This is a genomic window from Psychrobacter sp. 4Dc (genome assembly GCF_002836715.1).
GTDB lineage: Bacteria > Pseudomonadota > Gammaproteobacteria > Pseudomonadales > Moraxellaceae > Psychrobacter.
Window position 1 is genome coordinate 1 of sequence record NZ_CM009116.1, and the last position, 57,671, is coordinate 57,671.

54 protein-coding genes and 1 pseudogene (1 of these 55 running past the window's edge) are annotated in these 57,671 nt (G+C 41.9%); 23 read left to right on the forward strand and 32 right to left on the reverse strand.

Annotation, left to right across the window (positions count from 1 at the left end; all coding sequences use genetic code 11):
* Positions 1 to 121: 121 nt before the first annotated feature.
* The 7 genes from CXF61_RS00005 to CXF61_RS00035 form a co-directional block, all read right to left on the reverse strand.
* Positions 122 to 1,372: a replication initiation protein gene (locus CXF61_RS00005; RefSeq protein ID WP_165596704.1), complete on the reverse strand. Its 1,251-nt coding sequence runs from the start codon at positions 1,370 to 1,372 to the stop codon at positions 122 to 124.
* A 536-nt stretch (positions 1,373 to 1,908) separates the two neighbouring features.
* Positions 1,909 to 2,163, reverse strand: a complete 255-nt coding sequence (locus tag CXF61_RS00010) for a Txe/YoeB family addiction module toxin (protein WP_025652646.1) — start codon at positions 2,161 to 2,163, stop codon at positions 1,909 to 1,911.
* Positions 2,160 to 2,456, reverse strand: coding sequence for a type II toxin-antitoxin system Phd/YefM family antitoxin (locus tag CXF61_RS00015; protein ID WP_165596705.1), 297 nt, complete (start codon positions 2,454 to 2,456; stop codon positions 2,160 to 2,162). Before CXF61_RS00015 ends, CXF61_RS00010 begins: the two co-directional genes overlap by 4 nt.
* 93 nt (positions 2,457 to 2,549) lie before the next feature.
* On the reverse strand, positions 2,550 to 2,783 hold the full coding sequence (locus tag CXF61_RS00020; RefSeq protein ID WP_165596706.1) for a type II toxin-antitoxin system RelB/DinJ family antitoxin: 234 nt from the start codon (positions 2,781 to 2,783) through the stop codon (positions 2,550 to 2,552).
* An 80-nt stretch (positions 2,784 to 2,863) separates the two neighbouring features.
* On the reverse strand, positions 2,864 to 3,817 hold the full coding sequence (locus CXF61_RS00025; RefSeq protein ID WP_045448300.1) for a replication initiation protein: 954 nt from the start codon (positions 3,815 to 3,817) through the stop codon (positions 2,864 to 2,866).
* A gap of 321 nt (positions 3,818 to 4,138) precedes the next feature.
* Positions 4,139 to 4,309: a hypothetical protein gene (locus CXF61_RS00030; RefSeq protein ID WP_165596707.1), complete on the reverse strand. Its 171-nt coding sequence runs from the start codon at positions 4,307 to 4,309 to the stop codon at positions 4,139 to 4,141.
* A 198-nt stretch (positions 4,310 to 4,507) separates the two neighbouring features.
* Positions 4,508 to 4,849 carry a hypothetical protein gene (locus CXF61_RS00035; RefSeq protein WP_165596708.1) on the reverse strand — a complete coding sequence of 114 codons (342 nt, stop codon included), beginning with the start codon at positions 4,847 to 4,849 and terminating at the stop codon, positions 4,508 to 4,510.
* 262 nt (positions 4,850 to 5,111) lie between these two features.
* Between CXF61_RS00035 and CXF61_RS00040 the strand changes: the two genes are divergently transcribed.
* The gene (locus CXF61_RS00040) at positions 5,112 to 7,760 is read left to right on the forward strand and encodes a MobA/MobL family protein (protein WP_165596709.1); all 2,649 of its coding nucleotides are present in this window, start codon (positions 5,112 to 5,114) and stop codon (positions 7,758 to 7,760) included.
* Between the two features lie 25 nt (positions 7,761 to 7,785).
* Positions 7,786 to 8,742 (forward strand): hypothetical protein, encoded by a 957-nt coding sequence (locus CXF61_RS00045; protein ID WP_058368518.1) that lies wholly within the window; start codon positions 7,786 to 7,788, stop codon positions 8,740 to 8,742.
* Between the two features lie 188 nt (positions 8,743 to 8,930).
* On the opposite strand, the gene CXF61_RS00050 is transcribed toward CXF61_RS00045, so the two are convergent.
* Complete coding sequence (locus CXF61_RS00050; RefSeq protein ID WP_058368517.1) at positions 8,931 to 9,206, reverse strand: hypothetical protein; 276 nt, start codon at positions 9,204 to 9,206, stop codon at positions 8,931 to 8,933.
* Between the two features lie 156 nt (positions 9,207 to 9,362).
* Positions 9,363 to 9,587: a helix-turn-helix domain-containing protein gene (locus CXF61_RS00055; RefSeq protein WP_058368516.1), complete on the reverse strand. Its 225-nt coding sequence runs from the start codon at positions 9,585 to 9,587 to the stop codon at positions 9,363 to 9,365.
* 405 nt (positions 9,588 to 9,992) lie between these two features.
* Between CXF61_RS00055 and parA the strand changes: the two genes are divergently transcribed.
* The 4 genes from parA (at position 9,993) to CXF61_RS00075 (ending at position 12,567) form a co-directional block, all read left to right on the forward strand.
* On the forward strand, positions 9,993 to 10,631 hold the full coding sequence (parA, locus tag CXF61_RS00060) for a ParA family partition ATPase (protein ID WP_101204381.1): 639 nt from the start codon (positions 9,993 to 9,995) through the stop codon (positions 10,629 to 10,631).
* A gap of 3 nt (positions 10,632 to 10,634) precedes the next feature.
* Positions 10,635 to 10,844, forward strand: a complete 210-nt coding sequence (locus CXF61_RS00065) for a plasmid partition protein ParG (protein ID WP_025652656.1) — start codon at positions 10,635 to 10,637, stop codon at positions 10,842 to 10,844.
* Between the two features lie 356 nt (positions 10,845 to 11,200).
* Positions 11,201 to 11,395 carry a hypothetical protein gene (locus CXF61_RS00070; protein WP_140412949.1) on the forward strand — a complete coding sequence of 65 codons (195 nt, stop codon included), beginning with the start codon at positions 11,201 to 11,203 and terminating at the stop codon, positions 11,393 to 11,395.
* 245 nt (positions 11,396 to 11,640) lie between these two features.
* Positions 11,641 to 12,567, forward strand: a complete 927-nt coding sequence (locus CXF61_RS00075) for a cation diffusion facilitator family transporter (RefSeq protein ID WP_165596710.1) — start codon at positions 11,641 to 11,643, stop codon at positions 12,565 to 12,567.
* Positions 12,568 to 12,753: 186 nt separating this feature from the next.
* Here the strand turns inward: CXF61_RS00075 and lnt are convergent, their stop codons facing one another.
* Positions 12,754 to 14,322 carry an apolipoprotein N-acyltransferase gene (gene lnt / locus CXF61_RS00080; protein ID WP_045448063.1) on the reverse strand — a complete coding sequence of 523 codons (1,569 nt, stop codon included), beginning with the start codon at positions 14,320 to 14,322 and terminating at the stop codon, positions 12,754 to 12,756.
* A gap of 239 nt (positions 14,323 to 14,561) precedes the next feature.
* On the opposite strand from lnt, the gene CXF61_RS14225 reads away from it, so the two are divergent.
* Together CXF61_RS14225 and CXF61_RS00090 are read left to right on the forward strand one after the other, a co-directional pair.
* Positions 14,562 to 15,212, forward strand: coding sequence for a DUF411 domain-containing protein (locus CXF61_RS14225; RefSeq protein WP_011513677.1), 651 nt, complete (start codon positions 14,562 to 14,564; stop codon positions 15,210 to 15,212).
* Positions 15,213 to 16,011: 799 nt separating this feature from the next.
* Positions 16,012 to 16,734 carry a CHAP domain-containing protein gene (locus tag CXF61_RS00090; protein WP_011513678.1) on the forward strand — a complete coding sequence of 241 codons (723 nt, stop codon included), beginning with the start codon at positions 16,012 to 16,014 and terminating at the stop codon, positions 16,732 to 16,734.
* Between the two features lie 148 nt (positions 16,735 to 16,882).
* On the opposite strand, the gene cadR is transcribed toward CXF61_RS00090, so the two are convergent.
* A complete protein-coding gene (gene cadR / locus CXF61_RS00095; RefSeq protein ID WP_011513679.1) occupies positions 16,883 to 17,293 on the reverse strand; it encodes a Cd(II)/Pb(II)-responsive transcriptional regulator in 411 nt (136 codons plus the stop codon).
* Positions 17,294 to 17,435: 142 nt separating this feature from the next.
* Between cadR and CXF61_RS00100 the strand changes: the two genes are divergently transcribed.
* The 11 genes and pseudogenes from CXF61_RS00100 to CXF61_RS00155 all read left to right on the forward strand — a co-directional run bounded on the left by CXF61_RS00100 (position 17,436) and on the right by CXF61_RS00155 (position 31,187).
* Positions 17,436 to 19,652 carry a heavy metal translocating P-type ATPase gene (locus tag CXF61_RS00100; protein WP_058368778.1) on the forward strand — a complete coding sequence of 739 codons (2,217 nt, stop codon included), beginning with the start codon at positions 17,436 to 17,438 and terminating at the stop codon, positions 19,650 to 19,652.
* A 121-nt stretch (positions 19,653 to 19,773) separates the two neighbouring features.
* Positions 19,774 to 21,822, forward strand: a complete 2,049-nt coding sequence (locus CXF61_RS00105; protein WP_058368779.1) for a heme lyase CcmF/NrfE family subunit — start codon at positions 19,774 to 19,776, stop codon at positions 21,820 to 21,822.
* Entirely contained in the window at positions 21,823 to 22,485 is a 663-nt protein-coding gene (locus tag CXF61_RS00110; protein ID WP_082638013.1) for a DsbE family thiol:disulfide interchange protein, read from the forward strand.
* Positions 22,486 to 22,568: 83 nt separating this feature from the next.
* Entirely contained in the window at positions 22,569 to 23,051 is a 483-nt protein-coding gene (locus tag CXF61_RS00115) for a cytochrome c-type biogenesis protein (RefSeq protein WP_020443538.1), read from the forward strand.
* Positions 23,048 to 24,328, forward strand: a complete 1,281-nt coding sequence (ccmI, locus tag CXF61_RS00120; protein WP_045448072.1) for a c-type cytochrome biogenesis protein CcmI — start codon at positions 23,048 to 23,050, stop codon at positions 24,326 to 24,328. The genes CXF61_RS00115 and ccmI (CXF61_RS00120) overlap by 4 nt, the downstream gene beginning before the upstream one ends.
* A gap of 141 nt (positions 24,329 to 24,469) precedes the next feature.
* A complete protein-coding gene (gene lspA / locus CXF61_RS00125) occupies positions 24,470 to 25,177 on the forward strand; it encodes a signal peptidase II (RefSeq protein WP_045448075.1) in 708 nt (235 codons plus the stop codon).
* A gap of 245 nt (positions 25,178 to 25,422) precedes the next feature.
* Positions 25,423 to 25,785, forward strand: a complete 363-nt coding sequence (locus CXF61_RS00130) for a DUF3817 domain-containing protein (RefSeq protein WP_087813587.1) — start codon at positions 25,423 to 25,425, stop codon at positions 25,783 to 25,785.
* A 558-nt stretch (positions 25,786 to 26,343) separates the two neighbouring features.
* Positions 26,344 to 26,937, forward strand: coding sequence for a recombinase family protein (locus CXF61_RS00135; protein ID WP_165596711.1), 594 nt, complete (start codon positions 26,344 to 26,346; stop codon positions 26,935 to 26,937).
* Between the two features lie 309 nt (positions 26,938 to 27,246).
* On the forward strand, positions 27,247 to 28,827 hold the full coding sequence (locus CXF61_RS00140) for a Fic family protein (RefSeq protein WP_165596712.1): 1,581 nt from the start codon (positions 27,247 to 27,249) through the stop codon (positions 28,825 to 28,827).
* 454 nt (positions 28,828 to 29,281) lie between these two features.
* Positions 29,282 to 30,163 (forward strand): annotated as a pseudogene (locus CXF61_RS00145) (IS982 family transposase).
* 259 nt (positions 30,164 to 30,422) lie between these two features.
* The gene (locus tag CXF61_RS00155; RefSeq protein WP_227522957.1) at positions 30,423 to 31,187 is read left to right on the forward strand and encodes a sulfite exporter TauE/SafE family protein; all 765 of its coding nucleotides are present in this window, start codon (positions 30,423 to 30,425) and stop codon (positions 31,185 to 31,187) included.
* A 465-nt stretch (positions 31,188 to 31,652) separates the two neighbouring features.
* On the opposite strand, the gene ccmI (CXF61_RS00160) is transcribed toward CXF61_RS00155, so the two are convergent.
* From ccmI (CXF61_RS00160) to CXF61_RS00250, 20 genes are all read right to left on the reverse strand, one after another.
* Positions 31,653 to 32,933, reverse strand: coding sequence for a c-type cytochrome biogenesis protein CcmI (gene ccmI, locus CXF61_RS00160; protein WP_165596713.1), 1,281 nt, complete (start codon positions 32,931 to 32,933; stop codon positions 31,653 to 31,655).
* On the reverse strand, positions 32,930 to 33,493 hold the full coding sequence (locus tag CXF61_RS00165; RefSeq protein ID WP_165596714.1) for a cytochrome c-type biogenesis protein: 564 nt from the start codon (positions 33,491 to 33,493) through the stop codon (positions 32,930 to 32,932). The genes ccmI (CXF61_RS00160) and CXF61_RS00165 overlap by 4 nt, the downstream gene beginning before the upstream one ends.
* On the reverse strand, positions 33,490 to 34,140 hold the full coding sequence (locus CXF61_RS00170) for a DsbE family thiol:disulfide interchange protein (protein WP_102091629.1): 651 nt from the start codon (positions 34,138 to 34,140) through the stop codon (positions 33,490 to 33,492). Before CXF61_RS00170 ends, CXF61_RS00165 begins: the two co-directional genes overlap by 4 nt.
* Positions 34,133 to 36,187 (reverse strand): heme lyase CcmF/NrfE family subunit, encoded by a 2,055-nt coding sequence (locus tag CXF61_RS00175; RefSeq protein WP_165596715.1) that lies wholly within the window; start codon positions 36,185 to 36,187, stop codon positions 34,133 to 34,135. Before CXF61_RS00175 ends, CXF61_RS00170 begins: the two co-directional genes overlap by 8 nt.
* Positions 36,188 to 36,431: 244 nt before the next feature.
* Positions 36,432 to 37,721: an ATP-grasp domain-containing protein gene (locus tag CXF61_RS00180; protein WP_165596716.1), complete on the reverse strand. Its 1,290-nt coding sequence runs from the start codon at positions 37,719 to 37,721 to the stop codon at positions 36,432 to 36,434.
* Between the two features lie 83 nt (positions 37,722 to 37,804).
* Complete coding sequence (tatC, locus tag CXF61_RS00185) at positions 37,805 to 38,674, reverse strand: twin-arginine translocase subunit TatC (protein WP_068037325.1); 870 nt, start codon at positions 38,672 to 38,674, stop codon at positions 37,805 to 37,807.
* Positions 38,671 to 39,057 (reverse strand): Sec-independent protein translocase protein TatB, encoded by a 387-nt coding sequence (gene tatB, locus CXF61_RS00190; protein WP_036599454.1) that lies wholly within the window; start codon positions 39,055 to 39,057, stop codon positions 38,671 to 38,673. The genes tatC and tatB overlap by 4 nt, the downstream gene beginning before the upstream one ends.
* Before the next feature lie 55 nt (positions 39,058 to 39,112).
* Positions 39,113 to 39,397: a Sec-independent protein translocase subunit TatA gene (gene tatA, locus CXF61_RS00195; protein WP_011959992.1), complete on the reverse strand. Its 285-nt coding sequence runs from the start codon at positions 39,395 to 39,397 to the stop codon at positions 39,113 to 39,115.
* An 80-nt stretch (positions 39,398 to 39,477) separates the two neighbouring features.
* Positions 39,478 to 42,087 (reverse strand): copper-transporting P-type ATPase, encoded by a 2,610-nt coding sequence (locus CXF61_RS00200; RefSeq protein WP_165596717.1) that lies wholly within the window; start codon positions 42,085 to 42,087, stop codon positions 39,478 to 39,480.
* 138 nt (positions 42,088 to 42,225) lie between these two features.
* The gene (locus CXF61_RS00205; protein ID WP_156770962.1) at positions 42,226 to 42,381 is read right to left on the reverse strand and encodes a hypothetical protein; all 156 of its coding nucleotides are present in this window, start codon (positions 42,379 to 42,381) and stop codon (positions 42,226 to 42,228) included.
* 98 nt (positions 42,382 to 42,479) lie between these two features.
* A complete protein-coding gene (locus CXF61_RS14075) occupies positions 42,480 to 42,758 on the reverse strand; it encodes a DUF5676 family membrane protein (RefSeq protein ID WP_227526553.1) in 279 nt (92 codons plus the stop codon).
* 112 nt (positions 42,759 to 42,870) lie between these two features.
* A complete protein-coding gene (locus CXF61_RS00210; protein WP_068037334.1) occupies positions 42,871 to 43,524 on the reverse strand; it encodes a methyltransferase family protein in 654 nt (217 codons plus the stop codon).
* A 129-nt stretch (positions 43,525 to 43,653) separates the two neighbouring features.
* Positions 43,654 to 45,003, reverse strand: coding sequence for an APC family permease (locus tag CXF61_RS00215; RefSeq protein ID WP_160023492.1), 1,350 nt, complete (start codon positions 45,001 to 45,003; stop codon positions 43,654 to 43,656).
* Positions 45,004 to 45,142: 139 nt separating this feature from the next.
* The gene (locus CXF61_RS00220; RefSeq protein ID WP_093068433.1) at positions 45,143 to 45,619 is read right to left on the reverse strand and encodes a DUF305 domain-containing protein; all 477 of its coding nucleotides are present in this window, start codon (positions 45,617 to 45,619) and stop codon (positions 45,143 to 45,145) included.
* 95 nt (positions 45,620 to 45,714) lie between these two features.
* A complete protein-coding gene (locus CXF61_RS00225; protein WP_165596718.1) occupies positions 45,715 to 46,827 on the reverse strand; it encodes a copper resistance protein B in 1,113 nt (370 codons plus the stop codon).
* A 31-nt stretch (positions 46,828 to 46,858) separates the two neighbouring features.
* On the reverse strand, positions 46,859 to 48,556 hold the full coding sequence (locus CXF61_RS00230; RefSeq protein WP_165596719.1) for a copper resistance system multicopper oxidase: 1,698 nt from the start codon (positions 48,554 to 48,556) through the stop codon (positions 46,859 to 46,861).
* Between the two features lie 67 nt (positions 48,557 to 48,623).
* A complete protein-coding gene (locus tag CXF61_RS00235) occupies positions 48,624 to 49,262 on the reverse strand; it encodes a DUF411 domain-containing protein (RefSeq protein ID WP_068037351.1) in 639 nt (212 codons plus the stop codon).
* Between the two features lie 169 nt (positions 49,263 to 49,431).
* A complete protein-coding gene (locus tag CXF61_RS00240) occupies positions 49,432 to 50,022 on the reverse strand; it encodes a c-type cytochrome (protein ID WP_165596720.1) in 591 nt (196 codons plus the stop codon).
* 61 nt (positions 50,023 to 50,083) lie between these two features.
* The gene (locus CXF61_RS00245; protein WP_068037357.1) at positions 50,084 to 50,356 is read right to left on the reverse strand and encodes a hypothetical protein; all 273 of its coding nucleotides are present in this window, start codon (positions 50,354 to 50,356) and stop codon (positions 50,084 to 50,086) included.
* A 133-nt stretch (positions 50,357 to 50,489) separates the two neighbouring features.
* Complete coding sequence (locus tag CXF61_RS00250) at positions 50,490 to 50,816, reverse strand: hypothetical protein (protein ID WP_165596721.1); 327 nt, start codon at positions 50,814 to 50,816, stop codon at positions 50,490 to 50,492.
* A gap of 325 nt (positions 50,817 to 51,141) precedes the next feature.
* Here CXF61_RS00250 and CXF61_RS00255 point away from each other — a divergent pair, with 325 nt between their 5' ends.
* The 4 genes from CXF61_RS00255 to CXF61_RS00270 all read left to right on the forward strand — a co-directional run bounded on the left by CXF61_RS00255 (position 51,142) and on the right by CXF61_RS00270 (position 55,953).
* Positions 51,142 to 51,888, forward strand: coding sequence for a heavy metal response regulator transcription factor (locus CXF61_RS00255; protein ID WP_165596722.1), 747 nt, complete (start codon positions 51,142 to 51,144; stop codon positions 51,886 to 51,888).
* Entirely contained in the window at positions 51,878 to 53,350 is a 1,473-nt protein-coding gene (locus tag CXF61_RS00260) for an ATP-binding protein (RefSeq protein WP_165596723.1), read from the forward strand. Before CXF61_RS00255 ends, CXF61_RS00260 begins: the two co-directional genes overlap by 11 nt.
* A gap of 183 nt (positions 53,351 to 53,533) precedes the next feature.
* Positions 53,534 to 54,418, forward strand: coding sequence for a prolipoprotein diacylglyceryl transferase (gene lgt / locus CXF61_RS00265; RefSeq protein WP_011959981.1), 885 nt, complete (start codon positions 53,534 to 53,536; stop codon positions 54,416 to 54,418).
* 812 nt (positions 54,419 to 55,230) lie between these two features.
* Positions 55,231 to 55,953, forward strand: a complete 723-nt coding sequence (locus CXF61_RS00270; protein WP_165596724.1) for a CHAP domain-containing protein — start codon at positions 55,231 to 55,233, stop codon at positions 55,951 to 55,953.
* A gap of 1,357 nt (positions 55,954 to 57,310) precedes the next feature.
* On the opposite strand, the gene CXF61_RS00280 is transcribed toward CXF61_RS00270, so the two are convergent.
* Positions 57,311 to 57,671 carry the 3' portion of a coiled-coil domain-containing protein gene (locus tag CXF61_RS00280; RefSeq protein ID WP_165596725.1) on the reverse strand. 263 nt of this gene lie beyond the right edge of the window, so only the last 361 of its 624 coding nucleotides appear in the window; its start codon lies off the right edge, out of view; its stop codon occupies positions 57,311 to 57,313.

Here is a 57,671-nt window from a genome sequence, read left to right on the forward strand (position 1 = left end):
TGCTCTCTATATTATAGATATAATCTATCTATTATAGTAATAAATAGGTAGGTTTGTATATGTTTTATTTAACTGTTTGCAACCCTTTGATGTGTGCGTCACAAGTGAGGTTAAAGCGCTGTTAATTGGCTCTTTTGAGCATATTTTTTATATGTAGCTTTTCATCAAAGTCGGTTAATTTTTTTAAGTAGCGCACATACTCTGCGTAGTATTCAGGTTTTGCCATACGCGCCTCGATCTCTTTTTGTGTCTCAACCGGCGTTTTAATCGATTGAGGAAAATTGCTGACTACCTCATGCTTGTCTTTAAGTTTCCAACCATATTTTTTAATCTCAGCTGGACTAAACACTTTGACGATATCTTCAAGGCTTGTACTGCTAGTGTCCCGAATACAAAACACGATTTCACTGATTTCTCGGCCGATTTTGTTTTCTGTATAACTAACCTTCAGCGGTGTGTGCTTCTCAACCTCTGCTATGGCTTTATCTAAGACCTTAGTTTTAAAGTCTGTGATTTTTTCATACTTGTCTGTGCAGTTGAATTTTTGGCGCAGATACGCAACTGAGTACGCTTTTTTACCACTCTGCAAGTGTAAACAGCTACTGACAAGCTCGAACATTAAAATACCGTAAGAGCCCAGCTCCACGATATAGCGCCTCTCGTACTTCGTGAACGTATTTGACTTATCAAATACAGTTAACATCTCAGTCACTGTATCTGTCAACGTCACCGCTATTCGCCCTTGACCCTTTAGATACTCACACTCAGCAACCCAACTGCTACCTTTTCTATTGACGACCTCATCTGCTTTGAAATCATAAAACCAAAACGCTTTTTGTAGCAAACTATCCGATAACTCACTTAGCAGCTGGTATGTACCATCTTTTTCGAGCCCATATTCTTTGGCAAACTCTGAAGCTGTCAACATAAACGTCCGCTGATTAGCATTTTTATCAACGGCAGCTCGAACCTTTGGCGATAAAAGCATGATCAGTCGTCTCTCGTTATGCGTCAAATCTGTAATCGCGTTTAATAATCTGTTTTGTAGCACAATCCAATTCGGTCCATAAACCCAGTTGCTATCGTCTTTTTTATCGGATGTTGTACTACTGGCATCTGAGCTTGCATTTTGAGGGGATTGTATAGGCTTTTGAATCTCTTCTTCAAAAGGTAATACCTCAAAATCAAAGTCAATAGGAATGGGCTCAATAATCTCAATAGAGGCGTTGAAATCATTTCTTGTGTATCTAATATGATTGATTAAAGCCTCACGCTCCTCTGGTGTCAGCGGTTTTTCAACGCGTACCCTGATTGTATGGCCAAAGTCTTGCCTAAGCTTGTCTTGAAAACCCTGCATTTCTTCAGGTGTCATACCCTAACCTATTTGTTTGGTTTTAACTAATATAACATATATGACGAAAAATTTTATAATTTTTCGTCATATACAAGGTATTTGTCTACCTAAAACAAGCTAAATGTCTACCTATACACTAAAACAACAAGGTATTTGTCTACCTATAACAAGGTTAACGTCGTCATTTAAATAAAAAAAATCCCCTGTAATACTTATAAATGAAGCGCTACAGAGGATTGGCGAAAAACGTATAAATCTGTTAAATCTGTATATATAAATTCAAAATAATATACGTGTATTTTTAGGTAAGAATAAAACAGCAACTATTTTATTCTGTGGTAACGTGATCAGAGGTATAGTCACCATTAGCAATTATATGGCGTCGTATGACCACATAAGGTTTGTTGTCGAATGTTTAGGTCGAAGTACTAACCAATACATTTAGACGTCTCTACAGAGCTTTCTCGTTCGTTTTAGGACACATAGCCAGAATGGAAAATAAAAAAGTGCCTGATTCTTAGGATCAAGCACTTTTGTGAACTAACACTGTTTACTTAATAATGATATCGGCACTGAACGATGATAATGGCATCATCTTGAACCTCATAAACCAGTCTATGCTCTTGATCAATGCGACGCGACCAATAGCCTGCCAGATCGTGTTTGAGTGGTTCAGGTTTACCAATACCCTCAAATGGATCACGTTTGATGGCTTTAATCAGCTTACTTATTTGCTTGACCTTCTCTTTGCTGGTTTTTTGCCAGTATTCGTAGTCCTCCCACGCATCCTGTGTCCAAGATAAGATCAAGCGTCCACCTCATCATCACAAGTCAATAATGCGTCATCCGTATTGATGTCACTGTCACGCTCGATTAAACGACCCGCCTTAGCATCGGCTATAGAGCGTCTGAGGCGCTTGGCATTAGTGGGGCTTTTTAGCAGATGAAGCGTTTCCTCATATGAATTAAACTCTTCTAAGCTCATGAGTACCGCAGGTTTGGCATTTTGTCTAGTAATCACGATCGGCGATTTGTCGGTATCTACCTTATCGATATATTTGGCTAGGCCCTTTCTAAAATCAGTGTAGTTCACAACATCCATAACGATTACTCCGTGTTTGGTCATATTTATTTGTATGACTGATATTATATACCATAGCTGTACTTATATCTGTACAGTTATTTTTATACTGATTTATTTGTGGCGCTGGCCGCTCAATTCATAATCACCAGCAGAAGTTTTTGGCGGCGTATTAAGATTAGAGGGTTTTTGATAATCAAAGGATAACGGCACGGTATTGGTTTGCGCCACTTGAGTTAAGAACAATTTGATTGCTTGAGACGGTGTTAATCCATAGCTTTCAAACACGGCAAAGGCGCTATCCTTGAGCTCTTGATCGAGCCTGATATTATAATTGGTTGTCGTCATGGCATTACAAATGGCTTATATATGTACGTACAATATAAACCATTTGTAATGCCAAAACTACTAAGCATGCTTTTTTCATATTATGATTTCTGCTTAGGGAACGTATAGCCTATCGCCAGTAAGTGCTTTTTGTGGGTCTTTAAAAAAGCCTCATCTCTTAATTGAGTGTGTAACCAACTAATAACTTCTTGAGTGCTTTTACCTGATGGTGCGTAACTACCAAACGGTGAGTAGTTAGCCAACAAAGGGGCAAAACGATCAATTTGCTTAACGGTTAGAGGTGGGATATCTCTATCCTCATTATTCTGATTTAGGCCCTCCTGTCCTTTTTTCTTAGTTGGCTTGGCCTTGACGGTGAATGTCAAACCTGTAACTGTGCGTCCACGTTTGATGTTTTCATAGGTGATTTTGATGTCGGTTTTCTGATTAATTTCTTTTATGGGCCCATCAACTGCATTCTCTTTCAAATTGTTGATGCGCTCATACGACTTAGGCGTGCCAAGTTCTTGCCTATATTGATCTAAAGTCATAGAAAAACCACCCTTCCCCTCAGACTTTTTTGCTAGATGGTAAAGGTCTAACGAGTAAGTCAATTTGAGGTTTAAGATATCTTCTTTTAAATATTTAGTGTAAGGGTTGAGCTTATCAAAAACCTGAAGTAAGTATATTACCTCATCTGTAAAATGCATCGATATATAGCCATCTGCATATTTCGACCTGATTAGCCATTGAACCTCTGTATCATCACCATCCTTATCCTCATAAATGAATGTACGCTTCATTAATTTTTTGCTAGCTGATTTCATTTGCTTATAAGCCGAGTTTCTATCTATTCCGCTAAGCTTAGCAAATTCAGAAGACGCAACCTCTATCGGTGTTTTTTCAGTAGCATTATTAACCCTAACCAATGGGCTCGCTAGAATAATGATGCGCTTCTCATCAATAGACATCTCTCTAAAAGCTTGAGTAATTTTATTCTGCATAACAATCCATTTTTCAGGATATTTTTTTTCGTATAGCTCGACATCATTCATTATGACAACCTCATTATGCTAGTTACTTTAAGATACTAGCATAATGCGGGATAAAAGTAGCATTTAAACGGGATAAAAGTAGCATAATGCGGGATAAAAGTAGCATAATGCGGGATAAAAGTAGCATAATAGAGTGCGTAACCCTTTAATAGCAAAGCTTACAGACTGTCTAAAAGTCTTTAAAAGTTTTTAAAAGTAAAAAATATATTTTTATTTTAAATAATAAGGAAAAAACCAACGGATTTAAGATGATAATATGAGCGACCAATCACTTATAAAACTGATCAGTAGCTCAGAATGCAATTGTCCATTTACTTAATGTTATTCCACGTTCGCATGGTTCGGATCAAGCTTAGATCTTTGAAGATCTTCAAAAGCATGGTCAAAGATATTTTGAATATCTTCATCTGTCATTCTGGACAACCCTGTTTTTACATTCTCAATATCAGTCTCGTTTTTTGTAGATAGTTTGTCTTGATTTTCAGTAGCCATTATCGATACCCCTGTAAGCACTTATCAAATCGTTGTCAAAAAGCCTAAAAACCACTCTTGTATGCGCTTTATAATCCTTCCGATACGATGGTAGCTAAAGTTATTTTAAAACGCTTAAAACAGCTGATAATCGCCTCCTAACCTTTCGCTAATTAGCAAACGATCCAGCTGTAACGGTAATTTGGCGATTTCGAGTAGCTACTGTGATGATGAATAAATATCAAGCAATGAACCGTGGTCACTGTCCTGACTGTTTTTAGGTGGTGTAAAGCTGCTTGGTGTTTCCTTAGCTTCACTTTGCATCTTATGAGCAATTGACTTTAAAAACTCACGGTGCTTTTTCAAACGGACATATTTTTCATTATCGTGTGCGTCTAAAAAAATAGCTTGCAGTTCATGATTATCATCATCGTCTAATGCGTTGGCCAACCACTCCCCCAATATTTTATGTGCTTCAAGCCTGTCCTGATCAATCTCTTTTTTAAGAGCCTGTAATTGCTTAATCTTATTTGCGAATAAATCATCTGATATTACTGACATTACCTCATCCTTTTTTTAGCCAACTATGATAGAGTTGATCCTAGCAGTGTACACATAGGGATGCAAGGTAGTAAAATACACAAGACCACATCGTTTCGTGGGCGCAGTAGTATTTTAACCCTCTGTTAAGAGCGAACTTAGGAGTTTATGTAAAAAAGACCCACAAGGGGTACTGTTTTTTTACATAAACTCCGTCGTTCGGCAGGGGGCGAACCCCCTACAACCCCCAAAAAATCATCTCTCAATATTGGGTTTTTTTGCTATGAATAATAAAGGGTTCCATCTGTCGGTTAGCGCCGTTAGTAAGGCGAAAAATCATAGCGTGGTGGCAAAGTCGGCTTATAATTCTGGCTCAAAACTGGTTGATGAGCAGTCAGGAGTCGTCCACGATTACACCAGTAAAGCTAAAGACAAAATCTTAAATTTAGTGGACAGTGATGGTACTAAATACACGCAAGTTATTGAGAAAAATGTAATGCATACGGCGTTGATAACGCCAACTCTTGCTGGGGATCTAGCCGTGACACGTGAGGGTTTTTGGAATGATATCGAACGCATTGAGACTCGTAAAAACGCCCAATTGGGTACTGAGATTGATGTGATGTTTCCTGAGGGGATCACCGCGGATCAGCGTATAGTGCTTGTTGAGCGCTACGCTCAAAACCTATCTGATCGCTATAACGTACTTGTCGATGTGGCCATTCATCGGCCCCACAGTCACGAGAAACATGTGGGGGAGGTTGAAGTGGTTGAGCTGACCAGTCGTAACTTTCATGCCCATATTTTACTCTCAAGCCGTGAGATAGTAGCGGATGTTGAGGGTTATGCTTTATCAGCACGCAAGAATTGGTTGCAGTGGTCAACGGAGGAGCGGTTATCTAAGGGGTTAAACGGACGCGGCGATGAGCTTAAATATCAACGCACCCTTTGGGCGGATATGGCCAATGAGCTACTGCCTAAGAATAAAACCATTAGTGAGAAATCCTACCGTGAGCTGGGCATCAGTCGTTTACCAAAAATGAAACTGGGTAAATCACTATATAAGGATATTCTCAAAGGCAATCGTTCAGTGATTCACGAGTACAACGATACGATTGATGAGATCAATGCTTACATTGAAAAAAATGGTTTAGTAATTGAGTACGACGACAAGGGACGTATTGACCTAGAAAGCAATGAACAAGAGGTTAACGGCGTCACAATACATTATAAAAAGCGTAAACCCTTTGCGCGAATTGAGCTCAGTAATATTCGATTTGTAGATCCTGCCGTTGAACTTGAACCCGCTATCCCTAAAAGTAACAGTCAGACGCATAGTGATGCGGCCAATGATCACGCACTTGATGAGCTTTTAGCAATCTCAGCCGACTTTGTGAGTCAAAAAAAGATGGTACGCAGCGCCTTATTTTCAACCATTGATGCGCTGCATGAAGAGTTAGCGCACCAGTCTAAACAGATTATTACTATTGATAAAAACATTAAGAGTACCCAGCGGTTCACCGAGGAGGTGGGACAGGATTTTAGTGACCCCCGCCAAAAAATGATTGAGCTTGCTAGGCAGATAAGCACAAAAGAGCAAAGTGAGGCACTAAAGGCGGCTTTAGCGTTGGTTGAGGAGTTTAGACAAGATGATACCCTACAAACAGGCCGCGCTGTTAGCCGTCTTGAAGAGCAGCTGTCACAGATTGATAAAACGGTGCTGAACAATAAAACGGTTTTAAAAAAGCTGATCCCGCTTAATAATGAAGTCATTGCTGACTACAAAGGGTTGAAGGCCACGCTAAAACCCTTTGCCGCAAAGCTGAATAAACTGGCGACTGGCTTTAAAGCTCTTGATGAGATTGATATTGAAAAATCCGACTTATCCTTACAGTGGGATCAAGCGTTTTCGGATCTACAAGATATAGACGTCACCAATAACATGGACACTTATCATAAGTTTGCCGCATTTGCAGATCTGGATGTTGAGCGCTTTAAATATCTTCAAAAAGAGCGTGAGGTGCTCAGTACGTTAAAAGCGGTAGAGATAAACGCGGATGCTGATACTCGTTTGACGGCATTGGCCGCTGATGTTAAAGCGTTTAAGACCACCAATAATGAAGACATCAAACAGTTAAAGCAGCAAATTAATACCAGTAAAAAGACTTATCAGCGCTTATCACCGTTTTATGAGCAGCGTATCGCCTTACTGGATCAAAGTGAGGCGGTGATCGTGCAAGATGATGATTTATACGATGAAATCATAAGTACCAAGACTACTCAGTTGAATGCAGATCGGCTTGAGGACTGGCGCAGCCGTACTATGGCGCTGCAATATCAGCTCAACAAAGCGCATGAGCAAGCAAAGCTTAAGAAAGAGGCTGAGCGCGCACGAGAGGAGGCTTTGATCAGGCGGCGAGAAACCTTAAAACAGAGGCGGCAGCAGGCATCTCTTAAGCGTCAGCGAATCAATGAGACCAAAGCATATCGAGATCGATTTGACAATTTAGTGGTACGGGTGCGTAACCGCGTTAATACCCTTGATTTTAAGGCCGTTGATGCACCGATCGAAGTGATCAACGCGGCTGAGGCGGTTGCCGCACAAGCATTTATATTCACTACTCTAAAACACACTGACAGCTTTACGACACTACAAAAAAGTTTACGAGACACCGATGCCAAAAAAATTGCAACGCAGGTGCAGAAGACAGCAACGACGCTATGGCAACAGCTTGAGCGCTTGCCTGACAATCAAGATAAGGTCGAGGTGTTAACGAAAATCAATGAGCGCTTTGAGCACGTTCCTGCTATCACCATAGATGGGGCAACGCTCACACAAACTGTGACAGATCACCTGCAAAAAACGAAGAACGCCATCCAAGCGCATGAACAAGCACAAACACGCCGCTACTCCTCACCACGCCCATTTTAGGCGGCATTATAATAATGAGTACCCCATGAATAAAGACAATAGCAATGAGCAAGACATACACGATCAACTTGTTAACCTAGTGACTTCATTGACTCCGGTCATTGGGGCCTTGCGTGAGCTGATTAAGCGAGCCGATGATGCGGTAGCGAGGCGGCTTGAGCGTTCGCTTAGCGGTATTGATAGCAAGGTGAATGAGGTGTCTTCTGCCATTGAAGAATTAGGTAGTAGCGCAAGCACGACTTCGCAGGCATTGAGTCAGTATCAAGAACTCGTGTTAAAGCAGCTACAAGCGGCAGTGACTGCTTTTACTGACAATGAGATGCCGCGTCGTTATGATGACAAAATAGCAGGCATCATCACCGATATGAAACAGCAGATTGATACGGCTGTAGAGTCGATCGTTACTGCTAAAAACGACAGCATAGAGGTACAAATCAGTACCATGCAAGCGGTGGCTGATAAACTTAGCGCAAGCGCTGACAATCTAGCCCTATTCACCAATCAGTACCAAGCTGGTCATAAGCAGATTATTGAAGATATTGAGACCTTTGAGACCACCACCAAAACGCGGATTGAGCAGGTCGAGGCTAGAGCTAGTAAAGACTTGGACAAAATTCATAAGTCCATTGAGACTATGAGTATTAAAAGGATTGCAGCCGCTGTCGCAGCGGGTACGATGGCTGTGATAATAAGTTTGGTGGCCCTGGTATTTTGGTATGTGCCAAGCTTTGATGAGATTGCAGAGATGAAATACCAGCAAGCAGAGCTACAGCGCGGCATCGATGAGCTTGAAACGGGTTGGAAACAGGCCTTTAATAATGCTCAAAGTGCGCAGTTTATTTTGGCTTGTGATGTTAATAAAGAGCAGCCTGATGCAATCAGCTGGTGCGTTAGAGCAGACAGTAAGAGTGTTTTGAGAGATGAGAGAGGCTTTGTTTATTATAAAATAGCTGGGGTGCCGCGTGCAGAGCCGACTGAGTAAAGACGTATGGTAATAGTGAGCTATATTGCCCAAAAGTGCGTCTTCTAAAACATATAAGACTGAAAAAAGGCTTGTTTGATTGTCGTTATCTTTGTCTATATTAAAAAGCCAGATAATGACACTTTATCTGGCTTTAAGGGTTATTGTTTCTTGTTAAACAAGAAGTCTGTAAATATAAGCTAAAGTGACTAGGCTGCTTGGTCAGTATGAGCTGTGACCAACTCTATAAAGGCGGTTTCAAGGGTGCTTAACGTATAATCATCAATCATAAGACCGTCATCTAGCTGTCGTTGCACCCAGACATAAATCGCTTCATCATTATAAAGGATAGCGTCAACACCAAGTAATGATGCCAGTTGTACGCCCTGCTGTATTTGTAAGCTGAATAACAGCTGAGAGGCTAAAGCTTTAGTCTGTTCACTAAACCATGTGCAGCTGTTGAGCCGCGATAAATTAGTGTTCATAGATATTCTCCTATAGATTATTGTATGTAAATAATGGATAAAATGACCTACTACAGGTCAAATTATACCTATATTTTAATCTATTGCAAGAGAAAATGACCTTCTAAAGGTCTTTTTATGCGTCTAAAGGTGATAATGTCTTATGAGCGAGGGTGTTCACTCAGGCGTTTCACTGCTGTCCTCATTTATAATTTCATATAAATCACCAACATTGATTCTAAGATACGTGCATAAAGACTCGATGACATCTAGATCAACTCGGGTGGCTTCTTCATGATACATGCGAGTAATGGTGCCACGATTGATACCAGTATCTCTTGCGACATCGGCAATTTTAAGGCGTCTTTCGCCCATAATGGTCGATAAGTGACACTTCACCATAGTGGTTTCCTCATTAACGATTGGTGGTTTTTGATTGGTGAGCGGATTATAACGAATATGAGCGGCTAAAGTATTCCTTTTAGTAGCTCAAATTGATATCCAATAGCGGCAATTTACCTAGTAGTAGGCAGTTTATTATGCTGTCTTTGATACAGGACGTCTATCATGATGGATATGCGCTAGTTAGAAAAGGCGATGCTATTTTTACTATGAAGTATTGCTATTAGTAGTGATGTGACGTACATTTTTAGTTATACTTATATACTTATATACTTATATACTTATATACTTATATACTTATATACTTATATACTTATATACTTATATACTTATATACTTATATACTTATATACTTATATACTTATATACTTATATATTCAATGCATGCTACAGGGATCTGTATTTATGAAGGTAATCGCGGTATTAAATCAAAAAGGTGGCAGCGGCAAGACTACCATCGCAACGCATCTGGCTCGTGGCTTACAGTTAAAAGGCCATAGTGTTCTACTAGTAGATAGCGATCAGCAGGGCAGTGCGCGTGACTGGAGAGCGGTTGATGAAGACAATCCGGTACCAGTGATCGGGCTCGACAGACCAACACTTGATAAAGATTTAAAAAACGTCTCTGAAAAAGATTATGTGGTGATCGATGGATCGCCGCAAGCTACTAGTCTGGCTATTTCTGCTATAAAAGCGGCTGATTTTATATTGATTCCGGTGCAGCCGAGCCCCTATGATATCTGGGCGACCAGCGATTTGGTTGATTTAGTGCAGCAGCGTATTGAGATGATGGATGGCCAACTAAAGGCAGCCTTTGTTGTCTCACGCGCCATTCAAAATACCAATATTGGTAAAGAGGTTGCAACCGCGCTGCTTGATTATAATATTCCGGTATTAGAGACCAGAGTGATGCAGCGAGTTGCTTATCCTAATAGTGCTGCCCTTGGTAAGACAGTATTTGATACCGAATCGCCTAGTAGCAATGCGATACAAGAGATAACCGCATTGGTCAGTGAGATTCAAATATTTTTTGGTGAGGAGTAAGCCATGAGTTTATCAGCAGGTCGTCCTAGTAAGAACGTTAAGGATCAATTGGCTTTATCGGATGTGACGGACAGTCCCAAAAAGACGGTACGCGTGAATTTTAATTTAGATGAAGATAAACACATTGCGCTCAAGCGGTACGCGCTTGAAAGCCGAAAAACGGTGACTGAGTTGTTGACTGAAATGATTGAGGAAAAATTGGTTGAGCGATAGGTATAAAAAATTCGTTTTTCTATACCTAAAAAAAGGATATGTATAAAAAACTCAAAAAACTATATATATCATCGAACGCTGTGTACCTTTCTAGTATCATCAGATGCTTGTTTTCTTAAGCCAGACGTAGAAGCAAGCTGCAAAAAAAATGCCCATGGCAAAACAAGCACTGTTTCCTATATCAGTACCATATAATAGAACCAAAAACGGTTAGCAGTGCTAAGGTATATTGCCCTTAATCAAAGCGTACTCAATAACGATTTAAGTTACACAAAATATAAGGGGCTTCTAGCCCCATCATTATTCTGAACCGCCCCGAGATTGTCGGAGACTCAACTTTCTGAGAGAATACGACAATGAAAAGACAAACCTACACTCCTGAGATTAAAAAACGCGCCGTTCGCATGCTGATTGAAGCATTAAACGATTACACCTCTATGTGGTCAACCATTCAAGTTATAGTACTGAAAATAGAATCTACTTTTGGAACATTGTGGTCATGTCATAAAAAGCGCACTAATGAAACCATACTAACCAACATTCAAGACTAAGCTACACATACTAAAGAGCTTGAACGTGAAAATAAGAAGCTTACGTAAGCCAGTTAGATTACAGTAAAAGCCGCTTTTTTCGCCCAAGGAGAGATAGGACATACAATCCAGTTGTGGCTCAGTTTATTGATAACAATAAGTGTGTCTACGGTATTAGAGCAATATTGACTGTGCAATATAGAAGATATGCAATAAAATTATTTTCTACCTTTAATAAAATGCAGCAACCTAAACAAGGGTAAATTATGAGTAATTCAGATAACCACAGTCATCAAGCTCCAGACCCTAAAAATATGAATAAAGCTTTTTATATTGGGATTGGTCTAAATTCTGCATTTACGCTCATCGAGTTTATAGTGGGCTATTCAACTAATTCATTAGCTTTAATCGCAGACGCTAGCCACAACTTAAGTGATGTTGCCAGTTTAATAATCTCGTTAATTGGAATGAAATTAGCACAGAAAGCATCTACTACGCTTTATACCTATGGCTACAAAAAAGCTTCTATAATGGCGTCTCTTATTAACGCCATATTGTTAGTTACAATCGTTATAGGTATTGCGTATGAGGCCTTGGGTCGATTTGATACGATACCGGAAGTTGCAGGAAAAGTTATTATTATTACAGCTCTAATAGGTGTATTTATAAATACTGTTTCTGCTTTTGCATTCTACAAAGGTCAAAAAGACGATATTAATATCAAAGGTGCTTTCTTGCATCTAATGGTAGATGCATTGGTCTCTGTAGGTGTCGTTATCTCGGGCATTATTATTTACTATACAAGTTGGAATATCGTTGATCCTCTAGTTAGCTTGATTATTTCAGTCGTTATACTGTTATCGACTTGGGGTCTACTAAAAGAGAGTATCAAGCTTGCTATCGACGGAGTACCTCAAAATGTTGATCTCAGTAAAATCACTGCTATCTTAGAGAGCTATAATTTTATTCAAAACTTTCATCATTTACATATCTGGGCTTTGAGTACCACTGAGAATGCTCTTACAGTTCATATTGTACCGAAGACCGATATAACGTTTGAAGAGACTATTACTATGAAAGAAAACATCAAGGAAGATTTGGCGCATCAGAATATACAACATGCAACTATTGAATTTGGTATTAAGGCAGATGACAATCAAAAATCGCGTGCATTAAATGAAAGTATCAACTAAAAGATGATAGACCGTATATAGCTATCTCTTTTTAAGTATGAGGCGCGTGCTTTATGTCGACATAATTTTTTCAATCAGTTCTTATGTGATCAATAGTTTAAAACTTTTATATTTACGTGCGTTAGGACGTTACCTAGAAAAAATAAAAAACTTACGCTGATTAAATTATTATAATTAAGTTTACTATTACCCTCGTCCTCTAAGTGTGGTTAGACCTTTGCCAAAATAGCTTAGTAGTAATAACAGAGTTATTATTATCAAGATAGGATAATTTCCCATAAGCATAAAGGGAGTGTTACCAACCCGTGCCTGTATCTCACCACGTAGTACAGTACGCTCAAACTGCGGTGCGCGTTCTACAATACGACCTTTATGGTTAATGATAGCGGTAACACCAGTATTGGTCGCTCGAATAAACCAGCGCCCGTTCTCAAGCGCGCGCATTTGTACCATTTGCAAATGTTGCAATGGTCCTGCTGAAGTGCCAAACCAGGCATCGTTAGAGACCGTCAACAAAAAGTCAGTATCGATGGCATTTTTACGCGTGGTATCTGGATAAGCTACCTCATAACAGATAGCCGTCCCTATATTGTGTCCACGCACCTGTAGCGGTGACTGCTGATCACTACCGCGACTATAGCTCTTAATATCCTGACTACCGGCCAAACTTGGGAAAATATCGAGCACGCCTTCAAATGGAATATACTCTCCAAAAGGCACCAGACGCTGCTTCTTGTATAGGCCTTCCGCTTCTACACCTCGAGCAATCACGCTATTGTAAAATGGGGGATACTTATCCGTACTGGCATTGAATGCCGCTTTATCCTTATAAGGGATACCAGTTATCCATGTCGTATTGGTCGCATTAGCCATTTCTATCATTTCACTAATAAAGCCCGCAGCCTCATCCTGAAACATCGGAATAGATGATTCAGGCCACACCACAACATCACGTCCCCACTCAGTGCGCGTTAACTTCGCATAAATCTTTAGCGTTTCTACTTGATATTGAGTCAGCCACTTTATATCTTGTGAAATATTACCTTGAATCAATGACACTGACAGATCAGGTGTGCCCTTAGGTTTTGTCCATTGCGGATTGACCAGCCATAATGATGTGCTAATGGCCAATAACAGTACAGAAACGACGGCATAACTACTGCGCCGAAGCAGTAGCTCTACTAAACTTGCAGCCAATAGTATGGCAACAAAAGAGACGGCAAAAACACCAGCAACGGGTGCTAAGGACGATAACCAATACTCTTCAGTAAACGCATAACCAACAAACAGCCACGGAAAGCCTGTGAATAACCAAGTTTTTAACCATTCTTGTAGCACCCAAAGAGCAGCAAATGAAAAGGGTTGTTTGCCTACCATACGGTTAAAGGCTAGTGCTAAAAATCCATGAAACAGTCCCATACCGAGACCCATCAATCCAATCATAATCAATGCGAGCCACGTTGGAGTATCGCTATAATCATGGATAGCTGTATAGAGCCAAAAGCCGCCGACGCACCATAGCCCCATACCGTAAGCTTCACCGATAATAAAAGCGCGACGACCACTCATATTTGGCACCAACAGCGCATATAAAATCGCTGGTGACACTATTGCTAGCGGCCAGAACCCATAAGGCGATAATGCAAATAAAAAAATAGCCCCTGCAAGCCATGCTGCTACTAGCGTAAGCCATAGCGGTAATTGATTTAAGTGAGTACTCAAACGCTTTTGTAGACTAATAGTAGACAGGTGCATCGCAAATTATCCAAAATTATGAGCCTTGAATTTTTAATCAAAATCCAAAACTCAGATAGACCCGTTAATACTACAGGCAGCATTTCAAAATAAAAACTGCTTATGATACCAGTCCGCACTGCTCAATGTATAAATTTACGTACCCCGTTTGATGGGTTATTATGCTACATTACCAAACGATATGAAGTGTTACTTGACCTTCTATAGCTCACAATATCTACAGTACATGAGAGAGCACTATGACCCCCTTAAAAATAAAATCCAGTCTTATATTCAATCGTCATCTGTCTAAGGGGTTGCGTGGTACGCTGGTGTTACTTGCCGCCTCATCACTATTTGCTTGTAGCCAACCGAGTAGTGGCGTATCTGATGCAAACACAACATCAGTAACAACCGAAAATGCAACAGCTATCACTTTAAAGGAAGATGAACCAAACGCTAAAAGTGCTCACATGATGACAAGGTCAGTAAGTAAACCAGACCTACTAAAAAACGTCTCAGCTACGGTCTATAAAGATGCCAATTGCGGCTGCTGTAAAGAATGGATAAGTCATGCAGAAGATAATGGTCTAAGTGCAACCGCGCAAGATGTTGCGGACTTAGCCGTATTTAAAGAGCGCTACAGCGTTCCAACTGAGATGCGTTCTTGCCATACTGTAGTCACTACTGATGATTACGTCTTTGAAGGTCATGTACCTGCTAAGTATATGGCGCAGTTCTTAGAAAATCCGCCAGTACAAGCTATGGGTCTTGCCGTACCTGGCATGCCTGTTGGTAGCCCAGGTATGGAGTATCAAAATAAATTCATGCCCTATCAGGTTATGCAGCTCAATAAAGACGGGACGACCCAAGTTTATGCTGATATTGAATCGGTAGAGCAGCAATTATAGTGTGTTAGCAGTTAAGAATACTTTGATTATAGTGTTAGCGTTAAAAGTAAATGAGGCAGGTATAAGACTGTTCTATTGCTTATAAAATGATTCTTCATCAAAAAAATCATTAGCTATTGCGACTTTAAAAGCAAAAATAACTTTGAATTTGTAACTTTTGATGACAATGTAAGCGGATTTATCGGTTATTAACCCTTAAAATAGATAAATAATTAAGGGTTAATACAAGAATATACAGGATGTATCGAAACAATTACGTAATATTACATAAGCCAGTAGGGAATTAACATCTATATTAATATTATAAATTATTATATTATCTTAATAATTAGTTAGACCCTATATAGGGTAATTACTTCATCCAATAAAAAAACGTCTGAGGGTTAAATCTATAATTTAGATTTAACCCTCAGACGTTTTTTTGCTTATAAAACAGTAGAAATTGTTGTCAATTTAGTCAGCTATATTCTGTATATGTTACACAAACTTACATTGTAAAATGTGGAATATTAGCAATTTTTTCAACATCAAAAAAGTATTTTTGGGGTTTTTAAGGGTGATGACAGGCTAAACAGCCTATGCTAAAGTCGGCTTTGTGTTTTGGCCAGCAGCTTGATTTGCAACAGCTTCGTAAGACTTCAATGATGTGCTGTGATCGCCAATAATCATTTTTTATATGAATAATATGCAGCAGAAGTATCAGTCACTATGACGTATATATACTTGAGTTGTTGAAATTTAATTGACTGCGCTGTTGTTGATAACAGACCATTTTGAATTAACCGTAGGTATTAGATTTATGAAACAGGCTTTATTGATTTTGTCAGTACTGGGTATGGGCATAGCACAAACGAGTGGTGCTGCTATCACAATCTCTCAAACAAATAATACCATCACCAATACTTCTGTGGCATCAAACTACGGTTCATCAAAAAACATCTATAGCACTAGCAGTGGTGCTTATGTTTCTAGTAATGACGAAATCAGTCAAGCTATTAGCAACCTAAGTGCGCAGGCTAAGCAAAAAGAGAGTCGGCTTTCATCATTAAACAGCCGCTTATACGCTGAAAAACAACAGCAGCAAGTCAATACAGTTCCTGATAGCAATTCAGCCCCCGCTATCGCTGCTGCTCGTGCTTCACGAGTGGCTCTATCTGGTAGCTCTGGATACTGTGCCCGTTACGTACGTAAAGCACTACAATCAGCAGGTTATGAGTTCACCCCCAATCCTTCAGCCTATCAGTACGCCACTCGTGGCACGCTTGATAAAGCAGGTTTTAGCAAAATCAGTAATGATATGCCAACCCAAGTAGGTGATGTTATTGTCTATGATCGCTCATCAAAGCGTCCACATGGCCATATCCAAATCTTTGATGGCGAAAACTGGATTTCTGATTTCCGTCAGAACAGCATCAGCCCATACAGTGGTGTCTATGCTTATACCACATGGCGTGATTCAAAATACGTGGATGACGCATCCGCATCAGATCGAAATATCTACCTTGCTATGAATGATAAATAAGACCTGATAAGTCAGCACAACATAGTTATTATTTCCTCCAACCCCAGTAGTGATCTTAATATCATTGCTGGGTTTTTTTGTGCTTAACATCAGGGTGTATTTAACCTTTCATGATTTGATCAGTCAGAAATGAACACTACTAATATCATTACTCATGACAAGAATTATCGGCAAGAGCCTTTAATATCCCACATGATACCGCTGGTGCACTACTTGCACATTTCTGGCGCAAAACAGTCAAGTGCTGCTTTAAGTGCATCAGTTCTTCCATTCGTATTTCTACAGCATAAATTTGCTTATCTAGTAAGGAGCTCACATCACCACAGTCTTTATCAGGTTCCTCCCAAAACTCAAGTAAGATTCGTACTTCGTCTAGAGCCATGTCAAGCGTACGGCAGTGTAGGATAAATTGTAGACGCTCAATGTGCTCTTCATTATATAAACGATAATTCCCTGCGCTGCGAGAAGGCTCAGGTAATAAGTGCTCCTTTTCGTAATAGCGAATGGTTTCCACTGTGGCACCTGTGCGTTTAGCGAGCTCACCAATTTTGATTGTCATAATAACCTCTATGATTTAAATAATTAAAGTGGCTGTAAAGACTGGCGCTAGAGAAATTGAATTTACAAAACTGTAGATAGACAACCTTGACTCTAAAGCCACTAGAGGGTTCATAATACCATTATTCAAAGGGTAAATTATTATGAAATATCATATTGAAGGTATGGACTGTGCCAGTTGCATCGGCAAGATTGAAACAGCTTTGAAACGTATGCCTGGGGTTTCTGATGTTGAGCTAAATTTTGCTACAGAAACGCTAGAGCTAAGCTTGGCCCCTGATGCGCCGACTCAGGCTAGTGATATTGAAAAAACCATCAAAAGCCTAGGGTTCGGTATATCTGCCAATACTGGTCAACAAACTGTATCGGCTATTGATATTGACAGCGACAATCAGATGGCTCCGCAGGATAAGCGGTGGTGGCAAACTCAAAAAGGCAAACAGGTTGTTGGTCTCGGTATTTTGATGGGCAGCGCTTATGCACTGTCACTACTGTTCCCCGCTTATGGGATATGGGTGTTTGCCATCGCTGTGATTGTAGGCGTTTTTCCATTTGCACGCAAAGCCTTAGCACTGGCTAAAACAGGTTCATTCTTTTCAATTGAAACGCTGATGTCCGTCGCCGTGCTTGGCGCACTTATCATTGGTGAAGCTGAAGAGGCCGCAGCGGTTGTCTTTTTGTTCTCAATCGGTGAACTGTTTGAGAGTATCGCTGCTGATCGCGCTCGCGCTGGCATCAGAGCCTTATCATCGCTGGTTCCGAAAAGTGCGATTTTACTTGATGCTCAAGGTGGGCAGCGTAACGTTCCAGCGACTTCACTACAAGTGAATGACCTTGTGCTGGTGCGTCCTGGAGATAGGGTATCTGCTGATGGTTCCATTGTTCAAGGTGCGTCCAGCCTTGATGATTCGCCCGTGACGGGAGAGTCTGTTCCTGTTGCCAAGACGATGGGTGACAATGTATTTGCAGGGTCAATTAACATCGATGGTGTGCTCCAAGTGCGCGTAGAAAAGACAGCCGCCGATAACACTATTTCGCGCATTATTGATTTGGTAGAGCAAGCGCAAGCTTCCAAAGCACCCACTGCCCGTTTTATTGAGAAATTCAGTCGTTACTATACACCGGCTGTGATGGCTATTGCCGCCCTAATTATCATCGTCCCACCGTTAACCATGGGCGGAGATTGGTCAACTTGGTTATATCGAGGTCTAGCCTTATTATTGATCGCTTGTCCTTGTGCTCTTGTGCTCTCAACACCAGCTGCTATCGCCTCTGGTCTAGCGGTCGGTGCGCGCCGCGGCTTGCTGATCAAGGGCGGTAGTGCTTTAGAAACCATCGGCCAAGTGAAGACAGTCGCTTTTGACAAGACAGGCACTTTAACTGAAGGCAAACCACGCGTGACCGATGTTGTTGACATTACACAAGAGTATTCAAGTGTTCAAGGTCAGGATTCTCAGGATCAGGGTTCTCAAGGTAAAGATAAGGTATTGGCGCTCTTTGCCAGTGTGGAGACAGGTTCTAGTCACCCGCTTGCTGAAGCTATTGTCAGTCATGCCAAAGCCGCCAAAGTTGTCATACCTGTGGCTTCTAAAGCTTCTGCTACTGCGGGTAAAGCGGTACACGCAACTATCGCTGGGCGCGCGCTAGCTATCGGTTCGCCTGTTTATGCCGCAGATGAGGCATCAATTTCAGCCGAGCAACAGGCACAAATCGAGGCGCTGCAAAATGAGGGCAAGACCGTCTCAGTTCTTTTCGATGAGCAAAGTCGAGAAGTGCTTGGATTGGTCGCACTAAGAGACGAGTTACGAGACGACGCTCATGAAGGTGTGGCTCAACTTAAAGCGATGGGTGTGCGCTCCGTCATGCTAACAGGCGACAACCGCTTAACCGCTCAAGCACTTGCCAGTAATTTAGACGTGGAATGGGAAGCTGAGCTGTTGCCTGAGGACAAACTGCGCTTGCTTAACGAGATGAAGAATAACAGAAAAATAGCGATGGTGGGTGATGGTATTAACGATGCGCCAGCACTAGCAACCGCTGATGTTGGCATCGCGATGGGTGGTGGTACCGATGTGGCCATTGAGACGGCCGATATCGCATTATTAAAAAGTCGTGTTACAGACATGGCCCATCTGATTGCACTTTCGCGTGCCACCATGCGCAACATTCATCAGAACGTCATTTTCGCTTTAGGTCTCAAAGGCGTCTTTCTGATCACGACCGTATTCGGCATTACTGGACTATGGATTGCGGTTCTAGCTGATGCTGGAGCAACAGTGCTCGTTACTCTCAATGCGTTACGTTTACTGCGCTTTAAAGGCGCGCCTCCACTGGTAACTCCGCCTAAAGTAGTTAAATAAAACCCTTCGAAATCAATTAAAAACTAGAGATAGCAGCAGATTTCGGGGGTGGGTTCTAATAATAAAAATTCCACCGCTACAGTAAACTGCAACCGCATTAGAGTAAATAAGGTTAGACCGTATGTTGATTACAGAATTGGGCTATTTTGCCTTGCTTACCGCTTTTGTATTGGCGTTATTGCAGGTAATTCTGCCAACTATTGGTGTTATTCGTAACCAAGTTGCTTGGCAACGACTAGCCCCTAGCTTAGCTTGGGCACAGTTTGCCGCCATGATAACGTCATTTGGCGCTTTGATAGCAGGTTTTTATTATAATGATTTTAGCCTCAGTTACGTCGCGCAGCATTCCAATACGCTGTTGCCTTGGTACTATAAGTTATCGGCGACATGGGGCGGACACGAGGGCTCTTTGCTGCTATGGATGACCATCATGGCCACATGGTGTGCACTGGTATCATACTTTAGTCGCGGCTTGCCGTTATCAATGCGTGCGCGGGTATTAGTTATTTTGGCCGGTGTACAGTTAATGATGCTAACAATGCTGATATTTACCTCGTCACCGTTTGAGCGTACCTTACCCAATCTAGCGGTCGATGGCGCTGATTTAAATCCTGTCCTACAAGATTTCGGTCTGATTATTCATCCGCCCATGTTATATATGGGCTATGTGGGTATGGTAGTGCCTTTTGCATTTTGTATGGCGGCATTGTGGGAAGGGCGTTTAGATGCTGCTTGGACACGCTGGTCACGTCCATGGGCGCTGGCGGCTTGGGGATTTTTGACCATTGGTATTGCACTGGGCTCGTGGTGGGCCTACTACGAGCTTGGCTGGGGCGGTTGGTGGTTTTGGGATCCGGTAGAGAACGCCTCGTTTATGCCTTGGCTTGTCGGCTTAGCATTGCTGCATTCATTAGCAGTCACTGAAAAGCGCGGGGTGTTTAAAGCATGGACCATCATGCTGGCTATTTTCGCCTTTGCCTTAAGCTTGCTTGGCACGTTCCTGGTACGCTCTGGAGTCCTTACCTCAGTGCATTCGTTTGCCGCTGATCCGACGCGTGGTTTGGTTATCTTAGCTATTCTTGGCATTATCATCGGTAGTGGTCTATTGATGTTTGCCGTTCGCGGTTGGCGTTTAACCGTTGAAAGTCAATATCAGCTGATTTCACGTGAGTCCTTTTTAGTGATCAACAACGCCATCATTTTGATTGCAACCTTAGTGGTGTTGCTCGGCACCCTCTATCCTATTATCGCTGATGCCTTTGGTTTAGGACAAGTGTCCGTCGGCCCTCCTTATTTTAATGCATTATTTGTACCTTTAACGTGGCTGTTATTAATAGCTATGGGTATGGGCTCAAATATTCGCTGGAAAAAAGACACCCGTCCACTACTGGGTATAGGCATGGTCATCGCCGTTAGTAGCTTAGTATTAGCCGCCATTATTACTTACTTTGTTAATCCATCGTCTATGCTTAATATTGGTGTGACTTTAGCCGTTAGCTTTTGGGTACTGCTATGGATGGCAGTTGATTTTAAAGATAAAACTAAGAATGCGCCTAATCTTTTTAACGGTTTGCGGCAGTTGCGTCTGAGCTATTGGGGTCAACAGACTGCTCATATTGGCGTATTGGTTGCTGTCATTGGCATAGCCTTTACTAGTAGCTTGAGTATTGAGCGTGACGTAGCAATGGGTATTGGCGATACAGTCAATGTTCAAGGTTACGATTTTGAAGTAACTGAATTTTTTGAAATAAAGGGGAGTAACTTTGATGCAACGCAAGCTGAGGTTGTAGTGACTAAGAATGGCCAAGAAGTGGCAACGCTATATCCTGAAAAACGTACGTATATTATCAGCACTATGCCAACAACTGAGGCCGCTATTGACCCCAATCTTATGCGCGATGTTTATGTCGCACTGGGCGAACCTATTGCCGATGGTAGTAACCAATGGGCATTAAGGATTTATGTAAAACCATTAATTCGCTGGATTTGGTTAGGGGCAATTATCATGGCTCTAGGTGGATTAATTAGCATGCTTGATAAACGATACCGCATCAAAAAAGTTAAAGCTCCATTGCTAGTTACTGGTGATCTGGCTACTGATGGAGTCAATGAGGTAGCTATTGAACAGGCAATCTCAGCATCGACGATGTCGACACTAAAGGAGAAATAAATGACTATGTCGAATAATACTCCTGAGCAAAAAGATAGCCAAAACAGTAAGCAGCGTAACCCAAAGACAATGAAAAAAAAGCAGACGAAGCTATGGTTCTTAATTCCGCTTATCCTCTTTTTTGGTTTGGTAGTTATATTGTACATGCGCTTAGGTAAACCAACAGACATTGTGACCAATACCGCTCTTGAGCGTCCGGTTCCTACCTTTGAGCTGCCGTTATTAGCAGATACTACCCGTACTATCACCAATGATAATTTGCCGGATAAGCCGTTTTTACTTAATGTTTGGGGCTCATGGTGCCCAACTTGCGTTATTGAGCATCCGTTTTTAATGCAACTAGAAGAGCGCGGCGTTGATATCGTTGGTGTGAATTATAAGGATGAGATTGGTAATGCGCTCAGTTACTTAAACCGAGGCGGTGATCCATTTTCTATGTCTATTCAGGATTCATTGGGTCAGTTTGCTCTAGACTTAGGCATAACTGGTGCGCCCGAAACCTTTGTTGTGGATGGAGATGGCATCATTCGTCAGCATATTGTTGGTGAGGTTAATGAAGCCAATTGGCAACAGCGTGTTAAGCCGTGCCTGACCGTACTTAATGAGGCTAATAAGAACAACGATAGTCCTGATCTCATTCAGGTTGAGGAGATGTGCAAATGAACGTTATTCGAATAAGAGCTCCTCAACTAAAACCCAATATAGTTTTAAAACTAGCAAGCTTAATACTAGCGTGTCTGCTTAACATGACGGCAAACGCAGCTATTGACGTATACGATTTTGACTCACCACAGCAAGAAGCTCAGTATCGTGGATTAATAGAAGAGTTTCGCTGCCCAAAATGCCAAAATCAAAACCTTGCAGCCTCTGATGCACCGATTGCACAGGATCTAAAGCAAAAAGTCTATGATTTAATTAAAGATAGACGTAGTGATGCTGAAATACGCGTCTATATGCAAGAGCGCTACGGTGACTTTATTAGCTACAAGCCGCCTATGCGACCATCAACATGGATCCTATGGTTTTTTCCACCACTATTATTGCTCGTCTTAATTATTGGTTGGTTTTGGCAAAGTAAGCGTCGCCAAGTTGTTGCCCGTGGTCAAAGCGGCGTCACAGTGAACAGTACTGCTGCCTTGACCTCTACGGAAAAGGCTGAGCTTGATCGTCTATTATCGCAAGCTGAGAGTGTCGACCACGACATTACTAGCCTAGAGGACAAAAAATGACTCTATTTTCTACTTTTGGCTTATTTGTAACTCTAAGCTTGCTGATTGCTCTTATATTTGCGCTGATTGCTATTATGCCATGGCTACGAGCACCGCGTTTGCAGTCCAAACCAATAGACAATCAACTGCTAGATATTAATGTTGCAGTATTTCGCGAACGTTTAGCTGAGCTACAAACAGATAAAGACAGCGGTACTATTAATAATAGCCATTATCAAAATCAAAAGCTGGAGCTTGAGCGTCAGCTATTAGATGCGCAGCGTCAGATAACACCTATGGTCACCCCTGATGTCAAAAGCCGTTTAATTGTCGCAGCTTGGATCCCAATATTGGCTGCAATGGCGTATTTACTAATAGGCAATCGTACGCCCGTGTTTGATTTGTGGACAGCTGAGGACAAAGTAGGACAAGTGGCTGACGACCTATTGACAGCTAAAATTGACAAGCCGCCATCATGGGCGTTTGAAGATGGTCGTCAACTGATTAGCGCCATGCAAACCAATGTTCATCGTAATGCTGATGATCCTAATCGCTGGATGCGCCTATCCGAGCTTTTCTTATCTATGGAGGCAACTGATTCTGCGCTGGAAGCCTTATCTCGTGCCTATCGTTTAGCTCCTGAAAATGAAGAAATCGCCACCACTTATGCTCAGACTAGCTTTTTCGTTAATGAAGGTCAGTTAGACGCCAATATTCGCCGTGTATTACAAGCTATATTAGCTAAGAATCCGCAGCATGAACGGGCTCAAATGCTCATGGCAATGGGTGAGACTCGTAGTAGTAACTTTGCCCAAGCGCAAGGTTGGATTAAACGCTTACAAGGCAGCATTGTGGCCAAACCAGGTGATCATACTAAAGCTTTAGCAAGCTTAGATGAGTTAAGCAACTACGTTAGCACGCAAGAAAAGCAAGCGCTAGAAGGTATTGACGTGACAGTGAAAATTAACGCTAATTTATTACCGTTAGTGAAAGCTGATGATGTGTTGTTTGTTGCGATACGTGACGTTAAAGGAGGTCCACCGTTTGCCGCCAAACGTTTACCCATTAGTGTTATTGAGCAAGGTGAGGCCAGTATCCGCTTAAGCAATCTTGATGCGATGATGCCAGATCGCACGTTAAATTCAGCTCGTAGTGACAAAACTCAGTTAGCAGTCGTTGCTCGTATTAGTCATAGCGGTAATGCCATAGCAGAGTCAGGCGACTTATCGGGTAATCCGATAGTGATTAGTGCTGAACAGACTCAGGTTAATATTGAAATCAATCAACAGATTCCCTAATAAAAAATTATTACCGTAAGTTTCATAATACCAGAGCGGTAAGTGGAGCCGTTTTTAAAAGTGGCGCTATTAATAGTCGTATACTAAAAACATATACGTTTAACATTGTTCATTGTATAAACACAGATAAAGAAAACAACTATGACTGAATCTACCGACAGATTAGATAGTACTAAATTGAATAGCGTTGAATCGGCTAGTACTAATATTGCTGACAATAAAGTACCTATAGCTGTGAGTAGTACTCATCAATCAATTGACTCTAAAACCATGAATCATACGCCTAAAGCTATGTACGTAACCTCAGGCAACTCGATAACACCTAAAGGTAAGTTGAATAAAATGCCAAAAATGGTTGCCAATGGCAGTCGCGCTTTTATCTGGTATTTGTTGGCGATAATGGTATTAATACTTGATCAATGGACTAAGTGGTTGGCCCAAACCAAATTAGCGTTCAATGACCCCGTACCGGTCATTGAACCATTTCTCAACTGGACACTCGCTTATAACTATGGGGCAGCATTTAGCTTTTTAGCCGACGCTGGCGGTTGGCAGAAATGGTTTTTCTCAGGCTTAGCTTTTGTAATGGCTATCTTTTTAACGGTTTATTTAATCAAAGCGCCACGTGCAGCCAAGCTATTGTCCATGGGGTTAGCCTTAATGCTCGGTGGTGCGATTGGCAACTTAATCGATCGTTTAAGAATTGGTAAAGTGGTTGACTTTATCCATGTGCATTATGCTGATGTCTGGAATTATCCTATTTTCAATGTTGCAGATATAGGTGTCTGTGTCGGTGTCGCATTGATTATAATTGACATGATATTTTTAGAAAGTAAGCGTAATAAATAAGCACATTGATGCCGATTATCACAAACAAAATGAACTAGCGTCGTAGTCACTCTATACGGAAAAATACTTTTTATACTTGAGTATGTTTATAAAATGTGAACTGGAAGGTAATGTATGACTGGTATAGGTACTCACTCATTTTAGGTCTTAAAACCCAATACTTAAAAGCTCTGCGTAGAGCCATTATTATAGAGACATTGAATAATCCATAAATTCTTTATTGATAATAACAAAAGGAAAATATAGTGTCACAGGCTCAGCCAACTATTGAAAAAATTCACAGCCTTAGAAAAAAACAAGAGACCGCGTTAAAAAGTCTTACCCTTATAGGCTACCTAGAAGGCACCTCTTTCTTATTATTGCTCTTCATCGCCATGCCACTAAAATATATGCTGGATATTCCAGAAGGTGTGAAATACATCGGTATGGCACACGGTATTTTGTTTATTACCTATATCATAATACTTATAGGCTCAGCTATCAAAATGAAAATGCCTCTTTGGGCAATACCTGCGGGCGTACTCGGCTCACTCTTACCTTTTGGCCCATTTATATTCGATCATTTACTAAAAAATAACTTACAGAAAAGTGTAAGTAAAGAAGCCTAGAACAAGCTCTGCTACAAATGATACAAATGATACAAATGATACAAACGTATATTATTACTCAAGATTATTTTTCCTAACTAAATTACAAGCCGCCATCACTCATCATGGCGACAAATGAATAATATTGAGCAGAAATTAATCACAATAAAACTTTGATTCAGACCCAGTATGAATAGTCTTACACTCTAGTTACTTTTCCAACTTATCTTACATACTATCGACAAACCCGTCTTGTTTAAAAGCTAAACAGGTTTTGTCATCCGCGATGGATTTCCTGTTATCGTAGGGTATACCCCAAGGAAACCAGTTATTTTACCTTTCAAACCTATTAACAGACTACTTAAAGCAGACTGTTAGCATGGAACCATCTATAACAGACTTTTGAATTATAAGACTGGCTGCTGTGCTTTTTTCCTATCATTAGCCTATACCTAAAAAATAAAACCTCTAAACGATAATATATCTATCATTAGACTTGTTATTAATATTAAATGATAGTAACATCTTATTATTATCAATAAACATTGATTATTAAGTCTAAATAATATAGGTGGCGTTATGACCATTCGTATTTATGTGAGAGCCAGCACTAAGGATCAAGACGCTAAGAGAGCCTTGTCTGACTTGATTCGCTTTAGCCAAAGCTATGATGATAACCATGTTGAGTACGTTGAGCATTTCAGTGGTACGAAGCTTGATAGACCAGCACTCACTCTGTTACTCAATGACGCTGAGGAAGACGATATTCTGCTGGTTGAAAGCGTGGATAGATTAAGCCGGCTATCTCAAGATGATTTTGCAATTCTAAAGCAGCGCATCAAAGACAAGGGCTTACGATTAGTGGTGGCTGATCTACCAACGACGCATACAGTTAATAATGGCATGACAGGTGAGATCCTAACAGTGATTAACCATATGCTGATCGACTTATTAGCAACGATGGCAAAGCTTGATAACGACAAGCGTAGAGAGCGTATCAAGCAGGGATTGGCTAACAGTGGCTATAAGCCCTCCGGTAAGAAGCCTAATACAACGAAACACAATCGTATTAGAGAATTAGACAGTCAAGGCAATATGACAAAAGAGGAAATCGCTAAGGCAGTTGGTGTTGGCGTAGCTACTGTTTACCGGGTGTTAAAGCCAGGCTCATAGCTGAGGTATTTTATTTTATTTTTGTTCATAAACAGCTGATATATAAGGCTTTACACGCGAGGCAAGAAGGCTTTATTTGCAGAAATAGGTACTCTATTACTACGTAGCTGTGTTAAGAACGGTGTATTTTCATCATTCAATTTCGTTCAATTATGCCCACTTAAAACGCCCTTCGATCTTTATCTAAAGACATCACAGCGTCATATAAAAATCGATTTAATGCAATGAGGCTTCATTATAATCATTATATTGCATTCATAATCGCTTTTCTGCAAAATGGCTTATCTATAATCGCTTGAGCCACTCATAATGAATACCCCTACCTCAGACCCTATTGGCGCAGCATGGCTTATCCGTTATGCCAGCATCGAGCTGGTTTCCCCTTTATATGTCAGCAGCAGTATCGGTGGGCGCAGACAAACCTATAAAGACGGTGACGTCATTCATAACGCTTATCAGGAAACCGCGCGTCCACTGGACACTATCATTGCGCACTTACAGTTTCACATGCGTCATGAAGTGCTGAATTTAGAGTTACTGGTTCGTCTATTTGAGCAGGTAGGTGCTGATGACGTACAAGCATGGGTAAACGCTGAGCCGACAGGTAGCTATGCCCGTAGAATGGCTTTCTTATATGAATGGCTTATGGATAAGCGTTTAGAGGTACCGAGTAATATAGGCGGTAACTATGTGGATGCTTTGGATACCAAGAAATTGGTTACTTCAAGTCCTTCGCAGGTCATCAAGAACGCTCGCTGGCGTATCAATGACAATCTAGCAGGAACGCGTCATTTCTGTCCGATACTGGTGAAAACAGAGGCCTTTACGCAAGCAGCTGCACTCGATATTGCCATGATGGTTGACAAACTTAACGATGAATTTGGGCAAGACTTACTGATGCGCGCCTCCGTATGGATGACACTACGAGAGAGTAAAGCCAGCTTTACTATAGAAGGTGAGGGAAAAGAGTTAAAACGTATTGAACGTTTTGCCGATGTGATGGCACGACGTACCGGCACCGGCGACATTCCGCTTGACCCTGAATCACTAGCAGAGTTGCAACAAGAGATACTCGGTAGCAAAACAGTTATCCAGCAGTATGGTGTCCGTCAATCACCAGTTTTTGTGTCGCATACTCAGGTCAATGGCTTTAAAGAGATTGTGCACTATATTGCGCCACCTGCTGATGACATTGCTAACAAGCTCAAAGGGTTACAGGCATTTATGGAAAAGACTGAGGGACAATCAGCACTGATGCGTAGTGCGGTTGCCTCCTTTGCTTTTGTATATATTCATCCGCTGGCGGATGGCAATGGCCGTGTACATCGCTTCTTAATTAATGACGTCCTCAGGCGAGACCAGGTCATTCATGAGCCGATTATCCTACCTATATCACAAGCCATTGCTGAGCATCCCTCAGACCGTCATGCCTATGACAAAATTTTAGACCGTGTCTCTGTGCCGCTTATGAAGCAAATCCGTGATCATTACAGCTTTGATAAAAAGGCAGTTACTTACCCTGATGGTATTCGCTCAAACTTAAATTTTGAAAACACTCACCTCATTCAACCTGCATGGCGCTTTATGGATCTAACGCCTCACGTTCAGTACTTATCAGGACTCATTGCTCATGTTATTGAAAAAGAGATGCATAACGAGTCACAGTACCTAAGAAAGCATGACCATGCACGACTGGCGATGAAAGAGATTATTGAGATGCCCAACAGCTATGCCGATAGAATCATTCGCAGCATGCTACAAAATAAAGGTGCTAAAAGTAATAAGCTACTTAAGGATTATCCGTTTTTAACAAATGATGAGGTTTGGGATGACATTTTTGCTGTCGTTGTAGAGACCTTTAAAGATGAGACAGATGAATTGAATAGGTAGAACAGACCCTGCTATATGCAGGGATGTCTACCTTGACGATTAAGCTGGTATAAATATCATCGTTGCGATGATGATTCGGCTATAAGAGATTCGGCTGAAATACCATAGCCTAAAACGTAATCAATATTTTTCTTGACCCTATTTACGCTAATAAACTACTTAAAACAGACTGTATAAAAGGAACTGCTGATAACAGACCATTGTAATTTGACAAGCCTTGATACAGATAGTCAAAATGATTTTGAGTATTTGAGTATTTGAGTATTTGAGTATTTGAGTATTTGAGTATTTGAGTATTTGAGTATTTGAGTATTTGAGTATTTGAGTATTACTTCGCTTCTTTAGTTATGATAACCCCAGTTCGGGATAAGCGCTCAAAAAAAAGATAAAAAAAGAAGTCCAAAGTTGCTAAAGTAAGTTTACCAAGACAAACTTCACAACAAGGACTTCTTACATGGACAACCTAACCGAACTATACTGCCATATTGACGACTTTTATTAGCAATTCAAACCTGAGTTTGACGCTCATTTAATCGCAACGGGCCGTCAACGGCTAAGAGCATGCAAGATAAGTGTAGCAGAGATTATGACCATCTTGGTACTGTTTCATCAACTGCGGTATCGACAGTTTAAGTCTTTTTACTACCATCACATGCTTGGCATGATGAAGCGGGAGTTTCCAAACTTGCCCAGTTATTCACGGTTTATAGAGCTGATACCACGCAGTATCATGCCATTATGTGCCTACTTGCAAAGCATGATGGGCGACTGTACGGGTATCAGCTATATTGATTCAACCAAGATAGCAGTTTGTCATAACAAGCGTATCTACCGTCATAAAGTCTTTGAGAGTATGGCGCAAAGAGATAAAGGTAGTATGGGCTAGTTTTACGGCTTTAAGCTGCACGCCATTATCAATCATAAGGGCGAGCTTTTATCTGTTAAAGTCACTGCGGGTAATATCGATGACAGAGTGCCTGTTAAGGATATGGCAACGTCTGTGTTTGGCAAGGTGTTTGGGGATAGAGGCTATATCAGTAAAGCACTAAACGAGTGGCTCACAAAACACAGTGATACCATGTTGATCACCAAACTTCGGCGTAATATGAAACCCCAATTACTTGAGCCTATGGATGAGGCACTACTCAATCATCGCTCTTTGGTTGAAACGGTGTTTGGAGAGCTTAAAAACTTGTGCCAAATCGAACACTCACGCCATCGTAGTGTCACGGGGTTTATCACAAACTTGCTGTCAGGGTTGATTGCTTATTGCTGGTTTCCCTATAAACCCACCATCAAAAACATGCCTCAGCAGGGACAGGTAGCCACATTGTAAATAGTATCAATGAGTTACAATGTGGCTTATCCCGAACTAGGGTTATGATAGCTATCAGCTTTGGATGTACTAGCTTTGCCCCTGACCCATTCTCTACGTAGAACGCAGCAAGTTTATGACCATGATCAGTAGCAAACTGTATGAGCTCATTTTTGGCACGCTTGGCATCTTGCTCTTCAGGTAACGTTTTATGGTGACTTTAGATAGGATATAGCTCTAAAACAATCTCGTTCCCTTCTGTTAATGTTGGAGCTTAACCGTGCTCGATATTTTACAAGCAATTCCTAATTGGCATCTTGCAGGGCTGTTTTTGGCGGGTATGATTGCTTTTGTGATTTCCACCATATCAGGAGGTGGCGGTGCACTTTTACTTATACCTGTCACCTCTGCGCTGATAGGGATCTCGGCTGCGCCACCCGTGATTAATTTAGGTAATTTCATTAGTCGCCCTTCACGTCTTTATTTATTTTGGCATCATATCGACTGGTCGCTAATAAAGTATTATGCGCCAAGCGCTATCGTTGGTGCGTGGTTAGCTGCATTATTATTTAGCCGTCTTGATGGGAGCTGGATTCAGTTATTAGTGGGTGCATTTTTGATATCTACCGTCTTGCAGTATCGTTTTGGCAAAGTAGAAAAATCTTTTAATATGCCTAAACTGGGGTTTGTGCCTTTAGGTTTTATTACGGCGTTCATTAGCACACTCGTCGGCGGTTTGGGTCCTGTGCTCAATCCTTTCTATATGAATACGGGATTACAAAAAGAAGATTTAATCGCTACTAAAACAGCTAATTCATTCTTTGTAGGATTGGCTCAGATTGGTAGTTATACTTTTTTTGGCGTATTGACTGCCAATCTTTGGATTTATGGCTTTGCTTTAGGGCTTGGTGCTGTGGTTGGCAACATCATTGGTAAGCGCTTTTTAGCAGGTATGAATATCAAGCAGTTTAGAGTGATGCTGATCCTATTAATGGTCATTAGTGGCGTAGTGATGATTGTCCAAAACGTCATGATTCTGTTTTAAATTAAACCAAAGTTATCTGACAGTGAATATATTCATTATCACTGCTAGAGCTAACAATACTGATGTAAAAACAAGCTACGCGGACCATAGCTGAAACGCGGGATACTCAGATAGGGATAGATAACTAAGAATTCATTCGAGGCATGGTTGCCTGTGCGGTACTAATTCTAAATAGTGAGCAGCAAGCAAACCTTTGCCACCGTATTTACTCATGGTCCCACTGTTAAAAAGTCTTTAGTAGAGTTATTAAGCCATATACCTCTTCTGCGGGAAGCTGAAAATGAGCTGTCTGTTATGTTTAATCAAGACTTTCTATAGTCATCCGTCCAATTATTTCACTAGCAAAACACCATAGCCGTTTTTTACTTCTTTACTAATAGGTTATACAGCTATTGATAGCACCACTTTCAAAAGCTGTCCTACATACGGTTCTAGTATTATGAAACTTACTGTAATAATCATTTGTTAAGGGATCTGTTGATTGATTTCAATATTAACTTGAGTCTGTTCAGCGCTAATCACTACTGGGTTACCTGATAGATCACCCGACTCTGCGGACGCAGTCCCACTATGGCTAACACGAGCAACGACTGCTAACTGAGTTTTGTCGCTACGGGCAGATTGTAACGTGCGTTCTGGCATCATCGCATCAAGATCGCTTAAACGGATACTGGCTTTACCTTGCTTGATGATACTAATAGGTAAACGTTTGGCGGCAAACGGAGGGCCCCCTTTCACATCACGTATCGCTACAAACAACACATCATTGGCTTTAACCAATGGTAATAGACTCGCATCAATAGAGACGGTAACTTCGATACCTTGCGCGGCTTGCTGCTCTTGCGCGATGACATTAGCACTTAGCTCATCAAGGCTCGCTAGCGCTTTACTATGGTCACCTGGTTTGGCAGCGATGCTCTCACGTAAACGCTTAATCCAACCTTGCGCTTCTGCAAAGTTACTACCACGTGCCTCACCCATTGCCATTAGCATCTGCGCACCTTCATGCTGTGGATTTTTGGCAAGGACATCTTGTAATACACGGCGGCTACTGGCATCAAGCTGACCTTTATTGGCAAAAAAGCTAATCTGCGCATAAGTGGTCGCAATCTCTTCATTGTCTGGTGACAGACGGTAAGCGCGTGACAAAGCTTCAATCGCTGAGTCGGTAGCTTCAAGCGATAAAAACAGCTCTGACAAACGCATCCAGCGATCAGGATCATCGGCATGACGATAAACGTTGGTCTGCATCGCGCTGATTAATTGCGTACCATCTTCAATCGCCCAAGCTGGTGGCTGGTCAATCTTACCGGTTAATAAATCATCGGCTACTTGGGCAACTTTATCTTCTGCTGTCCACAAGTCAAACACCGGTGTACGGTCACCAACCAAAAAGTAAGCCAATCCTGCAAGTACTGGCACCCATACCATGATAATCAAACGGCTCTTGATACCAGGTGCGACCATAGGTGTTACTTCACGCTGAGCATCCAATAGCTGACGCTCAAGCTCAAGCTTTTGGTTTTGGTAGTGAGCATCATCGATGGTGCCACTGTCTTTGTCTGTTTTTAGCTCTGCCAGACGCTCGCGAAACACCGCCACGTTGATATCTAGTAGCTGGTTGTCCACAGAAGTGCCTGATGTACGCGTGGCGCGCAGCCATGGCATGATGGTAATAACAGCAAGGAGTAAGGCAATCAGTAAGCTTAGGGCAATAAATAAGCCAAAAGTAGAGAATATGGTCATTTTTTGTCCTCGGGGCTTGTGGTGTCATGAGCGTCATTATCGGTGCTATTGGCACGCGATAGCAGACGATCAAGTTCGGCTTTTTCGGCGGCAGTCAGCTCCGAGGCGGTATTATCTACCGTCACTCTACTCTGACCGCTCGCTACCAGCTGGCGGCGACGGCTTTGCCAAAACCACCCTATCAATAATACGATCAGTAGCAATGGCGGAAAAAACCATAAAATCCATGTCGATGGACGTACAGGCGGCTTGTAGCTGATAAAATCGCCGTAGCGCTCTTGCATATAAGCACGAATCTCACCATCACTACGTCTGTCTTTAATCAAATCATAGACTTTTTGCTTTAAGTCTTGGGCAATCGGCGCATCAGAACCTGCCAAGTTTTGGTTTTGGCATTTCGGGCAACGTAGCTCTTCGATCAATCCTCGGTATTGTGCTTCTTGTTGGACAGAATCAAAATCATAGACGTCAATCGCCGCATAGCTGGTCACACTTAGGAGACAGGCAAGTATTAAGCTCGCTACTTTTATCGTAACGGCCTTTATTGAACGGGCTATCATTTGCACACCTCTTCAACCTGAATCGCATCTGGACTGACGTTATTATCATTGGCATCATTGAGTACCGTTAAGCAAGGCTCAATACGATCTTGCCAGTTACTCTCGTTAATCTCACCAACAATGTGCTGGCGAATAACGCCTTCACCATCGACAGTGAAAGTCTCAGGCGCACCCGTCAACCCTAAGTCCAAGGCAAACTGGCCGGACAAATCCTGAATAGACATGGAGAATGGGTCGCCGCCACGATTTAAATATCCTAGCGCATCACCGATGTCATCTTTGTAATTAACACCAACCAAATTGACTCCGCGCTCTTCTAATTGCATTAAAAAAGGATGCTCAATAACGCAAGTTGGACACCAAGAGCCCCAAATATTCATCAAAAAGGGCTCATCAGGTAAGTTGTCATTGGTCATGATCCGACTGGTATCGGACAACAATGGCAGCTCAAACGCTGGTACTGGGCGTTCAAGCGCGGTATTGGTTACGATTTCAGTCGGCTGCCCCAAACGAAAATAAAGCATAACCATAACAGCAGCAAAGATGATCAGCGGGATCAAAAACCATATTCTAATTTGGCTTTTTTTCATTGTTCGATTACCTTTTGTTTCAGGGGGTTGCTCGGAAAAATGATTAGACTTAGTCATTTTGCTTCTCCCCTATTAGTGTCGTGTTATTAGTAGTGCTTTTAACATCTAAATCAGTAACCGTCGTAAAGCCTGACTTACTCGCTGCAATTTGTGCAGGGGTCTTGGATGTTTTGAGACGATAGCGCCTATCAAGCATACTCAGCAGACCACCCAATGCCATAATAATAGCGCCGAGCCATATCCAACGAATCAATGGCTTCACATAAATACGTACGGCCCATTTATTACTGCCTTCAGCTATAGGTTCACCAAGTGCGACGTACACATCACGCATCAGACTGTCATCAATCGCTGCTTCGGTCATTGGCATCATGCTAATAATGTAATTGCGTTTTTCAGGGTATAACGTAGTCACAGCACGGCTATCTTTACTCACTTCGACCTCAGCTTGGGTCGCATCATAGTTACTGCCTTTGACTTCGCGGAAGCCTTTAACGGTGAAGTCGTAACCTTGGACATGGACCGTTTCGCCAACACTCAATGCCACATCGCGCTCGATACTCAAGGTACTGGTAAAGGCAACACCGATGACCGCTACAATCACACCAATATGTGCCGTTTGCTGACCCCAGTAGCTTAAACGCAGCTTATTTAAGCCTTGCAAAAAGCTTGGTGCATTTTTGGTTTTGTCTTTGAAATCAACCACCATCCAGAACAGTACCCAAAAACTTACTGCTAGTGTTACACCAATATTAAGCATGGCAGATGGACTGACAAAGTAAGTGATGACTGCAGCTAATACTAGACTGCTCGCCGCAATGACCATTCCAACGCCTAACAATGGACGCTTATCTTGTTTCCAGCGGATATTGGAGCCCATACCCATGGCAACCAGCAATAGCCATGTTAAAGGCACAAATAGCGCATTAAAGTACGGAGGACCTACCGATACCTGACCCAAGCTAAAGGCGTCGGCAATGATAGGATAGAGGGTACCAAGCAATACCACTAACGTTGCAATCAAAATGATGACGTTGTTAATGACTAAAAATGACTCACGCGAAACCAGTTGATACTGACTTTCAATCGTCAAACGCCAGCCACGCAGCGCAAACATCAGCAAACCACCACCGACGATGATGCCAAGAATCACTAAAATTACCAGACCACGAGTGGGGTCAGCGGCAAACGAATGCACTGAGGTAATAACCCCTGAACGTACAAGGAAAGTACCCAAGAGACTTAAGGCAAAAGCAAAGATAGCCAGCATAATGGTCCATGCTTTAAAGACACCGCGCTTCTCAGTCACTGCCAACGAATGCAGCAAGGCTAAACCGGCAAGCCAAGGCATCAGTGAGGCGTTTTCTACAGGATCCCAAAACCACCAGCCGCCCCAGCCAAGCTCGTAATACGCCCACCAAGAGCCAAGTGCGATACCAACGGTCAAAAACCCCCAAGCCGCTAGCGCCCATGGACGCGACCAACGTGTCCATACTGCATCCAAACGCCCTTCCCACAATGCCGCCATACAAAAAGCAAATGGCACCGCTAAGCCCACATAACCCATATACAGCATCGGCGGATGAAAAATCAAACCAAAATCTTGTAGAAGAGGGTTTAAGTCAGCGCCATCGACTGGCAGATTGGGCAAGGTACGATCAAATGGCGACGAGGTAAAAATCAGCATCGCTAGCATCATGACCTGCACACCGGCCAATATCACGAGTACCCGCGCGCGCATCGACAACGGTAAGCCACGGCTAAAATAGGAGACCAGCGCGCACCACGTGGCCATGATCGTCATCCATAGCAGTAGCGAGCCTTCGTGTCCGCCCCACGTTGCTGATAACTTATAATACCAAGGCAGCAAGGTATTAGAATGCTGCGATACGTACACAAGGCTAAAATCATTATAATAGAAGCCTGCCATCAACGCGCCAAACGAGGTAATCATGGCAGCAAACTGCGCCCATGCAAGACTCGGCGCCAAACGCTGCCAAGCAACATGGTCACGCATAACGCCAATAGTTGGTAACACTACCTGGAAAATCGCCAAGATTAAGGCGGCTAGCAAGGCAAAATAACCCAATTCTGTGATTAACATACGGTCTAACCCTGTTTACTCTAATATGATTTAAGCTCACTGTAACGGTTGGATTTTTATTATTGGAAACTATTGAAATTTACTGCTATCTCTAGCTCCAATTGTTTTCGAAGTGTTTTGAAAAGCGTGCCGAAAGTAATAGACAATCATAAATATACAACCATCTTTTGTTAGGTAAGAAGAATATTGAATTAGTTAACCGGACTTATAACAGCCTAATGCCATCTAAATAAGACCTAGACGATCACACCTGAAAGACAGGCGCGAATCCACCGCCTGGCGTACGGAAGTTAGTCACCTGACCTTGATACACACGCGCAGCAGGTAGTAACATTTTTCCGCCATACGTATAAAGACGTATATCTACCTTTCTTGTTGTTACGATGTCATCAATTTTGAGTGATCTCTCTCCTACAGGGACAAAGGTCTGTGCGATATAATCTTCATCCAGAATGTTTTCGAAGACGCGTCGAGTCAGTTTGCTACCGCGATAAACGCCTTTGCTTCCATGACCAGCAACTGGCTTAAAAAACAGTTGCCGCCGAGTAAGCCACAACTCTGCTGCATCGTCTCTTGATACAATCTTAGTCCTCGGTACAGACCTTTCGAGGCACTCCACTGCAGCCTCATCCAGACCCCAAGAGCGCAATATTTGGGAGTCTGATAGCAATGTCAGGTTTTGCTTATTGGCCAACATAGCATGTACGCGGGGATTGGGTGTCACTACCACAGCACCCTCTAAATAAGCCTGCTTAAGCAATACATGGTCAGGGTCCTCAAATGCAAAGTCGACAAGCCGATTGTAAATCATATCGATTTTCTGGCCATGGGCTGTTAACGTACCGTCGATATACTCGAGTTCAGAGGGATCAAGTATCACAGTATCAATACCTCTAGCTTGGAGCAGTTGACAGGCTAACTCAAACTCTAAGAACATGAACTGACTCTCGGGGTCATTGTCCACAATAGCTATCCGATTGGGCATAGCAACAGCGGACTGTCGCTGCCATTCCTGTTTGAACATGTCAAACACTGCTTCCTCGAACCTATCTAGCATTTGATTGGTTGCAGCGCTTTGCTCTGAGGGGTTGCAACAGCGTTTTTGTGCGCGAGCGAGCAACACATTCAGAAATGCGCCACCGGCATTAGTATTGACCTCGATGAGCTGAGGTCCATCGCTACCCAAGTGAAAGTCATAACCCATGAGGGCCCCTATTGGGCCTGGGTCGAAAGCAGCTATTTCTGGTGCCCACGACAGCACTTGCTCTTGATACAATGGCAGTTCGGCAGCTGACTCGATAGCCCTGACGATTCGCTCCATCGCCTCTATCTCTGTTTTGGGAACGAACACGGGTGTTGCTGAAAAAAGCTTATTAAGCTCGTTCGCTCCTATTGGATTGTTTCTAGTTTCTACCAATTGATCTTGAAGGCTTGTATTAAGCGCTTTACGATCAAGGGTAATGCAGTAGCACTCTTGGTTAAGTCGATTTGCAAGACCGTCATTTTTCTCGTTGTTGCTGGTTAGGTGTTCCATTTAGAGTCCGTCGCTAAGTAGAGTACTCACGCTGACATACTCTAGTAAAAAGTAAAAAAGGTACTTGGCGTGTTTAAGTAGTGCTAGCTACTTTCTAATGTTTCATTCCCTGAGACTAAATCATTATTTCGTTCATTTTTAATTAATATCTTTGCTAAGAGTAAACCCAGCTCAAACAATAGCCACATAGGAATCGCCAACAACAGCATTGATACACCATCAGGCGGTGTCACTACCGCGGCGATCCCAAAACAGCCAACTATGATATAACGACGCTTATCTTCTAAACTTTGAGTAGAAACGATTCCGGCCATTATCAGCAATAAGGTAACCACTGGAATCTCAAAAGTCAGTCCAAACACCATAAATAGCTTGAGGGCAAAGCTCAGATAACTGTCAATATCGGTCATTGGTATAACGTTCTGCGGAGCGAACATAATAAAAAATTTCAATACCCCTTTGAGTACGACAAAGTAGGAAAAAGCAACACCAGCATAAAATAGAAATATCGAAGATAGCAGTACAGGAATGGCAATTTTCTTCTCTTTTTTATATAAGCCGGAAGCTACAAATGACCAAATTTGATACAGGATATAAGGCATTGCTAAAAATGCGGCGACGAATATCGTTAAGCGAATGGGTGCCATAAAGTTTGACGTTATATCAGTGGCAATCATGGTCGAATTGATGGGTAACTGCGCCACTAATGGGTCTGATAAAAGATTATAAAGCTCGCGTGAAAATCCCACCAATACTAAGAATATAATTAAGACGACCACGCATATTCTTATTAAGTGCGTACGCAGCTCGATTAAATGTCCGGTAATAGGCATATCGCCAAGCGTACCTAACGTATCTCCAGACTCACTATTCTGTGTTGTATCTGTTGGCGCCTCAAACTCTATATCTGTTATTTTTTCTTGTCGACTTTTTTGCCGTTTAAATAGGCTCACTGATCCGCCTCCTGTTTAATGAACGAGGAGGTAGTATTCTGTTGATGGTCTTTATCATAAGGGGTGATTGACTGATGTGAAGCGTCTAGGCTTTGGTTCTGTGACTGCTCAAACTTTTGCATACTGCCACGCATTTCTGCTAATTCGCGCTTCATATCCGACTCGGTCTGACGGATTTTCGCAAGTTCATTTTGCATTTGTTGACGTGTTTCAGCTAGATCAAGCTCAGCTTCTATTTCAGATTGTAGAGTGGATACTGTACGGCGCAGTTTGGCATACCATTGCCCAGCGGTACGTGCGGCTTGCGGCAGTTTTTCTGGGCCCAATACGATTAAAGCAATGACGCCAAACAAGAGTAATTCGGAAAACCCAATATCAAACATAACAGTCACATATATTAATAGACTACTTAGTGCCGCTATTTATAAGCGGCGCGCTTCATACTTTAGGCTGGTCATCAGTGGAAATAGGGCTGATTTCCATATCATCAGCCTGATTACCTACACGCGTATTTAAATCATTACTTGCAGCTGGCGTACTATTTTCATGGCTAAGCACATGATTTTTGCGAGCATTCTCGGGTTCTTCATCTTTGACCGCTTCTTTAAAACCTTTCACCGCACCGCCTAAATCTTTACCTGCATTTTTAAGCTTGGCAGTACCAAATACGACCACCACTACGACCAATAAAATCAGCCAATGTGTAATAGAAAAGCTGCCCATAACGGTATCCTTATATTTTGTGATCTTGTTTAGACCAGTATGTGTCAGTGTGCTTTAGAACACTTTTTACCGTACCAGAATTATAGTTTCAAACGGCGCAATCGCAGCGCGTTAGCAATCACCGAGAATGACGACAAGCTCATCGCTGCCGCTGCTATCATCGGACTGAGCAGAAGCCCAAATATGGGATAGAGCACACCTGCGGCAATAGGAACACCAAGTGCATTGTAGATAAAGGCAAAAAACAGATTCTGTCTGATATTGCGCATGGTGGCGTGGCTAAGCTTATAAGCTTTGGCAATGCCCATTAAATCACCTTTTAGCAGGGTAATGCCCGCACTCTCCATCGCCACATCGGTACCGGTTCCCATAGCGATACCAACATTAGCTTGCGCTAGCGCTGGTGCGTCGTTGATACCATCACCCGCCATAGCGACCAATTTACCGCTGTCTTGCATTTCTTTGACGATACGGTTTTTATCCTCTGGTGAAACATCCGCATGAACTTCATCAATACCTAGTTTATTGGCGACTGCCTGCGCGGTTTTTTCGTTGTCACCGGTTAGCATCACAACTTTTAAACCTGCGTCATGAAGCAGTGAAATAGCCTCTTTAGTGCTTGGTTTAATAGGGTCAGCAACTGAAATAATACCAGCAGCTTTACCGTCTATAGCCACAAACATTACCGTTTCACCGTCTTTTCTACGGACATCAGCTTTAGTGGACAGCTCATTATCAAAACTATTTAGGCTTTCCATAAGCTTAGAGTTACCAATAGCGACTTTCTTACCATCGACCACGGCTTGTACGCCTTCGCCAGTAGTCGAATTAAAGTCAGTAGCTTTAGGAATAATGAGTGATCTTTCTTGAGCTGCTCTAACGATAGCTTCTGCTAAAGGATGCTCGCTAGCGCTTTCTACTGAGGCTACCAATGCGAGGAACTCGTCTTCATCTTGACCTACCTGCGCATCAATTGCGGTAAGCTCGGGCTTACCAGCGGTCAGTGTTCCGGTCTTGTCGACGACAATGGTATCGACTTTTTCCATACTCTCTAACGCTTCAGCATTTTTGATGAGGACGCCGTTTTGCGCGCCTTTGCCGGTACCAACCATAATGGACATCGGCGTCGCTAGACCAAGGGCACAAGGACAAGCAATAATCAGTACCGCAATCGCGTTAACCAAGGCATAGGCCATAGCGGGCTCAGGGCCGAATATCGCCCAGACAATAAAGGTTATGATAGAGGTGACAATAACAATAGGTACGAACCAACCCGCCACTTGATCTACCAATTTCTGTATAGGTGCGCGGCTACGCTGGGCTTCAGCAACCATTTGTACAATTTTAGATAATACTGAATCTGCTCCAACATTGACCGCTTCGACTAATAGCGTTCCGGTGCCATTTACCGTACCACCAGTCACTGTATCTCCTGCTACTTTTGATACAGGGATTGGCTCACCCGTCACCATTGATTCATCAACATTACTATTACCATCGATCACTGTACCATCTACGGGTAGTTTCTCACCTGGTTTAACCCGTAGCTTATCGCCAGTGACGACCTCATCAAGCGAGACTTCGACTTCTTCACCGTTTTCATCGACACGTCTTGCGGTTGGTGGTGCGAGCTCAAGCAAAGCTCTAATCGCACCTGAAGTTTGACTTCTAGCTTTGAGCTCTAATACTTGACCCAGTAGCACCAAGGTCACAATGACCGCTGCCGCTTCATAGTAGACTCCGACTTGACCAGAGGCATCTCTGAAACTGTCTGGGAAAATATCGGGAAAAAAGGTCGCGACAATACTAAAAATATAAGCAGCGCCTACGCCTATCGCAATCAAGGTAAACATATTTAGATTGCGGCTTTTTATAGACTGCCAGCCACGGACGAAAAACGGGGCGGCGCCCCAAAGCACTACAGGGGTCGCGAGCACTAACTCAGCCCATTGTAAAACCTGTGAAGGTATACCATACTGACTAAAGTCAACTCCAAACATACCGCTCATCACATATATTAATAGCGGTACAGTCAACACGGTACATATCCAAAAACGACGAGTCATGTCGTCAAGCTCTGAGGTGTCCTCTTCACCGATAGTAAGCGTTTCGGGCTCAAGCGCCATACCACATATCGGACAACCGCTATTTCTAACGTCTCTCACTTCAGGATGCATAGGACAGGTATATACCGTGCCATCGTAATCAGCAGGTACTTTATCGTATTTACCGCCTTTAACAGATTTTACTCCGCTACTATCAGTATCCTTTCCATGACAGCTAGCGTGACTATCATCTTTAGCAACTTCGTCTTCAGGTTTAAGAAACATGCCACATATTGGGCAGTCACTTTTTTCAACATCTCTTACTTCTGGATGCATAGGACAAATATAGACCGTACCGCTATAATTTTCCGGTATCTTGTCGTACTTATTGCCTTCGACAGAATTTACCTCATTACTATTATTAGCATCCGCTCCATGACAATGCGCATGACTATCTTCATGGTTGTTGGATTCAGCAACCTCGTCTTCAGGTTTAAGAAACATGCCGCATATCGGACAATCGCTCTTTTCAGTATCTCTAACCTCAGGATGCATCGGGCAGATATAAACCGTACCACTATAATTTTCTGGTACTTTATCGTACTGACCACCTTTGATAGATTTTTCATCGGCAATATGTTTCATAAAACCACTCCTTGAAGACAATAAATATTTATAATAAGTACAACTCTTAAAGCACTATCATCAATCCTCGATTGCTATTCATCTAATCATTAATCTAAAAACCTCTAAAAAATAATTTCTATACTTTTCAATTGGAATTTAGTTTTTATCACGCAAATACTTGAGCAGTGCCATGATTGTTAGTACTAGTACTGCGAAAAATAGTAGGGTGAATAACAAACAGATAAGCATCATAACCCAGCCCATGCCATACATCATTGAGCCGTTCATCATGCCATGCATTGACCCATTCATTATGATTTCTCCTCAGTCTAAACTGTGATCACTCCAACTCTTCAATTAATTTTTACTCGAACCGAAGAGGTTTACTGACTGTTAATATATCAATATCTTTAGCGCACTTTGGCGAACCAACGGTATAATGGCACGAATAAGATTGCGAAATACCAACCGTAAAGATACGATTCGACAAACCCAATTAGAAAACCTGTCCACGTCAACCACTCAAAGCCAGGTAGCAGAGGCGCCCAAGCTTCATGCATACTTATCTGTTCGGGTGCAAGTAAGCCAAAGCCTATGCATAACAGGTAACTAATGAGTAGAAACAACGATACACTGTTGCCAACAGGGACAATTCTCAAAGGACTTGTCGTTAAGTTTGATTTGGCCATCTTAGTAATCCTCACTATTGTATGATGTGGTTCAAGCTCAAGATAACCAATCGTATCTAACCATGCTAACTCTAAGGATTTGTATGAATTAAAGCTTTATCCTGTATTGATATTACTTTTTAACTCGTGCGGCGGCGGCAAGTTGACGCCATTGACCCCATTGAGGAATAAACATTGGCACTTGCTGTTTGTAAGCAAGGTAGTCTTTACCAAACTCTTCAAACATATGCCGTTCCTCACGTCGAGCTAACCATGTGTATACAAGCACAATCACTGGAAACAGACCGATTGAAAACAGAGTTGGCCAATGCACCACACCCTCACCGAACAGTGCAATAAACAACCCGGTGTACTGAGGATGACGTACGTAGGCATAGAGTCCATCAGTTACTAAACGATTTTCCCCTCGTGCTTTGTGGACTTGGCGCCAACCTTGAGCAAAAAGACCGACTCCTAAAAATGCAATAGCATAGCCGAGTAGCATTGAGATCATCATGCCTGTCTCACCTAAACCAACAAGGGTCGACCATAAGCTAGCGCTGACATATTGGCTGTCCAAACCAAAAAACCGTACTAATAAATATATAGTGAGCGGAAAGCCATACATTTCTGCGTAAAGTGCAATAATGAAAGCCTGAACTACACCAGCACCCGCCCATTCACGCCAGTTCTTTGGTGCGAAATAACGGTAAAAGAACCAAGAAATCAGAACAATAACAATTAGTGCGAGACCCCAAGTTCCAGCGTGATTAAATGACTCATTCATAGCTTACTTTCCCTGTTGTCTTTATGAATATCGTATTGCATGAAATCAATTCTTGAAGATAGTAAGCAGACACTTAAATCTATGCAATTTTTAACCAAACAATTTTCTGTAAACTCTTTGATGTTACTGTCAATGATGGTCTGCAAGCGTATCTTTTTCGATAGCTTTTTTCCTCGCTGAAGATTTCAGGTAAACCTGCTCAGCCACAGCAATCACTACAATAGTGACGACTGCTACGCCAAGTACGAATGGATCTGAGTTTAGTTTAATCCAGACAAAACCGCCGAGAACCAACAGGTCAAGAAGTATGGCCACTATAGGCACCCACATCACCGCCTTTATATCCTGACGAAGGTATCGCAAAACACCCCAATGAATGGCGATATCCATAATTAGATAGAAAACAATGCCAAGCGCTGCAATTCGTGATAAGTCAAATAACGTCGTAAAAGCTAAACCCAACACCACAGTATAGACCAACGTATGTTTTTGAACGCTTCCCGGCATTCCCAAATGACGATGAGGCACCAGCTTCATCTCAGTCAACATAGCAAGCATACGAGAGACTGCGAAGATGCTAGCAAGGAGGCCGCCAGCGGTAGCTACCATTGCGATTGCAACTGTGAACCATAGACCATAGTCGCCAAGTGCTGGGCGTGCGGCGGCAGCCAAGGAGTAATCTTTAGTTTCGATGATTTCGGCAAGAGATAGATTACTAGACACCGCGAAACCGACTAGAGTGTAAATAACTACGCATATTGCGATTGATATTACAATGGCACGGCCGACGTTGCGATGAGGATTTTTTACTTCCGAGCCACTGTTGGTAATCGTGGTAAAGCCTTTAAATGCCAGTATGCCTAGCGCCGTTGCGCCAAGAAAGTCACCAATAGTATTAGTGTCATCTAATGTAGAAGAATCAACTGCAAAGCTATCAGCTAGCCAGATACCAACCAACCCGAATATAAGAATACCGACAATTTTTATAATACCGATAACCGATGCAACCCCCTGAATCCAACGATTACCAAGTAAATTGATAAAGAACGCAGCAAGAATAAGCGCGGCGCCAAGGATGGATACCATGCGACCGCTGTCATCGCCACCGAATAACTGCATAGTGTATGACCCGAACGTCCGGGCCAAAAAGCTCTGCGCTATAACCATGGAGAAATACATCAGCAGGGCATTAAATCCAGTCGGTAAACGATCTCCGTATGCCTGATGCAGGTACATTGCAACACCGCCAGCCGACGGGTAAGCGTTAGAGATTTTGATATAAGAATAGGCACTAAAAGAAACAACGATTGCGGCGGCTAGAAAAGCAAGTGGGAAAAGCGAACCCGTCATCTGAGCCATCTGACCGGTCAGAGCGAAAATACCAGCACCGATCATGACACCGGTACCTAGCATAACTGTTCCTGATAATGTCAAACTATCCTTCTGATAGCGAGTCGTTCTATCTTGCTTCATACTTATTCGACCTTAATTTATTTCTTCGTAGAACTTCAGTTTTACAGGTTATTTTTGAAGTAAGGAGTAGGTATAGTTAGAATTAAAAGACGCGATATAGTAAATAGTTTTTAAAGAAGAGCTTACTTATTGGTATCATAATATATTATTCCAACTCTTCAATAAGCGCTTGCATCTCAGCGATTTCACGCTTTTGTGCTTCGATAATGTCATCAGCAAGCTGACGTACACGTGGATCTTCGATATCAGCACGCGAACTGGTCAAAATAGCAATCGAGTGATGCGGTATCATCGCCTGCATCCAATCCACTTGATCGACCGTTTGCTGAGAGCGTACGCCCCAAAGACCAAAGGCAAATAAAACTACGCTAACCCCATAAACCATCAAGTTTATCTTGGTTTTTTTATACATATTGGTCATAAAGGCGAGCATGATAATTGCCATTACCGCGCCCATATACAGCGCCATATAAGCTCGGGTTTCACTAAAGTAAATATGATCCCACTGATAGGTGTTAAAATACATCATGATAAACATCACCACTGTGGATGTTAAAATCATGATTGTGAACTTTACATAAGGGTTCATTTGCTTCTGTTTATTATCCATATGGTTATTCATATTCTTGTCCTTAATTTAGTAAAAAGGCACCTAAATAAAGAGGTGCCTTTTTTTAGAGCTAGTGTTATAAACTGTTGTTACTTACATGGTTAACACTAGAACCAAAATTTTACACCAGCTGTAACGCTACTAGAATCAACAGCTTCGTCTTCTTGACGTCGCAAATCTCTTGCGTTGCCTAAAGCGGTCTCATAGCTGATACCCACATAAGGCGCGAGCTGACGACTGAATGTCTCATAAGCCAGCCTGACTTCAGCGTCAAAATCATTGAACCCTTTAGCAATACCGTTATCAGTATCGTCTTTACTAAAGGCTGTCAGCCCTACTTCTGGTCTGACAACCCAACGCTGAGTCAAACGCCACTCATATGCCGTACCTAAGTCAAGACGTACTTGACCATCAGTATAGAGATAGGCTCTTGCATCTGTTTCAACAAAGTATGGTGCAGTACCTACGATACCCGCCATAAGGGCAGCCTTATCGTTTTTGGTATCATAAGCGACACCTGCTTCACCATTCCAAAAAATACTTAGCGGCTTCCAATAAGCCAGTGAGTTCAGACTATCAATTTTTTTATCGTCCTTAGTCTGAACACTACCTTCGCTGCGTACAGATAGGCGTCGCTCATCTTTTCCATACCAAGCATCCACCTCATAGTTAATCTGATTGTCATCAAACTGATAGCCCAACTGTCCTACAGAAACACCCCATAACGGTAAGCTATCCATCATCACAGGCTTACCAAAGCGACCATAGGGAACGCCGTTTGAATAGTCAGGACTGCGAGCATCAGCTGGAGCTTTACCACCTTGCGTACCTGACATATCCATTTTGCCATGGTCCATGCCTGACATATCCATTTTGCTATGGTCCATGCCTGACATATCGCCCGACATATCCATGCCACTGTGATCCATATCCGACATATCGCCTGACATATCCATACCACTATGATCCATATCCGACATATCGCCTGACATATCCATGCCACTATGGTCCATATCTGACATATTGCCCGACATATCCATACCAGACATGTCCATACTGCCATGATCCATGTTCGACATGTCCATACTACTATGGTCCATATCTGACATAGTCATGTCTTTTTTAACCGTGGACGGGTCAGCAGCATTAGCAAATGATGATGCTAATAATACCAATGATGATACCCCGGCGAACCGTAAACCTACTTTATGTATTTTCATCTCATCTCTCACCTATCAACCAAAGATTTGCTTAAACAACGGCAACTTCTCTAAACATCCCTGCTTCCATGTGATAGAGCAAGTGGCAATGCCATGCCCATCTGCCAGCTTCTCCGGTGACATCAAAGCTTATCTTTTGTGCAGGCTGTACCATTATCGTATGCTTACGTACTTGAAACTCACCTGAAGGCATCCGCAGATCGCTCCACATACCATGCAAATGCATGGGATGATTCATCATGGTGTCATTGACTAAGGTAATACGTACGCGCTCACCCGGCTTAATATTGACCGGTGCGGCATCTTTGAACATAACCCCGTCTAGAGCCCAAATATAGCGCTCCATGTTTCCCGTCAGATGTATTTCAATCTCTCTGGTGGGTTTGCGCTGCTCTGCCATTATCTCATCGCCGACAGAGCGCAACTGACTATAATTCAAAACCTTTCTATCAATGTTACGTAGATTAATACCAGGGTCATCAAGGTTCATACGCGGACTATCAACGCGCATATCGGACTTAAAGTCATATTCTGTTTTGGCATGTTTAGCGTTATAGCCATTCGATCCCATGGCGCCCATCATGTCGGCCATCGTCAGCCATTCGATTTTGTCCATAGCAGGTATCGCAGGACGAGCACCTTTTTTGGTAGCAAGCGTTGTCGCAACATAGCCTGACCGATCTATGTTTTGAGCAAATATGGTATGCGCGTCTTTAGTGGGCGTCACGATGACATCATAAGTCTCGGCCACCCCAATACGGAAATCATCGATATCGACGGGACTGACATCAATCCCATCCGTCGCGACGACTTTCATTTTTAGGCCGGGGATGCGTACATCAAATATCGTCTGCGCTGAACCATTAATAAAACGTAGTTTGACAGGCTGTCCAGCCTTGACAAGTTGCGTCCAGTTAGCCGCTGTGGTTTTGCCATTGATAAGGTAGGTAAATGTGTTTTCACCCGACAAGTCCGTAAAATCAGTGGGCATCATGCGCATCTGATTCCAACTTTTGCGCTTATCAAACGCGGTTTTCAGATCCGTTTCGGCAATATCGGACAATAGCTTTTTAAAGTCTGGCAGATGATAATTATCAAAGCCAGCACGCTGCTTAAGTAGTTTTAGCAGATTATGCGGATCGCGATGCGTCCAATCACTAAGCAGGATAACGTGATCTTCCTCGATAGGATAGCGTTCGCGCCCTTTCGGCTCAATGACGATGGCCCCGCGCATACCGGTTTGTTCTTGGAAGCCAGTATGCGAGTGATACCAATAAGTGCCTGACTGTATCAGTTTAAATTTGTACGTGAAGGTGCTACCCGCAGGAATACCATCAAAGCTGATACCCGGTACGCCATCCATCTCAAACGGCACTAAGAGGCCATGCCAGTGAATAGAGGTCGACTCATTCAGCTGATTATGGACTCGAATGGTGACCGTATCGCCTTCTTGCATCTTAAGCGTTGGCGCAGGCAGTGAGTCATTTATCAGCGTTGCCATGCTTGACTTGCCGTTGACCGTTATCATCTTCTCACTGACATAAAGATCAAACTCTTTGCCTGTCAGTATAGGTACAATGTGATCGGCTCTATCACTATTGACTACGACATTTTGGCTTTTAGTTAAAGCACTATTAGCCATCGTCGGTAGTGTGGATAGCATCGACGCGCCGAGCAAGGTGGATGACCCTGTCAAAAAACGCCTGCGGTTAAATCTGTTTTTATTCATAATATTGACCTAAGTTAATCCATGAAATGAGAGTTGAACTTATATATCTGATAACTTATTAATAGAACTACATCTGCTGCGCTGGCGACTCAATAGCCGCATACACTTGAGTGCTGCCATCCTTGTTCAATTGCATGACTTTATAGGGCATGAATTTACCTTCATACTCCATACCGGGGCTACCAACCGGCATACTCGGTACGGCAAGTCCAATAGCTTGTGCAGGAGGATTTGCTAAGAATTCAGCCATGTATTTAGCAGGAACGTGACCTTCAAAAACATAACCATTAGTAGTGACGGTGGTATGACAAGAGCGCATTTGCTGCGGGACACCGTAACGCTCTTTAAATAAAGATAAATCTGTAACGTCTTGCGCAGTTGCGCTTAGACCATGACCTTCGGCATAGCCTACCCATTCTTTGCAGCAGCCGCAGTTGGCATCTTTATAAACTGTGGCTGAGACGTTTTTGAGTAATGATGACGAGCTGTTAACGGGAGCATTTGTAGGAGCAGAACTTTCATTTTGTACTTGTGCATTCTGGGTAGCAGACTGTTCAACCTTTACTGGTTGAGAATCAGAGCCACTGGTATTAGATTGGCTGCAAGCGGCTAGCGTTAACGAGAGTGACGATGTCACCACCAATAAAAGGACACGACTGGATAACCAGCTATGTCCATTAGAAAGCACATGTGTGTAATGTCTCATTAAATTACTCCTAAACGTCTATTATTATGCTCGATATTCTAAAAACTTACACCCTATATTTAATTCTTATGTACTTAACTAAAAACATTAAATGCAGCACTGTTCAGTACTGCATTATTAATATAATAGCGACAACCGTGAGTTAGGAGGCTTTCATATCTAGAAAGTATTAATGCTGCATTCCAGATTCATCATCCGACATATTCATATCACCGTCAAATGACATGTCCATCATATCGCCATCTATCCTAGTGGTTAGCATCGTGTACTGAGCTTCATCTAATTCAGGTAACGATCTAATGAAGGCTACCATTGCCCACATTCTAGCGTCGTCATGAGAAGCACCCCACGTAGGCATTCCAGATGCCATAATACCGTGCTTGATTGCCCAAAAGCCTTGCTTTGCACCGTCTTCTGTTTGATAACGTTTGACAATATCAGCCTTGGTAAAGTTGGGCGGCTTTGGATATAAGCCCTCACTAAAGTCAGTTTGTGCCACTCCCGGAGACAAGTGACAGCCTGCACACATATCCTTATAGTCCGCGCCCCCAGAGCTGATATCGACCTTCTCTAAGTCTGGTACCACAATATCTTTACTGGCATTTGCTATGGAACGATTGCGAGCGGTTTCCAAAAAGCTAAACATCATTGGGCTATGCTCTTGGTCAGCTCCCACATTGACAACACCACTAGTAACAACCGCAAACACGCCAACGATTGCCACAAATACGGTAAAGAGCGCACCCAATAAAAATTTCATATGTTTTCCTAAAACTTTATTTTCGTTAAGTGTTGACTGCTATTTAGCAGAGCTAAAATTTTTAAGATTTACTGTCGTTAGTAACACAGTTTTTTTGGTACATTTGCTTCATTTTACCCATGTTAGCCATCATTGCTTTCATAGCAGGATCTTTCATATCCATCTTGCTATGATCCATTTTTTGCATCATTTGCATATTCTTTTCCAACTTTTCACAGTTCATTTGATCTTTTTTAGCATGCAATTTTGGATCATGCGCCATAGCTGAGGTCGATACGACAAGAGCGATGACCGTCATTGCGATTGATTTAGACAGTAATTTAAATTGTGACATGATTAATTCCTATTATTTGGATTAAAGGTTATTGAGTTCAATAGCTGTTAAACCAGCCTAAATGATACATCATTTATTCTGACTGGCAGATGACGTTAAGATTACAATTCTGTCATTCTCACTGCTTTAGATTCTAATGCGCGATATATTCATTTAATATGGCTTCAGCATTACTATCACGATCGCTACCATATTTTTCTACAAAATACTTTTCAGACTGCAAATGTTGATCTTGATGTTGAACCTGACAAGCCACTCTGGCGTCGACATAACTTTTCTTTTGCTCTTTGGACATTTGTGCATCATTATGATCTGCGTTTCTTGCAAAACTAGTGAGCGCATCACAATTACCGAGAACAGAAGCATCTAAGTTTGTGGTATGCGCATTGGCCGCTGACATGCCCACTAACATCGATACTGAAAGCAAAGCTGCTTTTTTTAATGAACTATAATTTTTCATATAAGACCCTTTAAAGATAAATAACAAACTGTTCAAGTAGGATAATTGCTTTACTCGTAGAGACAGTCTGTATCAGAGACAAGCCAATATGCGGCGTTGATTTAGAATACTAAATGGTGGCTGACAGCTAGATGACACGGATATTACATGTTCGTTAGGAACAGCATAATATTGTCATCTTCTTGTCATTAAAACCAAATACCAGCATCTGTCTCTATCCAAAGAACACTGTTATAACAAGGGTTCCTGATAAATATATGGCTGATAAGCTAACAATGTTAGTGATACGCTGTTGACAACTATAATGATATAAAGGTAAGCAACGATGAAAGTACTGTTAGTAGAAGATGAGAAAAACCTTGGAGAATATATTAAGAAAGGCTTAACTGAGGCCGGTTTCATCGTGGATCATCACATGACAGGTTTAGATGGCTATCATGCGTTAATGACTGAAGATTTTAGTGTGGTTTTGATGGATGTCATGCTACCTGACGTCAGTGGCTTTGAGTTGGTACAGCGCTACCGAGCTGCTGGAAAGCATACGCCAGTTTTATTTTTAACGGCTAAAGATGATTTAAGCGATCGGATCAAAGGTATTGAAATTGGTGGCGATGATTATCTGACCAAGCCTTTTGCTTTTGCTGAACTGATTGTTAGAATAAAAAGCCTATTGCGCCGTGCCAATCAATCTGATTATAAAAGCTCGGTCATACACATAGCTGATCTGAAAATGGATATTGCCAAACGCACCGTTCATAGAGGCAACACTAATATAAAATTGACTGCTAAAGAGTTTGCTTTATTACAACTTTTCTTAGAACGTCAAGGTGAGGTACTGCCGCGCACTGTGATCGCCTCGCAAGTATGGGATATAAACTTTGAGAGTGATACGAATGTCATTGACGTGGCTATAAGGCGCTTGCGGATAAAAATTGATGATGGATTTGATATAAAGCTGATTCATACGGTACGCGGAATGGGCTACAAGTTAGAGCCACTGGCTGTCGACGTGGATAGTGGCATGGGCGACGATAGTATTAATAAAGACAGTCTGACATCAAATGAGAGATAAATCTAAGAATCGGCGTTGGTCACTGTTATGGCGTACTGTTTTTTTACTGACAATATTTGTTGTTATCTCTCAAGTTGTTATTTATATATGGGTTCAGCGCTCTGTTAACGAGCACTTTGAGCAAATGGACTCAGAGATTATTACCCATGCAGCTTTTAACCTGCGTAAACGTATGGTTAGTTTGGAAGATCACATAGAACCATTCACAGTATCAAAATCGCAAGCGCTAATTGATGCCAATCATCTACATTCTTCTTGGCTGGATTATGATTTAAAAACCTTAGTATCAGATAAAAATGGCAAATTATTATCCAGCGATCCCAGTAATTTCATCAATGATCTACCGGCAGATTTTAGCTTGTTACAACTATTGCAGGACTATCGCGATCAGCAGTTTATGATCAAGATAAATAATAGGCATTACCGAGCCATTATCATTACACATCAAGAGGTTTTGGCATTTATTGCTCTACCTAGCGATGTGCATCATCAATATCTTATCCAGTTTAATCGCCAGCTGAGCTTGATACTTATCGCCATTACCTTATTATTGGTTTCAGTAGCAGCACTAAGTGTACACTGGGGTTTTGCTCCCCTAGCTACTATCGTACAAAAGATGAAAGGCATTAATCTTCAAAGGTTAGATGAAAGAATTGTGGTTGGCGATATGCCGTTAGAATTACGTCCACTAACGGAGTCTTATAATTCTATGATGGTCAAGCTTGAAAGTAACTTTGAATCATTATCACGGTTTTCAGACAATATCGCCCATGAGCTACGTACGCCAATAGCGACGCTGAGTACGCAAACGCAAGTCATGTTAACTAAGCCAAGAGAAAGCGACGAATACATTGAGCAATTGCATCATCAGCATGATACGTTAAAGCAGTTATCCGCCATGATTAACGATATGTTATTACTGGCAAAAACTCAAAAAGAGCTGAGTGATTCGCAAATCAGTCATGTCGATATAGAGAGCTTGATCACAAAGCTTATAGATTATTATGAGATGATTGCTGAGGATCGTGAGATAATCTTTGAAAAATCGGGTGATTTTAAAACAGTACTAGGTGATAAAGGCTTATTGCAACGGCTGTTTGCCAACCTGATGTCAAATGCGATTTATTATGCGGCTAGTAATAGCACTATTATGATATCCGCTACTGTCCTCACTTCAAGCACCTCGCTTAATGCGCCAAAAGACGATATTCAATCCCCAGAGCAGCTCTGGTTAAGAATAACTATGACCAACCGTCTAGACAAACCATTAAATCAGATTGAAGCCGATAAACTGTTTGAGCGATTCTATCGTCATGATAAAACGAATACGATGCATTCAGGAACAGGCTTAGGCTTATCTATTGTGCAAGCTATCGCCAATGCTCATAATGGCAAAGTTAGTATTACTATCAAAGATGAGTGTCTTTTTGAGGTTGCTGTAAAGTTGTTGATTGCCAGGTAGTAAATACCTTCATACTGTCTATGAACCGCTCAGATTAGATCGAAGGCGAGTTTACTTGGAAGGTCTCTCTATCCATAAGATGAGATTCTGACTTGCGATAGTTGTACTTTTCAATTGTTGGACAAAAAATTTCTTATATAAGCCTATTTCATACATTCTATTACCAATAATTATGGTGCCTTTATGATGATTCATCCTCAGTATGATCCCGTAGCGCTTTCCTTGGGTCCATTGGAAGTGCACTGGTATGGGCTAATGTATTTGCTAGCCTTTGCTGCCGCTTACGGTTTGGCTTGGTATCGCAGTACCAAACGCGACAATTGGACCACCGACATGGTCTCTGACTTAGTCTTTTATGGCGCGCTTGGTGTCATCTTAGGCGGTCGTATTGGCTATGTGCTGTTTTATCAGTTCGGTGAATTACTCCAAAACCCTGCCTATATATTAAAAGTCTGGGAAGGCGGTATGTCTTTCCACGGCGGCTTTATCGGCGTCATGCTAGGTATGTGGTTCTTTGCCCGTAAATATAAAAAGACTACCTTTCAAGTATTCGATTTTATCGTTCCTTGTGTACCAACCGGCTTACTGTTTGGGCGTATCGGCAACTATATCAATGGCGAATTATGGGGTCGCGTCTCAGACGGTGGCTATAACTGGCTGACCTACTTTCCGCAAGCCGCGGCGTTTGATATGGAGCAATTACAGAGCAATCCACAATTGCAAGAATTGATGATTGAAGTCAATGGTCAATACATATTGCCTCGTCATCCATCACAGCTATATGAAGCCTTTGCCGAAGGTCTGCTGCTATTTATATTCTTATGGTGGTATTCATCAAAACCACGTCCACGTATGGCCGCCTCCGCTGTATTCTTACTAGGCTATGGCATCAGCCGCTTTATCATTGAATTCTTCCGCCAGCCAGATGCTGACCAAGGATTCATATTATTAGGTTGGATGACCAAAGGGCAAATCTTAAGCGCGCCGATGATTATCGCCGGCTTAATCATGCTGATTTATGCTTACAAACGCGGTATTTATGATTGGGGTAAGCAGTCTGCATATTAGAAATAAGTGTCGAGGTGCATGAACAAATAAATATAAATGCAGTTCTAACAAGATACATTCCATTTGCAGAATTAATACCTATGTTAGTACAAGGATTTTTATTCCTAAACCTAATTTTTTCATCAGATAGTGGAACTTCAAAAGCTAAAAATAAATTTGGATATGTAACTTTTTATGTCAATGTAACCTATTTTAGATGTTATCTGTCTTTAAAATAACCAATTTCTTAGAAATTAATACAAGGAACTACATGATGTATCGCAACAATTACGTAAGATTACATAGTTCCTTAGCGAATTAAAATTCATATTGACACTATAAATTAGTATATTATTTTAATAATTGGTTAAACCCTATATAGCATAATTACTTCACCCACTAAAAAAACGTTTGAGGATTAAATCTAAATTAAGGATTTAATCCTCAAACGTTTTTTTCTGCTTATCAAACAGGAGATATTGTTGTCAGGTTGGTCAGCTATATTCTATAAATGTTACACGAAATTACATTATAAAATAGGTATTTTTTATCATTTTATAAGCTTAAAAAGAGCTTTTATCAGATTTTTATTAGTGATGACATGCTTTACAGCCTATGCTAAAGTCCGATTTGTGTTTTGGCTAACAGTTTGACTTCCAATAAATTTATAAGGTTTTAGCGAAATCGTTGATAATGCCGGCCGCCTATGGAATAAGGGTTTGCAGCATAATTATTAGTCACCACAATGTGTATATTCTTGAGTTGTTGAGATTTAATTGACTGCTCTGTTATGGACAACAGACCATTTTGAATTAACCGTAGGTATTAGATTTATGAAACAGGCCTTATTGATTTTGTCAGTACTGGGTATGGGCATAGCACAAACGAGTACTGCTGCTGTAACGACCTTTCAAACAAGTAATAATATAACCAATATTTCTGCGGCATCAAACTACAGTTCGTCAAAAAATATTTATAGCACCAAAAGTGGTGCTTATGTTTCTAGCAATGATGAAATCAGTCAAGCAATTAGCAACTTAAGTGCGCAGGCTCAACAAAAAGAGAAACAGCTTTCGTTATCAAGTAGCCGCTTATATGCTGAAAGACAACAGCAGCAAGTCAATACTATCCCTGATAGCAATTCAGCACCCGCTATCGCTGCTGCTCGCGCTTCACGAGTGGCTCTATCTAGCAGCTCTGGATACTGTGCCCGTTACGTACGTAAAGCACTACAATCAGCTGGTTATGAGTTCACTCCAAATCCTTCAGCCTATCAGTACGCTACTCGTGGCACACTTGAGAAAGCAGGTTTCAGCAAAATCAGCAATGATATGCCAACCCAAGTAGGTGATGTTATTGTCTATGATCGCTCATCAAAGCGTCCACATGGCCATATTCAAATTTTCGATGGTACAAATTGGATTTCTGACTTCCGTCAGAACAGTATCAGCCCATACAGTGGTGTCTATGCTTATACGACATGGCGTGATTCAAAATATGTGGATGACGCATCCGCATCAGATCGTAATATCTACCTTGCTATGAATGATAAATAAGACCTGAGAAGTCAGCACAACATATTTATTGCTTTTCTCCAACCCAGTAGTGATCTTACTATCATTGCTGGGTTTTTTTGTGCTTAACATCAGGGTGTATTTAACCTTTCATGATTTGATCAGTCAGAAATAGATACTACTGATATCATTACTCATTACAAGAATTATCGGCAAGCGCGTTTAAGATGCCACATGATACCGCTTGTGCACTACCTGCACATTTCTGGCGCAAAACTGAGAAATTTTTGGATTGCTAGCATTACAAGACAAATTACGAAACGACGCTCATGAAGATGTGGCTTAGCTCAAAGCGTATGGGTAAACCACCCCGAGTTCGTCGTACTCTCTAAGACTGTTTAGTCTCCGAAAACCTGAGGCGGTTTAGATGGTTTTTTGAGAGATTATGACACTCTCAAAGCGATTTGAAGTACTTGAGAAAGTTGATTATGATAGCACCTAAAGATTTACCAGAGTCATATCGAAAGACTAAACAAAAAAATGCCTCTGGGAGTTGACTCCTAGAGGCATTTAGTTTTTAATGTAGCTAACGGTTACAGAGTGCTTCAACACCCTGTAACGAACAAATAAGCATACGCAGTGCGTTATTTGAACAGCATTAAATGCCCGTGTAGGTGCATTTTATCCAAAAACTGCTTTCATATCAACCTTATTCACTATACATTTTAAAAACTGCTTGTTCGCTCGTTACATCCTTGTGCTGCTCTCTTTGTACCCGTTACCCGTCAAATGGGTGGCAGGCCTCGGTGACGACTGCGTTTGACATAAGGGTGAGCTCCCTACAGGGGTTACTAGACAAAGGATCAGAGCAACGCAATGAGTGGTTACTTGTGCATATCGTAGCGGTATATTGGGCGAACGCCCTTGCTAGCGTATGACAGCACAGTAGCGGTTATGAGCGTGTTTAGGCGGTGCTATCAGCCGTAATCATAACAGCCGTAGCTTGATACAGTGATACGGTCTTGATGACGCGATGGGCGATGAAGTCGGCATGACTAATCACATCAAATCCAAGGAATGCACTAAAGTGTTTGTGAGTGTTTTTATTATACTCATAACTGCTTTAGGGTGAGTGTTCCTTGAAATCTGCTCAAGGCTCCAAAATCAGCATAAATTTACTTAGGCTAATTTAAGTAGTATATAGCCCACTAGGCTATATACTATAAGAGTCTAGAGAAAAATTTAGAATATTTATTATACAACTATCATTTATTCAGTGAGTCAATATTGTCATGGCTGATTCATAAGTTTAGTGTGAATAGAATGAGATCTATGCCTTGGGTAAAGTCTCTCCTAAAATCATAACTGTTCTTTATCATGGAACCTTGAATACTTTTATCTAATCAGCATCCAAAGCACTATCTTTGTTTTGAATAAGTATTAGAGCATCTTGTGCTTTCTTAAGTTGATCTTGTAACAGAGTCACTTGTTCCTGCTTTGATAAATGACGGCTTGATAGCTCGCTATATTGTTTATTCAATACGCTATGCTCGGCTTCAAGCTTAGCCTGAGTTTGAGTCAGCTGATTATTAAGTCCTGATAGCTTGTCACGTTCAGCGGTGACTGCCTTTAACTCTCCTTTGATCTCTGCGGTAGCCGTTTGTATATCATTCCGCTCAGTGGTGACTGCCTTTAGCTCTGACTTAGTATTTTTAAGTTCAATCTTTAAACGTGCAATCTCTGCCTTATCACTATCAGCT

Coding starts and splice junctions, on each gene's coding strand:
- CXF61_RS00135 (WP_165596711.1), top strand. CDS start 26,344: ATGACCATTCGTATTTATGTGAGAGCCAGCACTAAGGATCAAGACGCT.
- CXF61_RS00110 (WP_082638013.1), top strand. CDS start 21,823: ATGACTATGTCGAATAATACTCCTGAGCAAAAAGATAGCCAAAACAGT.
- CXF61_RS00255 (WP_165596722.1), top strand. CDS start 51,142: ATGAAAGTACTGTTAGTAGAAGATGAGAAAAACCTTGGAGAATATATT.
- tatA (WP_011959992.1), bottom strand. CDS start 39,397: ATGGGCAGCTTTTCTATTACACATTGGCTGATTTTATTGGTCGTAGTG.
- lnt (WP_045448063.1), bottom strand. CDS start 14,322: ATGCACCTGTCTACTATTAGTCTACAAAAGCGTTTGAGTACTCACTTA.
- CXF61_RS14075 (WP_227526553.1), bottom strand. CDS start 42,758: ATGGCCAAATCAAACTTAACGACAAGTCCTTTGAGAATTGTCCCTGTT.
- CXF61_RS00020 (WP_165596706.1), bottom strand. CDS start 2,783: ATGACGACAACCAATTATAATATCAGGCTCGATCAAGAGCTCAAGGAT.
- CXF61_RS00070 (WP_140412949.1), top strand. CDS start 11,201: ATGAAAAGACAAACCTACACTCCTGAGATTAAAAAACGCGCCGTTCGC.
- CXF61_RS00220 (WP_093068433.1), bottom strand. CDS start 45,619: ATGAATAACCATATGGATAATAAACAGAAGCAAATGAACCCTTATGTA.
- CXF61_RS00210 (WP_068037334.1), bottom strand. CDS start 43,524: ATGAATGAGTCATTTAATCACGCTGGAACTTGGGGTCTCGCACTAATT.
- CXF61_RS00025 (WP_045448300.1), bottom strand. CDS start 3,817: ATGAATGATGTCGAGCTATACGAAAAAAAATATCCTGAAAAATGGATT.
- CXF61_RS00015 (WP_165596705.1), bottom strand. CDS start 2,456: ATGGATGTTGTGAACTACACTGATTTTAGAAAGGGCCTAGCCAAATAT.
- CXF61_RS14225 (WP_011513677.1), top strand. CDS start 14,562: ATGACCCCCTTAAAAATAAAATCCAGTCTTATATTCAATCGTCATCTG.
- CXF61_RS00235 (WP_068037351.1), bottom strand. CDS start 49,262: ATGAGACATTACACACATGTGCTTTCTAATGGACATAGCTGGTTATCC.
- CXF61_RS00270 (WP_165596724.1), top strand. CDS start 55,231: ATGAAACAGGCCTTATTGATTTTGTCAGTACTGGGTATGGGCATAGCA.
- CXF61_RS00090 (WP_011513678.1), top strand. CDS start 16,012: ATGAAACAGGCTTTATTGATTTTGTCAGTACTGGGTATGGGCATAGCA.
- CXF61_RS00035 (WP_165596708.1), bottom strand. CDS start 4,849: ATGTCAGTAATATCAGATGATTTATTCGCAAATAAGATTAAGCAATTA.
- CXF61_RS00240 (WP_165596720.1), bottom strand. CDS start 50,022: ATGAAATTTTTATTGGGTGCGCTCTTTACCGTATTTGTGGCAATCGTT.
- lspA (WP_045448075.1), top strand. CDS start 24,470: ATGACTGAATCTACCGACAGATTAGATAGTACTAAATTGAATAGCGTT.
- CXF61_RS00030 (WP_165596707.1), bottom strand. CDS start 4,309: ATGGCTACTGAAAATCAAGACAAACTATCTACAAAAAACGAGACTGAT.
- CXF61_RS00115 (WP_020443538.1), top strand. CDS start 22,569: ATGACGGCAAACGCAGCTATTGACGTATACGATTTTGACTCACCACAG.
- CXF61_RS00165 (WP_165596714.1), bottom strand. CDS start 33,493: ATGATAGCCCGTTCAATAAAGGCCGTTACGATAAAAGTAGCGAGCTTA.
- ccmI (WP_045448072.1), top strand. CDS start 23,048: ATGACTCTATTTTCTACTTTTGGCTTATTTGTAACTCTAAGCTTGCTG.
- parA (WP_101204381.1), top strand. CDS start 9,993: ATGAAGGTAATCGCGGTATTAAATCAAAAAGGTGGCAGCGGCAAGACT.
- CXF61_RS00075 (WP_165596710.1), top strand. CDS start 11,641: ATGAGTAATTCAGATAACCACAGTCATCAAGCTCCAGACCCTAAAAAT.
- CXF61_RS00170 (WP_102091629.1), bottom strand. CDS start 34,140: ATGACTAAGTCTAATCATTTTTCCGAGCAACCCCCTGAAACAAAAGGT.
- CXF61_RS00175 (WP_165596715.1), bottom strand. CDS start 36,187: ATGTTAATCACAGAATTGGGTTATTTTGCCTTGCTAGCCGCCTTAATC.
- tatB (WP_036599454.1), bottom strand. CDS start 39,057: ATGTTTGATATTGGGTTTTCCGAATTACTCTTGTTTGGCGTCATTGCT.
- CXF61_RS00180 (WP_165596716.1), bottom strand. CDS start 37,721: ATGGAACACCTAACCAGCAACAACGAGAAAAATGACGGTCTTGCAAAT.
- CXF61_RS00045 (WP_058368518.1), top strand. CDS start 7,786: ATGAATAAAGACAATAGCAATGAGCAAGACATACACGATCAACTTGTT.
- CXF61_RS00105 (WP_058368779.1), top strand. CDS start 19,774: ATGTTGATTACAGAATTGGGCTATTTTGCCTTGCTTACCGCTTTTGTA.
- CXF61_RS00200 (WP_165596717.1), bottom strand. CDS start 42,087: ATGAAACATATTGCCGATGAAAAATCTATCAAAGGTGGTCAGTACGAT.
- ccmI (WP_165596713.1), bottom strand. CDS start 32,933: ATGACCATATTCTCTACTTTTGGCTTATTTATTGCCCTAAGCTTACTG.
- CXF61_RS00050 (WP_058368517.1), bottom strand. CDS start 9,206: ATGAACACTAATTTATCGCGGCTCAACAGCTGCACATGGTTTAGTGAA.
- CXF61_RS00055 (WP_058368516.1), bottom strand. CDS start 9,587: ATGGTGAAGTGTCACTTATCGACCATTATGGGCGAAAGACGCCTTAAA.
- CXF61_RS00250 (WP_165596721.1), bottom strand. CDS start 50,816: ATGAAAAATTATAGTTCATTAAAAAAAGCAGCTTTGCTTTCAGTATCG.
- CXF61_RS00205 (WP_156770962.1), bottom strand. CDS start 42,381: ATGAATGGGTCAATGCATGGCATGATGAACGGCTCAATGATGTATGGC.
- lgt (WP_011959981.1), top strand. CDS start 53,534: ATGATGATTCATCCTCAGTATGATCCCGTAGCGCTTTCCTTGGGTCCA.
- CXF61_RS00065 (WP_025652656.1), top strand. CDS start 10,635: ATGAGTTTATCAGCAGGTCGTCCTAGTAAGAACGTTAAGGATCAATTG.
- CXF61_RS00245 (WP_068037357.1), bottom strand. CDS start 50,356: ATGTCACAATTTAAATTACTGTCTAAATCAATCGCAATGACGGTCATC.
- CXF61_RS00005 (WP_165596704.1), bottom strand. CDS start 1,372: ATGACACCTGAAGAAATGCAGGGTTTTCAAGACAAGCTTAGGCAAGAC.
- CXF61_RS00100 (WP_058368778.1), top strand. CDS start 17,436: ATGAAATATCATATTGAAGGTATGGACTGTGCCAGTTGCATCGGCAAG.
- cadR (WP_011513679.1), bottom strand. CDS start 17,293: ATGACAATCAAAATTGGTGAGCTCGCTAAACGCACAGGTGCCACAGTG.
- CXF61_RS00230 (WP_165596719.1), bottom strand. CDS start 48,556: ATGAATAAAAACAGATTTAACCGCAGGCGTTTTTTGACAGGGTCATCC.
- CXF61_RS00140 (WP_165596712.1), top strand. CDS start 27,247: ATGAATACCCCTACCTCAGACCCTATTGGCGCAGCATGGCTTATCCGT.
- CXF61_RS00040 (WP_165596709.1), top strand. CDS start 5,112: ATGAATAATAAAGGGTTCCATCTGTCGGTTAGCGCCGTTAGTAAGGCG.
- CXF61_RS00260 (WP_165596723.1), top strand. CDS start 51,878: ATGAGAGATAAATCTAAGAATCGGCGTTGGTCACTGTTATGGCGTACT.
- CXF61_RS00225 (WP_165596718.1), bottom strand. CDS start 46,827: ATGAAAATACATAAAGTAGGTTTACGGTTCGCCGGGGTATCATCATTG.